At 45.8% G+C, this 57,671-nt stretch carries 50 protein-coding genes and 1 tRNA gene; 27 read left to right on the top strand and 24 right to left on the bottom strand.

The annotated features are described in order from the left end of the window. The first annotated feature begins 375 nt into the window (after window positions 1-375). Together dnaK and dnaJ are read left to right on the top strand one after the other, a co-directional pair. A complete protein-coding gene (gene dnaK / locus IRQ95_RS12270) occupies window positions 376-2,289 on the top strand; it encodes a molecular chaperone DnaK (RefSeq protein ID WP_194437207.1) in 1,914 nt (637 codons plus the stop codon). A 294-nt stretch (window positions 2,290-2,583) separates the two neighbouring features. Next, window positions 2,584-3,732 (top strand): molecular chaperone DnaJ, encoded by a 1,149-nt coding sequence (dnaJ, locus tag IRQ95_RS12275; protein WP_194437208.1) that lies wholly within the window; start codon window positions 2,584-2,586, stop codon window positions 3,730-3,732. A gap of 85 nt (window positions 3,733-3,817) precedes the next feature. On the opposite strand, the gene IRQ95_RS12280 is transcribed toward dnaJ, so the two are convergent. Then, complete coding sequence (locus IRQ95_RS12280) at window positions 3,818-4,246, bottom strand: type IV pilin protein (protein ID WP_194437209.1); 429 nt, start codon at window positions 4,244-4,246, stop codon at window positions 3,818-3,820. A gap of 102 nt (window positions 4,247-4,348) precedes the next feature. Here IRQ95_RS12280 and IRQ95_RS12285 point away from each other — a divergent pair, with 102 nt between their 5' ends. From IRQ95_RS12285 to tadA, 7 genes are all read left to right on the top strand, one after another. Next, entirely contained in the window at window positions 4,349-4,858 is a 510-nt protein-coding gene (locus IRQ95_RS12285; protein ID WP_194437210.1) for a GspH/FimT family pseudopilin, read from the top strand. Then, the gene (locus tag IRQ95_RS12290; RefSeq protein ID WP_228481393.1) at window positions 4,836-5,438 is read left to right on the top strand and encodes a PilW family protein; all 603 of its coding nucleotides are present in this window, start codon (window positions 4,836-4,838) and stop codon (window positions 5,436-5,438) included. Before IRQ95_RS12285 ends, IRQ95_RS12290 begins: the two co-directional genes overlap by 23 nt. Further along, entirely contained in the window at window positions 5,435-5,872 is a 438-nt protein-coding gene (locus IRQ95_RS12295) for a hypothetical protein (RefSeq protein WP_194437212.1), read from the top strand. Before IRQ95_RS12290 ends, IRQ95_RS12295 begins: the two co-directional genes overlap by 4 nt. Continuing rightward, window positions 5,862-6,311: a type IV pilus modification PilV family protein gene (locus IRQ95_RS12300; RefSeq protein ID WP_194437213.1), complete on the top strand. Its 450-nt coding sequence runs from the start codon at window positions 5,862-5,864 to the stop codon at window positions 6,309-6,311. Before IRQ95_RS12295 ends, IRQ95_RS12300 begins: the two co-directional genes overlap by 11 nt. A gap of 258 nt (window positions 6,312-6,569) precedes the next feature. Continuing rightward, the gene (locus IRQ95_RS12305) at window positions 6,570-8,129 is read left to right on the top strand and encodes an AbgT family transporter (protein ID WP_194437214.1); all 1,560 of its coding nucleotides are present in this window, start codon (window positions 6,570-6,572) and stop codon (window positions 8,127-8,129) included. A 111-nt stretch (window positions 8,130-8,240) separates the two neighbouring features. Beyond that, entirely contained in the window at window positions 8,241-9,521 is a 1,281-nt protein-coding gene (locus IRQ95_RS12310; protein WP_194437215.1) for a hemolysin family protein, read from the top strand. A gap of 36 nt (window positions 9,522-9,557) precedes the next feature. Next, window positions 9,558-10,133, top strand: coding sequence for a tRNA adenosine(34) deaminase TadA (gene tadA / locus IRQ95_RS12315; protein ID WP_194437216.1), 576 nt, complete (start codon window positions 9,558-9,560; stop codon window positions 10,131-10,133). A 58-nt stretch (window positions 10,134-10,191) separates the two neighbouring features. On the opposite strand, the gene IRQ95_RS22300 is transcribed toward tadA, so the two are convergent. Then, entirely contained in the window at window positions 10,192-10,326 is a 135-nt protein-coding gene (locus IRQ95_RS22300; RefSeq protein WP_260338245.1) for a hypothetical protein, read from the bottom strand. Window positions 10,327-10,665: 339 nt separating this feature from the next. Next, a complete protein-coding gene (mltF, locus tag IRQ95_RS12320; protein ID WP_194437217.1) occupies window positions 10,666-12,261 on the bottom strand; it encodes a membrane-bound lytic murein transglycosylase MltF in 1,596 nt (531 codons plus the stop codon). 386 nt (window positions 12,262-12,647) lie between these two features. Between mltF and purL the strand changes: the two genes are divergently transcribed. Both purL and IRQ95_RS12330 read left to right on the top strand, forming a co-directional pair. Beyond that, window positions 12,648-16,541, top strand: a complete 3,894-nt coding sequence (purL, locus tag IRQ95_RS12325) for a phosphoribosylformylglycinamidine synthase (protein WP_194437218.1) — start codon at window positions 12,648-12,650, stop codon at window positions 16,539-16,541. 247 nt (window positions 16,542-16,788) lie between these two features. Next, window positions 16,789-17,124, top strand: coding sequence for a DUF3622 domain-containing protein (locus tag IRQ95_RS12330; protein WP_075651752.1), 336 nt, complete (start codon window positions 16,789-16,791; stop codon window positions 17,122-17,124). Window positions 17,125-17,202: 78 nt separating this feature from the next. On the opposite strand, the gene IRQ95_RS12335 is transcribed toward IRQ95_RS12330, so the two are convergent. The 5 genes from IRQ95_RS12335 to purM form a co-directional block, all read right to left on the bottom strand. After that, a complete protein-coding gene (locus tag IRQ95_RS12335; RefSeq protein WP_194437219.1) occupies window positions 17,203-17,394 on the bottom strand; it encodes a DUF4250 domain-containing protein in 192 nt (63 codons plus the stop codon). A gap of 2 nt (window positions 17,395-17,396) precedes the next feature. Then, window positions 17,397-17,600, bottom strand: coding sequence for a YaeP family protein (locus IRQ95_RS12340; RefSeq protein ID WP_075651756.1), 204 nt, complete (start codon window positions 17,598-17,600; stop codon window positions 17,397-17,399). Between the two features lie 186 nt (window positions 17,601-17,786). Continuing rightward, complete coding sequence (locus IRQ95_RS12345) at window positions 17,787-18,440, bottom strand: tellurite resistance TerB family protein (RefSeq protein WP_194437220.1); 654 nt, start codon at window positions 18,438-18,440, stop codon at window positions 17,787-17,789. Window positions 18,441-18,687: 247 nt separating this feature from the next. Next, window positions 18,688-19,326, bottom strand: coding sequence for a phosphoribosylglycinamide formyltransferase (gene purN / locus IRQ95_RS12350; protein WP_194437221.1), 639 nt, complete (start codon window positions 19,324-19,326; stop codon window positions 18,688-18,690). 3 nt (window positions 19,327-19,329) lie between these two features. Then, the gene (purM, locus tag IRQ95_RS12355; protein ID WP_194437222.1) at window positions 19,330-20,370 is read right to left on the bottom strand and encodes a phosphoribosylformylglycinamidine cyclo-ligase; all 1,041 of its coding nucleotides are present in this window, start codon (window positions 20,368-20,370) and stop codon (window positions 19,330-19,332) included. Window positions 20,371-20,549: 179 nt separating this feature from the next. On the opposite strand from purM, the gene upp reads away from it, so the two are divergent. Continuing rightward, window positions 20,550-21,176, top strand: coding sequence for a uracil phosphoribosyltransferase (upp, locus tag IRQ95_RS12360; protein WP_194437223.1), 627 nt, complete (start codon window positions 20,550-20,552; stop codon window positions 21,174-21,176). A gap of 388 nt (window positions 21,177-21,564) precedes the next feature. Here upp and rluF read toward each other — a convergent pair whose 3' ends face one another. From rluF to IRQ95_RS12375, 3 genes are all read right to left on the bottom strand, one after another. After that, window positions 21,565-22,833, bottom strand: a complete 1,269-nt coding sequence (gene rluF / locus IRQ95_RS12365; protein WP_194437224.1) for a 23S rRNA pseudouridine(2604) synthase RluF — start codon at window positions 22,831-22,833, stop codon at window positions 21,565-21,567. Window positions 22,834-22,932: 99 nt separating this feature from the next. Beyond that, a complete protein-coding gene (smrA, locus tag IRQ95_RS12370) occupies window positions 22,933-23,511 on the bottom strand; it encodes a DNA endonuclease SmrA (RefSeq protein WP_194437225.1) in 579 nt (192 codons plus the stop codon). Window positions 23,512-23,679: 168 nt separating this feature from the next. Further along, window positions 23,680-23,820, bottom strand: a complete 141-nt coding sequence (locus tag IRQ95_RS12375) for a DUF3149 domain-containing protein (RefSeq protein ID WP_075651770.1) — start codon at window positions 23,818-23,820, stop codon at window positions 23,680-23,682. A 257-nt stretch (window positions 23,821-24,077) separates the two neighbouring features. Between IRQ95_RS12375 and IRQ95_RS12380 the strand changes: the two genes are divergently transcribed. Then, window positions 24,078-24,154: transfer RNA gene (locus IRQ95_RS12380), tRNA-Pro, on the top strand. A gap of 430 nt (window positions 24,155-24,584) precedes the next feature. Here the strand turns inward: IRQ95_RS12380 and IRQ95_RS12385 are convergent. The 6 genes from IRQ95_RS12385 to nagA all read right to left on the bottom strand — a co-directional run bounded on the left by IRQ95_RS12385 (window position 24,585) and on the right by nagA (window position 33,312). Further along, on the bottom strand, window positions 24,585-25,454 hold the full coding sequence (locus tag IRQ95_RS12385) for a TraB/GumN family protein (protein ID WP_194437226.1): 870 nt from the start codon (window positions 25,452-25,454) through the stop codon (window positions 24,585-24,587). A 288-nt stretch (window positions 25,455-25,742) separates the two neighbouring features. Continuing rightward, window positions 25,743-27,134, bottom strand: a complete 1,392-nt coding sequence (locus tag IRQ95_RS12390) for a peptide MFS transporter (RefSeq protein WP_075652191.1) — start codon at window positions 27,132-27,134, stop codon at window positions 25,743-25,745. Between the two features lie 277 nt (window positions 27,135-27,411). Then, entirely contained in the window at window positions 27,412-29,076 is a 1,665-nt protein-coding gene (gene asnB / locus IRQ95_RS12395) for an asparagine synthase B (protein WP_194437227.1), read from the bottom strand. 209 nt (window positions 29,077-29,285) lie between these two features. Next, window positions 29,286-30,872, bottom strand: a complete 1,587-nt coding sequence (locus tag IRQ95_RS12400) for a cation:proton antiporter family protein (RefSeq protein WP_194437228.1) — start codon at window positions 30,870-30,872, stop codon at window positions 29,286-29,288. Between the two features lie 86 nt (window positions 30,873-30,958). Then, window positions 30,959-32,173 carry a DNA-binding transcriptional regulator NagC gene (gene nagC, locus IRQ95_RS12405; RefSeq protein ID WP_194437229.1) on the bottom strand — a complete coding sequence of 405 codons (1,215 nt, stop codon included), beginning with the start codon at window positions 32,171-32,173 and terminating at the stop codon, window positions 30,959-30,961. 2 nt (window positions 32,174-32,175) lie between these two features. Beyond that, window positions 32,176-33,312 (bottom strand): N-acetylglucosamine-6-phosphate deacetylase, encoded by a 1,137-nt coding sequence (gene nagA / locus IRQ95_RS12410; protein WP_194437230.1) that lies wholly within the window; start codon window positions 33,310-33,312, stop codon window positions 32,176-32,178. Window positions 33,313-33,792: 480 nt separating this feature from the next. Between nagA and nagE the strand changes: the two genes are divergently transcribed. After that, on the top strand, window positions 33,793-35,358 hold the full coding sequence (gene nagE / locus IRQ95_RS12415; RefSeq protein WP_194437231.1) for an N-acetylglucosamine-specific PTS transporter subunit IIBC: 1,566 nt from the start codon (window positions 33,793-33,795) through the stop codon (window positions 35,356-35,358). A gap of 244 nt (window positions 35,359-35,602) precedes the next feature. Further along, window positions 35,603-37,270, top strand: coding sequence for a glutamine--tRNA ligase (gene glnS, locus IRQ95_RS12420; RefSeq protein WP_194437232.1), 1,668 nt, complete (start codon window positions 35,603-35,605; stop codon window positions 37,268-37,270). Window positions 37,271-37,377: 107 nt separating this feature from the next. Here glnS and fcrX read toward each other — a convergent pair whose 3' ends face one another. After that, entirely contained in the window at window positions 37,378-37,827 is a 450-nt protein-coding gene (gene fcrX / locus IRQ95_RS12425; RefSeq protein WP_194437233.1) for a ferric iron uptake transcriptional regulator FcrX, read from the bottom strand. Between the two features lie 201 nt (window positions 37,828-38,028). Between fcrX and IRQ95_RS12430 the strand changes: the two genes are divergently transcribed. Continuing rightward, window positions 38,029-38,526, top strand: a complete 498-nt coding sequence (locus IRQ95_RS12430) for a DUF4442 domain-containing protein (protein WP_194437234.1) — start codon at window positions 38,029-38,031, stop codon at window positions 38,524-38,526. Between the two features lie 95 nt (window positions 38,527-38,621). Here IRQ95_RS12430 and fldA read toward each other — a convergent pair whose 3' ends face one another. The 3 genes from fldA to IRQ95_RS12445 form a co-directional block, all read right to left on the bottom strand. After that, window positions 38,622-39,155, bottom strand: coding sequence for a flavodoxin FldA (gene fldA / locus IRQ95_RS12435; RefSeq protein WP_194437235.1), 534 nt, complete (start codon window positions 39,153-39,155; stop codon window positions 38,622-38,624). 49 nt (window positions 39,156-39,204) lie between these two features. After that, window positions 39,205-39,426: a DUF2788 domain-containing protein gene (locus IRQ95_RS12440; protein WP_194437236.1), complete on the bottom strand. Its 222-nt coding sequence runs from the start codon at window positions 39,424-39,426 to the stop codon at window positions 39,205-39,207. A gap of 84 nt (window positions 39,427-39,510) precedes the next feature. Next, window positions 39,511-40,275 carry an alpha/beta fold hydrolase gene (locus IRQ95_RS12445; protein ID WP_194437237.1) on the bottom strand — a complete coding sequence of 255 codons (765 nt, stop codon included), beginning with the start codon at window positions 40,273-40,275 and terminating at the stop codon, window positions 39,511-39,513. A gap of 93 nt (window positions 40,276-40,368) precedes the next feature. Between IRQ95_RS12445 and seqA the strand changes: the two genes are divergently transcribed. Further along, on the top strand, window positions 40,369-40,908 hold the full coding sequence (seqA, locus tag IRQ95_RS12450; protein ID WP_194437238.1) for a replication initiation negative regulator SeqA: 540 nt from the start codon (window positions 40,369-40,371) through the stop codon (window positions 40,906-40,908). Window positions 40,909-41,005: 97 nt separating this feature from the next. Continuing rightward, window positions 41,006-42,652: a phosphoglucomutase (alpha-D-glucose-1,6-bisphosphate-dependent) gene (gene pgm, locus IRQ95_RS12455; RefSeq protein ID WP_194437239.1), complete on the top strand. Its 1,647-nt coding sequence runs from the start codon at window positions 41,006-41,008 to the stop codon at window positions 42,650-42,652. 302 nt (window positions 42,653-42,954) lie between these two features. On the opposite strand, the gene IRQ95_RS12460 is transcribed toward pgm, so the two are convergent. Continuing rightward, on the bottom strand, window positions 42,955-43,713 hold the full coding sequence (locus tag IRQ95_RS12460; RefSeq protein ID WP_194437240.1) for a DUF1853 family protein: 759 nt from the start codon (window positions 43,711-43,713) through the stop codon (window positions 42,955-42,957). Window positions 43,714-43,802: 89 nt separating this feature from the next. Between IRQ95_RS12460 and IRQ95_RS12465 the strand changes: the two genes are divergently transcribed. Further along, window positions 43,803-44,561 carry a Nif3-like dinuclear metal center hexameric protein gene (locus IRQ95_RS12465; protein ID WP_194437241.1) on the top strand — a complete coding sequence of 253 codons (759 nt, stop codon included), beginning with the start codon at window positions 43,803-43,805 and terminating at the stop codon, window positions 44,559-44,561. Between the two features lie 616 nt (window positions 44,562-45,177). On the opposite strand, the gene IRQ95_RS12470 is transcribed toward IRQ95_RS12465, so the two are convergent. After that, window positions 45,178-46,467, bottom strand: coding sequence for a citrate synthase (locus IRQ95_RS12470; protein WP_194437242.1), 1,290 nt, complete (start codon window positions 46,465-46,467; stop codon window positions 45,178-45,180). Window positions 46,468-46,864: 397 nt separating this feature from the next. Here IRQ95_RS12470 and sdhC point away from each other — a divergent pair, with 397 nt between their 5' ends. From sdhC to sucD, 8 genes are all read left to right on the top strand, one after another. After that, window positions 46,865-47,257 carry a succinate dehydrogenase cytochrome b556 subunit gene (gene sdhC, locus IRQ95_RS12475; protein WP_075650506.1) on the top strand — a complete coding sequence of 131 codons (393 nt, stop codon included), beginning with the start codon at window positions 46,865-46,867 and terminating at the stop codon, window positions 47,255-47,257. After that, on the top strand, window positions 47,251-47,595 hold the full coding sequence (sdhD, locus tag IRQ95_RS12480) for a succinate dehydrogenase, hydrophobic membrane anchor protein (RefSeq protein ID WP_194437243.1): 345 nt from the start codon (window positions 47,251-47,253) through the stop codon (window positions 47,593-47,595). The genes sdhC and sdhD overlap by 7 nt, the downstream gene beginning before the upstream one ends. Further along, window positions 47,596-49,362, top strand: a complete 1,767-nt coding sequence (gene sdhA, locus IRQ95_RS12485) for a succinate dehydrogenase flavoprotein subunit (RefSeq protein ID WP_194437244.1) — start codon at window positions 47,596-47,598, stop codon at window positions 49,360-49,362. A gap of 14 nt (window positions 49,363-49,376) precedes the next feature. Beyond that, entirely contained in the window at window positions 49,377-50,087 is a 711-nt protein-coding gene (locus IRQ95_RS12490) for a succinate dehydrogenase iron-sulfur subunit (protein WP_194437245.1), read from the top strand. 103 nt (window positions 50,088-50,190) lie between these two features. Then, complete coding sequence (gene sucA, locus IRQ95_RS12495) at window positions 50,191-53,046, top strand: 2-oxoglutarate dehydrogenase E1 component (RefSeq protein ID WP_194437246.1); 2,856 nt, start codon at window positions 50,191-50,193, stop codon at window positions 53,044-53,046. Between the two features lie 11 nt (window positions 53,047-53,057). Further along, a complete protein-coding gene (gene odhB, locus IRQ95_RS12500; protein WP_194437247.1) occupies window positions 53,058-54,263 on the top strand; it encodes a 2-oxoglutarate dehydrogenase complex dihydrolipoyllysine-residue succinyltransferase in 1,206 nt (401 codons plus the stop codon). Window positions 54,264-54,460: 197 nt separating this feature from the next. Continuing rightward, a complete protein-coding gene (gene sucC, locus IRQ95_RS12505; RefSeq protein ID WP_075650494.1) occupies window positions 54,461-55,627 on the top strand; it encodes an ADP-forming succinate--CoA ligase subunit beta in 1,167 nt (388 codons plus the stop codon). Then, window positions 55,627-56,499 carry a succinate--CoA ligase subunit alpha gene (gene sucD, locus IRQ95_RS12510; protein ID WP_075650492.1) on the top strand — a complete coding sequence of 291 codons (873 nt, stop codon included), beginning with the start codon at window positions 55,627-55,629 and terminating at the stop codon, window positions 56,497-56,499. The genes sucC and sucD overlap by 1 nt, the downstream gene beginning before the upstream one ends. 481 nt (window positions 56,500-56,980) lie before the next feature. Here sucD and IRQ95_RS12515 read toward each other — a convergent pair whose 3' ends face one another. Continuing rightward, window positions 56,981-57,262, bottom strand: a complete 282-nt coding sequence (locus tag IRQ95_RS12515) for a hypothetical protein (protein WP_194437248.1) — start codon at window positions 57,260-57,262, stop codon at window positions 56,981-56,983. Window positions 57,263-57,671 lie beyond the last annotated feature (409 nt).

Raw genomic sequence — 57,671 nt, forward strand, 5'->3', positions numbered from 1 at the left:
GATGCAAAGTCGACTTTATATCGATACGTATTACAATCCAGTAAGAAGGCATGGGACTCTAGGTGGTATGAGCCCCATTGACTTTGAACTAATGAATTAACCCCATGTGTCTACTTTTATGGGGTCATACCATCCCGCATCCCGCATCCCGCATCCCGCATCCCGCATCCCGCATCCCGCATCCCGCATCCCGCATCTTTTTTTAATTTTTTTTCCCTTGTTCCCTTGAAATGCTGTTTAGCGCCCTTATCTATGGTGCATACAAGAAGCAAACATTAAAATTTTTGTTTGTGAGCAAGGGTTGAAACCCGATTCTCTATCCCCCACATAGGGGATATAGCAAAACGAAAATAGAATTTATTCGGAGATAGCCTGATGGGTAAAATCATTGGTATTGACTTAGGTACTACTAACTCTTGTGTTGCTGTTCTAGACGGTGACAAGCCACGCGTAATCGAAAACGCAGAAGGCGAGCGTACAACCGCATCTGTTGTTGCATACACAGACGGCGAAACGCTAGTAGGCCAACCTGCTAAACGTCAAGCAGTTACAAACCCAACCAACACGCTATTTGCAATTAAGCGTCTAATTGGTCGTCGTTTTGAAGACGAAGAAGTTCAACGTGACATCGAAATCATGCCTTACAAAATCGTTAAGGCTGACAACGGTGATGCTTGGGTAGAAGCGCAAGGCCAAAAAATGGCTGCTCCTCAAGTTTCAGCTGAAATCCTGAAAAAAATGAAGAAAACTGCTGAAGACTTCCTAGGTGAGGAAGTAACTGGCGCAGTTATCACAGTTCCTGCTTACTTTAACGATGCTCAACGTCAAGCAACTAAAGACGCTGGCCGTATCGCAGGTCTAGAAGTTAAACGTATCATCAACGAACCAACAGCAGCGGCTCTAGCTTACGGCCTAGACAAGTCTGGCGGCGACCGCACTATCGCGGTATACGACCTTGGTGGTGGTACATTCGATATCTCTATTATCGAGATCGATGAAGTCGAAGGCGAAAAAACGTTCGAAGTTCTAGCAACTAACGGTGACACTCACCTTGGTGGTGAAGACTTTGATACACGTCTAATCAACTACCTAGTAGATGAGTTCAACAAAGAGCAAGGTATCAACCTTAAGAACGATCCACTAGCGATGCAACGTGTTAAAGAAGCAGCAGAAAAAGCGAAAATCGAACTTTCTTCTACTTCTCAAACTGACGTAAACCTACCATACGTAACAGCTGACGCGACTGGTCCTAAGCACATGAACGTTAAAGTGACTCGTGCGAAACTAGAATCTCTAGTTGAAGACCTAGTACAACGTTCTCTTGAGCCACTAAAAGTAGCTCTAGCTGACGCAGACCTATCTGTAGGCGACATCACTGATGTTATCCTAGTTGGTGGTCAAACTCGTATGCCAATGGTTCAAGCGAAAGTAACAGAATTCTTTGGTAAAGAGCCACGCCGTGACGTGAACCCAGATGAAGCAGTAGCAATGGGTGCAGCAGTTCAAGGCGGTGTACTAGCTGGTGATGTTAAAGACGTTCTACTACTAGACGTTACTCCTCTGTCTCTAGGTATCGAGACTATGGGCGGCGTAATGACGAAGCTAGTTGAGAAGAACACAACTATCCCAACTAAAGCGAACCAAGTTTTCTCAACTGCAGAAGACAACCAAAACGCAGTAACTATCCACGTACTGCAAGGTGAGCGTAAGCAAGCGTCTTACAACAAGTCTCTAGGTCAATTCAACCTAGAAGGCATCCAAGCAGCACCACGTGGTATGCCACAAATCGAAGTTACTTTCGACCTAGATGCGGACGGTATCCTACACGTATCAGCGAAAGATAAGCAGACTGGTAAAGAGCAGAAGATCACTATCCAAGCTTCAGGCGGTCTAAGCGATGAAGACATCGAGAAAATGGTTCAAGAAGCTGAAGCTAACAAAGAAGCGGACAAGAAGTTCGAAGAGCTAGCAACGGCACGTAACCAAGCAGACCAAATGATCCACGGTACTCGTAAGCAAATGGAAGAAGCAGGTGAAGCACTTCCAGCAGACGAGAAAGAGAAGATCGAAGCAGCAATCGCAGAACTTGAAACCGCACGTAAAGGCGATGACAAAGAAGCGATCGATGCGAAAGTTCAAGCTCTAGCAGCAGCAGCGCAAAAGCTAATGGAAATCGCTCAACAGCAAGCTCAAGCTCAGCAAGCACAAGGTGCGGATGCTGATGCGCAGTCTAAAGACGATGACGTTGTAGACGCGGAATTCGAAGAAGTTAAAGACGACAAAAAATAATTTATCGTCGCTATAGCGTGTGACTTCTGTGTCGAGAGTGCTCACTTACTTGTGTAAGCTGCGCGCTCTCTCCTCGAACTAACGCGCTCTAGCTTAGATAAATCGTTTTTAGAATCTAACGATACGGGCGTCAGAGGTAACTCTAACGCCCGTATGTTTGTAACTAGAGGTTGTCTTTCTAGCTAAGTTCTTTTAGGAATACTTTGAGCGAAAAGCTTTTAGCTAGAACGATATAAAAAACACCAAGCGATGCTGATTCTGGCTCGTTTGCAGTAATAAATTGGTGACTAAAGCATGTCAAAACGTGATTTTTACGAAGTATTAGGCGTAAGCCGTGATGCAGAAGAGCGCGAAATTAAGAAAGCGTATAAACGTCTAGCGATGAAATACCACCCTGACCGTAACCAGGGTGATGAAACTGCATCTGACAAGTTTAAAGAAGTAAAAGAAGCGTATGAAATCCTAACGGATCCACAAAAGAAAGCGGCATATGATCAATACGGTCATGCAGCATTCGAACAAGGTGGCGGCGGCTTCGGCGGTGGCGGCTTTGGTGGCGGCGGCGCTGATTTTGGTGACATCTTTGGTGATGTATTTGGTGACATTTTCGGTGGCGGTCGTCGTGGTGGCGGTGGTCAACGTGCGCAACGTGGTTCAGACCTGCGCTACAACATGGAACTGACGCTTGAAGAAGCGGTTCGTGGTGTATCGAAAGAGATTGAAGTACCAACACTAGTACACTGTGATAGCTGTAATGGTAGCGGTGCGAAGAAGGGCACATCAGCGGATACTTGTGGTACCTGTCACGGTCACGGCCAGGTGCAAATGCGTCAAGGCTTCTTTGCAGTACAACAGACCTGTCCTACCTGTCATGGTAAAGGCAAGATCATTAAAGACCCATGTAACGAATGTCATGGTCAAGGTCGTAAACAGAAGACTAAAACGCTTAATGTTAAGATACCAGCGGGTGTTGATACTGGCGACCGTATTCGTCTATCTGGCGAAGGTGAAGCGGGAGAAATGGGTGCACCAGCCGGTGACTTGTATGTTCAAGTTCACGTGAAAGAGCACCACATCTTTGAGCGTGACGGTAACAACTTGTACTGTGAAGTACCAGTAAGCTTTGCGATGGCAGCACTAGGTGGTGAAGTCGAAGTCCCAACGCTAGATGGTCGTGTAAATCTTAAAGTGCCTACTGAGACGCAAACTGGTCGTATGTTCCGTATGCGCGGCAAAGGCGTGAAAGGTGTTCGCGGCGGTGGCATCGGTGACTTGATCGTTAAGCTAGTTGTGGAAACACCTGTAAACCTAAGCTCTCGTCAAAAAGAACTACTGAAAGAGTTTGAAGAGTCATGCGGTGGCGAAGCGGCAACTAAGCACAAGCCAAAGTCTGAAGGTTTCTTCAACGGTGTGAAGAAGTTCTTTGATGACCTAACTAGCTAATTGTTAGCAAGTTAGTCCCTTATTTTGAAAGCCTGCTTAAAGCAGGCTTTTTTGCGTCTATTACTCAGTCAATTATTAACCTTCGTTACCAGCAAGCGATTGGGCTGCCGTAGCCAGAGTGGTCAAGTGTGATGCTTTGATCGGAGGAGCTAAAGCAAGGGTCTTGCAGCTGCTTACCTTGGGGCTGAGCCGAGATAAGGTAGCTATTCACTCCAGCAGAAACCGAGATCAGATAGTCGCTGCTGTCAGTTTGGCAAACTAGACACACCCCAGCCGATAAGAGTGCGTTTTTTGCACTGACATAACCATTGTCGTAGCGGTTTTCTAACTCGAGTTGTAGGCGGCTTAAATCACTGAGCATGAGATGTCGCGTCCCTTTTATCAATTGGTTTTGATAGCTGGGGTAGGCGATTGTCGTCAGCGTAGCAATAATGACCAAAGTAAGGAGTACTTCGATTAAGGTCATCGCTTCTAATCGTTTTTTACTCTTGATACAGCCGTTCCTCTGCCTCATTTCCCGTCCTTGCTGTTCCACTTTGGGTTTGATTTTGCAAGCTGTTAGCATCGAAGCAAGATTGAATTTACCCATCACTATGTTTGCAGAGGAATGTGGGAAATGAGTCGGGGCTTTAACTTGCTTGAGCTCACCATCACGCTGGTTTTACTCAGTGTGCTGCTAGGGCTAGCAAAACCCAGTTATCAAGCGTTACTCAACCGAGTCAAAATGAAGCGCTTAGCCAGTGAGTTGAGTGGCTTTGTGATCCAAGCGAAAAGTGAAGCGGTGTTACGTAACCAAAGGCTTTATGCTCACTTTTCATTTTCTTCCGCCTCTTTCCAAGACAACGGTGATTGGCATATTCAACTCACCGATAGCAGCACCGCTGGTGGAGAGCGAGTTCTCTATCTCAGTGGTGAAGGTTTTTTAGGGTTGGCAATCACCCATAATTACGGGCTTGGTTATCTCAGCTTTGATGGCGTACGTGGCAGACCGATGGGCGGCTCAATAGAGTTCTTTCCTGCGACAAATAATAGTGAACGGCTAAAGGCGGTGATCGCCAATCCACCCGGTCGGATTCGGATATGCGGTGTGAATGGAGCGTTATATGGTTATGCGCAGTGCCACTAGAGGCTTTAGTTTGGTGGAGTGCTTAGTGGCATCCGCGCTTGGTGTGATTGCCATAGGCATGATGGGTTCCGTATTTCTTTCGGCGCAAAAAGCCGCTCAAGCGCGATCACAGCAACTTTATTTACAGCAAGCTTTGACCCGAGCTTCTCAGACGATCGAGGATGATCTTCGCCGTGCGGGCTTTAATCATTATCAAGGTGACGTGCTGACTCTTGCCAGTAGCAGCTTGGTGGTAGAGTTAGCGACAAATGATGACTTTGCGCTGGCTTATTATCGTGAGATGGCAGACAAGCGTAACTATCGCAATGTACGCTATTACCTCTCTGACGGTAAGTTGATCGTTTGTGAGCAAGGTGTGTTGGACCCAGTCGATATGATGTCGAGGTTGAGTATCAGCAGTTGCCGATCAATGCTGGACGAGCGAGTGCTACAAGTCACCTCCTTGGCGCTAAGCGCGCTTCCCTTAGCCAGTTCAAAGGCAACCTCTTCTTTTTGGCTGTTATCTGTATCAGCACAAACCAACGATCTGCGTTACGCAAAAACGCTGACAACCAATATTAAACAGCGGAACTGGCAATGAAGTGGCAGCGTGGGGCGATCACTTTGCTGACTACTGCGGTTTTATTGTTGGCGTTGCTACTGTTGGTGCTAGGCAGTTATCGCTCGGTATTTTATCAAATCAAGATTAGTCAAAATGAGGTTGAAGCACGTCGAGTTCACTGGTTTGCAGAGGGCGCAGTGGAGTGCCTTCATGCGTATTTACAGGTCAGCGGCGTCAACCCAGATTTGCTGCTTATTGGCAGTAGTGATAGCCACTTTGATGCGATGCAGGCGTTATGCCTGAGTGATGTGAGTATGGAGAGTCTCTATTTAGAGCTTCCTTTGATGGCAAGCCCGGTAAGTGGTCATTATCGCTTGGTGTATCAGCGAAGTGGCATCACCCAATTGAGCCGTGCGATTGTGCTGCAAGCTGGCAGCTATCAGTGGCAAGAGGGCACTTGGAATGATGGGTAGACAAAGGGGGTTTAGCCTAATTGAAGTGATGCTGTGTTTTGCATTGACCAGTATGGCCGCTTTGGGGTTACTCAAACTACAAGCGATACTGGCGAAAAAGGCTGCATTTGCTAACCAGCAAATTGAGGCGCTGCATATCGCTGAACGTCAATTAGAACGCTATTTAGCGAGAGCAGAATCCGTGTCTGGCACGGTAGGCTTGATCCAATATAGCGATCTTGAGTCAGCGATACATTGCGGTGGGCATATCGCAGAGTTAGTCGATTCACCTTACGAGTTGGATTGTCAGTTAGAAGATGTTTCGGGCGTTTTAAGCGGCAAATTAAGCAAGATTATCGTGACGGTTCGTTGGGCGAGGCGAGTGAATGGTTTGACCGCCAGTGAGACACATTATCAGCTTATTTTGGTCAGTTATGTGTCAGTGTTTTCCGAATTCTAAATGTAACAAAATGTTTCTAGCACGAAAAATACGGTAAAGGTTTCAAAAAGGTTTCAATATTGTTTATTGCTAATATGCGGTATTGTGTCTTTAATGTTGTGTCAACAGGGTAAAATTGCAAAATATGTCTCTAAATGTGGTTTTTTCTGTAGGGGGATGTGCTTTTGTGTGATGTATTTAATAAAATGCTCAATTGAACATAGACCGCTATAACTATTTTTACAGGTCAGACTAAACAACATCACAAATGGAATTACCATGAGTAACCAAGCTGTAAATAAAGCACCATCACCGAAGCCGAGTGGTATGGATCGCTTTCTAAACGCGATTGAGCGCGTCGGCAACAAAATTCCAGATCCAGCGATCCTGTTCTTCTGGGCTCTAATTATTACATGGGTAACATCAGCTCTTTTGTCGAATGTAACATTCGATCTAATCAACCCTCGTACTGGTGATGCTCTAACGGTAAGTAACCTTTTAACTGGTGAAGCGCTAGCAAGCTTCCTAGCAAACATGGTGAAAACTTTCACTGGCTTTGCACCACTGGGTATCGTACTTGTAGCGATGCTAGGTGTGGGTGTTGCAGACTCTTCTGGCTTTATCACGACAGGTCTTAAGAAGATGCTGAACGTGACGCCAGCTAAACTGCTAACGCCAATGCTAATCCTTGTAGCTATCGTGTCGCACACAGCGGCTGACGCGGGCTACGTACTGGTTATTCCACTAGGTGGTATCATCTTCCATGCGGCAGGTCGTCACCCTCTAGCAGGTATTGCGGCAGCATTTGCGGGCGTATCGGGCGGTTTCTCTGCAAACTTCATCCCATCAGGTATCGATCCTCTACTAGCGGGTTTCACGCAAACTTCTGCTCAGATCCTAGATCCTGAATACATTGTTAACCCACTAGCAAACATCTTCTTTACGGGTCTTTCTTCAATTGTAATCATCCTTATTGGTTGGTATGTAACTGAGAAAATCATTGAGCCGCGTCTAGCGAATACACCTGTTGATGAAGATGCAGAAAAAGCACCTGATTTAGGTACTTTTACAGCAGAAGAATCGAAAGCATTCCGCGCTGCAGGTTGGGCTATGATGGCAGGTATTGCGCTACTTATCGCAGCAATCATCCCTGAATCATCAGCGCTACGTTCTCCTGAAGGCGAAATCACAGCGTTCTCTGCGCCACTAATGAACTCAATCGTACCGTTAATCTTTATCCTGTTTATCATTCCAGGTTACGTTTACGGTAAAGTTTCAGGCACGTTCAAAACTAGCAACGACATCATCAAAGCGATGGCGGCAACAATGTCGACTATGGGTGCTTACATCGTAATGTCGTTCTTCTGTGCACAGTTCCTATCTGCATTCGCACAGTCAAACATCGGTACGATGCTTGCGCTATACGGTGCTGAAGGTCTAAAAGCGATGAACCTTCCTGGTGAAGCAACCATCGTGGGTATGATCCTTCTAACGGCTTCTGTAAACCTACTGATCGGTTCATCGTCAGCGAAATGGGCGCTAATTGGTCCAATCCTAGTGCCAATGCTAATGGCTGTAGGTATCTCTCCTGAGCTATCTCAAGCTGCATACCGCGTGGGTGACTCTGTATCGAACATCATCTCACCACTAATGGTATTCTTCCCACTTGTGGTTGTTTACTGTCAGCGTTACGTGAAGTCGACGGGTATCGGTACTCTAGCGTCTCTAATGATGCCATTCTCTATCGCGATGCTAATTGGTTGGTCAATCTTCCTAATCGCTTACTGGATGCTTGGTATTCCACTAGGTGTACAAGCGCCATACACTTACACTATGTAAGCGACATCAATGGTTACAAGCCTACCCACAAGGGTAGGCTTTTTTTTATCTGCAACTCGCTATACACTGCAATCGGCGGCAAATGCCGTTATTCCTGGAAAAATAAAATTTATGAAAATTCTGCTTTTAGTAGGGTTAATTGTATTAAACGGTCTTTTTGCGATGTCAGAAATCGCATTGGTTGCTGCAAAAACAAGTCGATTAAAGCGTTTAGCGGAAAAACACAAAGCAGCGCAAGTCGCGCTTGATCTAAAAGAAAATCCCACGCGTTTCCTTTCCACGATTCAAATTGGTATCACTGTCATTGGTCTACTTAGTGGTATTGTCGGTGAAGCGACGTTATCGGCTCCGCTTGCACAGCAAATGGAACTCTGGGGTCTACCAGCCGATCAGGCGAATGTGCTTTCCACGCTTATCGTAGTCGTGGGTATCACTTACTTCGCGATTGTGGTCGGTGAATTGGTGCCTAAGCGCTTTGCGCAGTCTCAGGCAGAGACCATTGCGGTATTGGTGGCATTACCTATCTACTGGGTATCAAAGCTTACCACGCCGTTTGTATGGCTATTGTCATGGTCGACAGAAGCTTTGCTTAAGTTAATGGGACAGAAGAACCAAGAAGATAGCGTGACCGAAGATGATATTCACGCCATTGTACGCGAAGGCTCTGAGTCAGGTGCGATTGAGCAGGGTGAACAAGAGATGATCCGCAACATTCTCCAGTTGGATGATCGCTTGGTGAGCTCGCTGATGACGCCGCGCCGTGATATCGATTTCCTCGATATCGATCAGCCGATCGACCAACTTCTTAAACGCTTGCGCACCACCAAACACAGCGTGTTTCCTGTTTGCCAAGGGCGTCTGGATAAGATGGTCGGTACCGTGACGGCGAAAGCGTTATTGAACCAAGCGAATAACCTAAGTGTTCAGGTTATCGTTGGGCTGTGTAAGGCTCCCGTTTACATACCTGAATCGATGAAAGGTTTGCGACTGCTTACTTACTTCAAAGAGTCTGGTTCTGAGATGGCGTTTATCGTCGATGAATACGGTGATATTCAAGGTGTCGTGACCCACTACGACGTGCTTGAAGCGATTGCGGGTGAACTATCAAATAATCCAAACGACCTATGGGCTGAGCCTACTGATAATGGTTGGGTACTCGATGCGCTGATCCCGATTAGCGAGCTGAAAAACCGACTCGATCTGGCGGAAATTGATGGTGAGGAAGAAGGCTTCCAAACTCTTAATGGTTGGTTAACTTGGCATGCTGGTCGCTTGCCAGCGCAAGGTGAAGTGTTCACTTACCAACAATGGCAGTTTGAAGTGCTCGTGGTGGAGCACAACCGGATCATGAGTGTTAAAGCCACACCTGCTGTGGTTGAAGCGGTTGAATAGCACGACTTAAGTTGTGTTTTCTAGCAAAGATTAGGTATGCTTCGCGGCATACCTATTTTTTTATCCATTTTCGCTATTTTGTATTGGGAGCCCAGATTGGCAGAGCAGTTTTCCGCGCTCGATGAGCAATTTATGCGTCGCGCGATGGCGTTGGCAACGCAGGCAGAGCAAGAAGGTGAGGTGCCAGTTGGTGCGGTGTTGGTGAAAGATGGCCAAGTGATCGCAGAAGGTTGGAATCAATCGATTGGTAGCCATGATGCAACCGCACACGCGGAGGTGCAGACACTGCGTAAAGCAGGGCAATCGTTAGAGAATTATCGTCTACTTGATACCACTTTGTATGTCACGCTAGAGCCTTGCCCAATGTGTGCAGGAGCATTGCTTCACAGCCGAGTTAAACGGATTGTCTTTGGCGCACCGGATTTGAAAGCAGGTGCTGCTGGTACCGTATTGAACTTGTTTGAGCATCAAGCCGCGTATCACTATGCCACGGTAGAACGTGGTCTATTGGAAGATGAGTGTCGTGAGCAGTTGCAAGCCTTCTTTAAACGTCGTCGTAAAGAAATTAAGGCGTTGAAGCAGGAAAAGGGCAGTAAGGACGAAAATAATTAGTTTTTAGTTAGCAAACATAGATCTATGTTTGCTAACTGATTGCGAAACCACGAATAAATTAGTGGTTAGACAATTGCACAAATGCACGATGGCGGGCAATCACCTTTTTCTTGTTATTAGCTAGCTTGCGTTTACGGCGGTTAGCGGAAACAGTCTTTTTAAGGCGTTTTGATTGCATGCTACGTTTTCGCATAAAACAACCTCCAAATTATACGAATTGCATATCGGTTAAAACCGAAAATTCTCACCCAACAGCGATGAGAATTAGCTTCTTTCCCTCTCTATTTGCCCTGTAAGTGTCGTTATTGCACGCTATTAATCCCGTTATTTGCTAGGACTTGCGCACAACTGACCGAACTGGTTTTACAAACAGTTTGGGTACATTTCATTGGATTTGAATATCAGTGGTTGAATACGGATTAGGTATATCACCTCTGAAAGGGCAGTGAGTATGTATGGTTTGCGGGGAGAAATTCAAGGGAAATCTCTACAAATCGAGACTTCCCTTGATTTAGGATATGAAACCAAGATTTTAGTTGGTTTTATCGATTGCGCTTACCGGTTTTGCTGGGGCAGCTGCCGATGTAGCTTCTGCCGCAGAGACTGCCGCTGATGTCGCACTTGAAACTGCGCCAGAGAGAGTGCTTTCGGCCGCAGATAGTAACGCAGGATCGATTTCAATCACGGTTAAGTCATTAATATCTACGTCACCTTCATCAGGTGTTTGCTGCTCGATATGACCAATAATGCTCTGGTAGTAGCGACGGATGTTCTCAACGTAATTCAACGCTTCGTCACCACGAGCATAGCCATAACGAGTTTGGCGATGGTATTTCGCCTGACGCAGCAGTGGTAAACGCTCTTTTACATCTGACCATTGATCTGGGTTGCCACCTTGTTTCTTGGTTAAGCGACGCGCATCCATGACGTGACCATAACCGACGTTGTAAGAGGCAAGGGCAAACCAAATCTTCTCATGCTGGTCAATTGAATCCGGAATGCGGTTAACCATGCGGCGCAAGTACTCTACGCCACCTTTAACTGATTGTTCCGGATCTAGGCGGTTGGTTACGCCAACGCTTTTCGCTGTAGGCAGCGTGAGCATCATCATGCCACGAACCCCAGTTGGTGAGCGGGCAATGGGGTTCCAGTGTGATTCTTGGTACGCTAAAGCGGCAATTAGGCGCCAGTCGAACTCTTCTGAATACTCTTTAAATAGCGGAGCCCATTTTGGTAGCTTGTTATCCAGAGCGCGAATAAAGGCGCGTGTATCTACGTAGTCAAAGCTACCGATATGGCCGATGTATTTCTCTTCGAGCTGAGCGAGGTGATCCGATTGTTTTAGGTTACCGAAAAATTCAATTACCATCGCGTATAGGCTTTCATCATCAGAGCGGCGCAGGAACCAAGATGTTGGTTGGTCTTCAGTTAGCTCAAATGCAGTCGCCACATCAGGATAGATGCGTTGAGATAGTGAAACTTCAACCGAGTCTGCGACGGTGAATAGGATTTTGCCTTGCGAAACTTGTTTAAGTAGGTCGCTTACGTCAGCTGACTGGTCAATCTTAAACTGAAACTCAGGATGATCGCTTTTGATCTTAGTGAGCGTTTGATTGAAGTGGGAGTCCCCTACGATGGTGACTACTGGCTCGCCATTATTCTTTTCAATCAGCTCAGCTTGTTTTTTCAGTAATTGATCAAGGTTACGTGGACGCCAGTGTCCTTTCTTGTAGATGAGTTGTTGGCTGACGTAATAATAAGCTGGCGCTGGTCGAAAGCGTTTGATGCGTTCAGGGGATTGGGTCAAACCAGCGGCGATAATATCAATCTCACCATTTTCCAAGGCAGGATAAAGGTTAGAGATTTGATAAGCCGGTTTCATTTCAAGGCGTACGCCCAGCTCTTCGGCGAACTGACGCGCTATTTCATAATCCAAACCCGCCGGACCATCGGGACCGATGTAATATGAAAGTTGGTTGTTTAATGTGCCGACACGCAATACGCCGCGCTCACGAATCTGATCTAAATCGCTTTTAGGGGCAGACTCGATCTGACAACCCGCCAGCATGATTGCGCTGAGGGTAAGCAGGATGTATGTGCGTGCTTTTAATAGAAATTGGCTACTCATTCATAATGTCTCGTACTTCATGTACCGCATTTATATCAGAGTAGGCGGGCGAGGCAAAGTAAAGCTGAAGTGTTCGCGAGGACGGCTCAATTTTTCTGTTCGATGAGAAAAAATTTCACGTGATGTTTTTTGTCCTTCCAAAGTGCCTCAGACAAGGCTGTATCTGGCGTCATGAGCCGCACTTGAATTTTCAGCAGTGGGTTGTAATTCAAATTTGACAAAAAAATAAAGCAAACGTTTGCTTTTGATGTTACATCACAAAAATAAATCCTTTATAATGCGCCCGCAACCCGAGGTGAAATTGGTATGGGTTATCAGTGTTTTGAGTCTAACTAGCTGAATTTATTCCAATATCACCTTAATCAATTGCAGAGAGACCTAAGCACATGAGAATTTTGCGTGGCTCCCCAGCTCTTTCCGAGTTTCGTGTTAACAAACTACTAGAACTTTGCCGTGAACAGCAGTTGCCTGTGAACGATATTTACGCAGAGTTTATGCACTTTGCTAGTTTAAGCGCTGATTTAGATGCGTCTGAATTAGACAAGCTTGAGAAGCTTCTTACCTATGGACCAACCATCGAAGAGCACGAGCCGCAAGGTCTGCTACTGTTGGTGACACCACGCCCAGGCACTATCTCGCCTTGGTCTTCAAAATCGACGGATATCGCGCGTAACTGTGGCCTAGACAAAGTAAAACGTCTTGAGCGCGGTACGGCTTACTATATCGAATCGTCAGTTGCGCTTTCGGCGCAGCAAATCGACGCTGTGAAAGCACTTATTCATGATCGCATGATGGAAACGGTGTTCACTGAATTTGAAGCGGCGGATGCGCTGTTTAAGGTTTCTGAGCCAGCGCCTGTAGCGCATGTTGATATCTTAGCCGGTGGTCGTCTTGCGCTTGAAGAAGCAAACGTTTCCCTAGGTCTTGCTCTGGCAGAAGATGAGATTGATTACTTGGTGGAGAACTTCACTAAGCTTGGTCGTAACCCAAATGATATCGAGCTGATGATGTTTGCTCAGGCGAATTCAGAGCACTGCCGTCATAAAATCTTTAATGCCGATTGGACTATCGATGGCGTCGAGCAAGAGAAGTCGCTATTTAAGATGATCAAGAACACGTTCGAGACGACGCCAGATCACGTGTTATCTGCCTACAAAGATAATGCAGCGGTTATGGTGGGTTCTAAAGTTGGTCGCTTCTTCCCTGATCCGCAAACGCGTCAGTACAACTACCATCACGAAGATGCGCATATCTTGATGAAGGTAGAAACGCATAACCACCCAACGGCGATTTCGCCATGGCCAGGCGCTTCAACCGGCTCTGGTGGTGAAATCCGCGATGAGGGCGCAACAGGTATTGGCGGTAAGCCAAAAGCGGGTCTGGTTGGCTTCACTACATCAAACCTACGTATCCCTGGTTTTGAACAGCCATGGGAGACGGATTTTGGTAAGCCGGGACGTATCGTCAACGCACTTGATATTATGCTAGAAGGCCCACTTGGTGGCGCGGCATTTAACAACGAATTTGGTCGTCCAAACCTACTCGGTTACTTCCGTACTTACGAAGAAAAAGTGACTTCGCATGCCGGTGAGGAAGTGCGTGGTTACCATAAGCCAATCATGATTGCTGGTGGTCTAGGTAATATCCGTGACCAACACGTGCAGAAGAAAGAGATCCCAGTGGGCGCGAAACTTATCGTGCTAGGTGGTCCAGCGATGAACATCGGTCTGGGTGGCGGCGCAGCATCTTCGATGGCATCGGGTCAATCGGCTGAAGATCTCGACTTTGCATCGGTACAGCGTGAAAACCCAGAGATGGAACGTCGTTGTCAGGAAGTGATTGACCGTTGTTGGCAGCTTGGTGAGCAAAACCCAATTGCCTTTATCCACGATGTGGGTGCCGGCGGTATTTCAAACGCATTGCCAGAGCTTGTTGACGATGGTGAGCGTGGCGGTAAATTCCAGTTGCGTGATGTACCAAACGATGAACCGGGCATGAGCCCACTTGAGATTTGGTGTAACGAATCACAAGAGCGTTACGTAATGGCGGTTGCGCCAGAACATATGGCAGTATTTGAGGCGATTTGTCAGCGTGAGCGTGCACCTTACGCGGTAGTGGGTGAAGCGACGGAAGAGCGTCACCTAACATTAGAAGATTCGCACTTCGACAATACGCCAATTGATATGCCAATGGACATTCTGCTTGGTAAGCCGCCGAAGATGCATCGCGATGCGACGACGCTAAAAGTCGATAGCCCAGCGATCATCCGTGACGGTATTGAGATCAACGATGCAGTTGAGCGCGTGCTGCGTTTGCCAACAGTTGCTGAAAAAACTTTCCTAATTACCATTGGTGACCGTTCTGTCACGGGATTGGTGGCTCGCGATCAAATGGTTGGTCCATGGCAAGTGCCGGTTGCAAACTGCGCAGTAACGGCTGCAAGCTATGATTCTTACCATGGCGAAGCTATGTCGATGGGTGAACGTACCCCAGTGGCGCTGCTTGATTTTGGCGCTTCTGCTCGACTTGCGGTTGGAGAGTCATTAACCAACATTGCTGCTACCGATATTGGCGATATCAAACACATTAAACTGTCGGCTAACTGGATGTCTCCTGCGGGTCACCCTGGTGAAGATGCAGGTCTTTACGAAGCGGTAAAAGCCGTGGGTGAAGAGCTTTGTCCTGCATTAGGTCTTACTATTCCAGTGGGCAAAGACTCAATGTCGATGAAGACTAAATGGGAAGAGAACGGTGAAAACAAAGAAGTTACTTCACCTCTATCTCTTGTCATCACAGCATTCGGTCGAGTAGAAGATGTACGTAAAACTGTGACTCCTCAGCTTCGCATCGACAAAGGTAATAGCTCACTTGTTCTTGTCGACCTAGGTAATGGTAAAAACCGCCTGGGTGCGACGGCTCTCGCACAGGTTTACAAGCAATTGGGTGATAAACCTGCTGATGTTGATAGCGCAGAGCAGCTAAAAGGCTTCTTTGATGCGATGCAAAGCCTAGTGCGTGATGACAAGCTGGTGGCTTACCACGATAAGGGCGATGGCGGTCTGTTTGTTACTCTAGCTGAAATGGCGTTTGCGGGTCACTGTGGCGTGAAAGTAGATATCGCAGCGCTGGGTGAAGATACACTGGCGGCACTATTTAACGAAGAGCTTGGTGCGGTTGTTCAGGTTAAGAATGACGATCTAGATGCGGTACTTTCAACTCTGGCAGCGAATGGTCTTGAAGCGTGTTCACACGTAATTGGTCAGGTGGAAGCGTCAGATTCGATTACCATTAATTCTGGTGATACTGTGTTGGTTGAGCGTTCACGTACCGACCTTCGCACTATTTGGGCTGAGACAACACATAAGATGCAAGCGCTACGCGATAACCCTGCTTGTGCTGACCAAGAATTTGCGGCGAAGAAAGATAATTCAGACCCAGGTTTGAATGTGTCACTGAGCTTTGACGTGAATGAAGATATTGCTGCGCCTTACATTGCTAAAGGTAGTAAGCCAAGAATGGCAATCTTGCGTGAGCAAGGCGTTAACTCACATGTAGAAATGGCCGCTGCGTTTGATCGCGCGGGGTTTGAAGCCACTGACGTACATATGAGCGACATTCTTAGCGGACAAGCGGTATTAGATGAATACAACGGCTTAGTGGCTTGTGGCGGCTTCTCGTACGGTGACGTATTGGGTGCCGGTGAAGGTTGGGCGAAGTCTATTTTGTTCAACGCACAAGCACGCGAGCAGTTTGAAAGCTTCTTTAACCGTCAAGATACTTTTTCGCTAGGTATTTGTAATGGTTGTCAGATGCTGTCTAACTTAAAAGAGTTGATTCCGGGTGCTGAACTATGGCCTCGCTTTGTTCGCAACGAATCAGAGCGTTTCGAAGCGCGCTTTAGCTTGGTGGAAGTTCAGAAGTCGGACTCGGTATTCTTTGATGGTATGGCTGGCTCTCGTATGCCAATTGCGGTATCACATGGCGAAGGTCGTGTGGAAGTGCGTGATACGCAGCATCTTGCGGCGCTTGAAGCTTCAGGAACGGTTGCGGTGCGTTACGTGGATAACTTTGGTAATCCAACTCAGCAATACCCGAATAACCCGAATGGCTCACCAAACGCTATCACGGGTCTAACTACTCAAGATGGCCGAGTGACTATCATGATGCCGCATCCAGAGCGTGTATTCCGTACGGTGGCAAACTCATGGCATCCAGAGAACTGGGGTGAGAATGGTGCTTGGATGCGCATGTTCCAAAATGCACGTAAGAACCTAGGTTAAGTTTGAGATGGGTTAACTATTCGTAGTAACCGCTAGCAAATGAGCCGCCAACGCAATCGCAATGGCGGCTTTTCTTTTCGATTCCGGTCGTAGCGTCGCGACTAATATGAAGAAAAATGGCGCATGGCTAGATTGAGAGCGCGGTTTGTGCTCTAATACGCCGCCCCAAAGGAGGGGAATGATCGACTTAGCTGAGCGGGAATGCAGCAGGCGAAGTCATTGTTAATAATTCATTAGAGCAAAGACTATGACCACAAGTAAAAAGTTTGCAATTCGCGTATCAGAAAAGCGTAACGGTTGGTGTGCAGAGATCACTCGCCAAGTAACTTCTCGTAAGCAAGTAGTATCAAAGCGTGAACAAGGTTTTGAAACTGAAGCACTAGCACAAGAGTGGGCTGAAAAAGAGCTAGCACAATTCGTTGAGAACCAAGTTAAACGCAACGAGCGTAAAGCGGATCAACGTGCAGAACGCAATGAGCGTCAAGAGCGCGAAGCGGCGGAGCGTAAAGCAGCAGCAATGCGTCGCCGTAGCGAAGCAGCACTTGCAGCAGAAGCTGACGAAGAAGATGAAGACGATTTTTAATCGCTGCGAATAATCTGAATCTAAAAAAACCGCCTATCGGCGGTTTTTTGTTTTTGTTCAGTAAAACTTTGAACGAGCTTAACGGAACTGGCCCGCGTCAGGTAGAAACTCAAAGCCCGCCGTGGCGAGTTTTGTTTCTAGCGCCTGACGATCGATATCAAAAAACTTCACAAGTTCTTCAAGATCGCCTGCGAAGTCATCACGCAGTTTCAAGTTGACGATGCTCATAAGCATGATGGGATCCATGCTCTCAAATTTGGTGAGATCCATACTTAGTCCTCAAAGTCAGAGATAAGCAGGTTAGCCGCCGCGAAAGCCGCTTTTTCACGAACTTGCATATCTAGATTAGTATCTGCGGCAATTTCGTTTAGCGTGCGCACGGCACAGGTAATTGCCTGAGGAATATAGCCTTGGTCACCACTACCAATTTGTGCGTAAAGTTCGCGTACCAAATCACAACAATCGTAAACTTTCATCGTATTACTTCCACTATAAATGAGAACTTCTCTCACTATACTGTTTCTATTAGTTAAGTTCAAAGCCTGATAAACGCTTGAGATTGCGCTAACTCAAAGCGGCTTTAGGTTTGCTGATATATTACCCAGTTTTGTTATTCAGCCTTACTTGTTGGGTCTTATTTATTCAGCTGGAGTGATTCAGTTCTAGCTATTCAGTTGCAGTTCTAATTGCTGAGTGACTTCTGGCGCAAGGTTAAGTTGTTTGGCTAACTCTTGCAGATAGGCTCTTTCCATAAAGTTCTGTTCATCAACCACGATCAGTGATGCAAGATACACTTCTGATGCTTGTTGCGGAGTTCGAGCCAGTTGAGCGATCTGAGTTGGGTCGAGTGGTTTGTTGAGCTCTGCATGGATCAGAGCTTGCAATTGCGGATCAGCACCGGCTTGTTCCATTGCTGATTCAATATGTGCCATTTCAGCTTGGTCAACATGCCCATCGGCTTTGGCTGCGGCAATCATCGCTTTCAGAATGAGTTGCTCATGGACGGTGTCATTGGCATCAAAGGCTTCTGGTGCTGCTTGCGGATTGGATTGTTTGCCCTGCCAATCGTTATATACCTTGTAAGCCAGCGCGCCTAGAGCGGCTGCACCACCGACTTTAAGTGCATTTTTTCCCACTTTTTTACCGATCTTTTTACTCTTTTTTGAACCCATAAGTAGGTTGACCAGTCCGCCGCCAACCGCCCCAGCACCAAGAGATTTTAGAGCATTTGATGTTGATGCACTTTTGAGTTGTTGTTGACCTTGGCGAACCACATCGGAATTAAGTGCCTGATTAAGCAATGATTTGATATCCATAAGTACCTCAAGTTATTGGCTGTGAAGGGAGAGTCACTGAAACCAGATTAACTGAAGGAAAATGAACGGGGGATTAATGAAATGGAATCGAGAATACGGATGCGGGGTAAATAAATTAGCGGAAGAAAACGAGAGTCGAGATAAACTCAGACTCTCGTCCAATATAGTCGTGATCGTTAAGCGACATTCTCACAGCGCCTTCATTCCGTAGCGCAGCGTTCCGTCATCCGTGAGCTTGCGTTTTGTTTTATTCTGTTGCGTAGCCGTGCATACCGAGTTGTTCGCCGTCTAAAAAGGCTTTACCTTCACGCATTTCTAGGCGATCGTCCACGAACCACTTAGCGACCATAGGGTAGATGCGATGCTCTTGATTTTGTACGCGTTCAGTGAGTGTTTCGACGGTATCTTCGTCGAAAATTGGCACTTTTGCTTGTAAAATGACGGGACCGCCATCCAGTTGCTCTGTAACAAAATGGACACTCGTGCCGTGCTCTTCATCCCCTGCGTGGATCGCGCGCTGGTAAGTATTAAGACCCGGGTACTTAGGCAGTAGAGAAGGGTGGATATTGATCATGCGGCCTAAATAGTGGCGAACAAATTCACCACTTAGGATACGCATATAGCCAGCAAGGATGATTAAATCAGGTTTAAATTCATCCATTTGACGCATGAGTTCATGATCAAATGCGTCACGAGTATCGAATGCTTTAGGATCAAGAAATACCCCAGCAGCTCCTGCGATTTTTGCACGTTCTAGTGCGTAGGCTTCCACTTTATTAGAGAAAACCGCGGTCACTTTACCATTAGTAATTGTGCTTTCGCAGGCGTCGATGATCGCTTGCAGGTTGGTGCCATTTCCTGAAACTAAAACAACAATACTCTTCATAACTTAGTTGATCTCTACTTGCTCTTCACCTGCCTGTGCCGGTGCAATTGTGCCGATAACCCAAGCATTTTCGCCTTCTTGTTTAAGAAGTTCTACTGCTTCATTTGCTTGGTCTGCTGGCAATGCAACGATTAGACCTACGCCACAGTTAAAGGTGCGGTACATTTCATGTGTGGTTACGTTGCCTTGCTCTTGTAGCCATTTGAAGATGGCTGGCCATTCCCAGCTGTTGCCATCAATAACGGCTTTAGTGCCTTCAGGAAGTACACGTGGGATGTTTTCCCAGAAACCACCGCCAGTGATGTGTGAAATTGCATGGATGTCATGCTTTTCGATCATCTTAAGTGCTGATTTGATATAAATTTTTGTTGGTTCTAGAAGGTGCTCGCCAATAGTACGGCCTTCCAGCTCTTGATTCTTGTCTGCGCCAGACACTTCTAAAATTTTGCGTACCAGTGAGTAGCCATTTGAGTGTGGACCACTTGAACCTACTGCGATTAGAGCGTTACCTGCGGCGACTTTAGTCCCATCGATGATGTCTTCTTTCTCAACCACGCCAACACAGAAACCCGCGACGTCGTAGTCTTCGCCTTCATACATGCCCGGCATTTCGGCGGTTTCACCACCGATAAGCGCACAGCCTGCTTGTACACAACCTTCAGCAATACCAGAGACGACATCTGCTGCTGTATCAACATCGAGTTTGCCTGTTGCATAATAATCAAGGAAGAATAGTGGCTCTGCACCTTGCACGATAAGGTCGTTAACACACATTGCCACAAGATCGATGCCGATGGTGTCGTGTTTGTTCATATCCAACGCTAGGCGCAGTTTTGTACCTACACCATCCGTGCCAGAAACCAACACTGGTTGCTTATATTTGGTTGGCAGTTCACATAGGGCACCAAAGCCACCAATACCACCCATTACTTCAGGGCGACGAGTACGTTTTACAGCACCTTTGATACGATCAACAAGTGCGTTGCCTGCATCAATATCAACGCCTGCGTCTTTATAGCTAAGAGATGTGTTATTGCCACTCACGGGAAGTCCTCGGTCTAGTCAATTGGATATGAGAAAACGGCGCTATTCTAACAGTGGATAAAGCGCAATAGCAAACGTTTGCGCAAGTTTTTTATCTTACCCTAGATCAAGAAAAATAGAATGAAATCGTATATAATCTGAAGGTTTGTTTAAAAAATACTAAAAAGCCGGAGATGGACATGAAAGTTGTTGAAGTTAAACACCCGCTTGTTAAACACAAAATTGGTCTAATGAGAGAAGGTGACATCAGCACGAAGCGCTTCCGTGAATTAGCGACAGAAGTTGGTAGCCTACTAACTTATGAAGCAACCGCGGATTTTGAAACCGAGAAAGTAACCATTGAAGGCTGGAATGGTCCAGTTGAAGTTGACCAAATTAAAGGTAAAAAAGTTACTGTAGTGCCGATTCTACGTGCAGGTCTTGGCATGATGGATGGTGTACTAGAGCACGTACCTAGCGCACGTATTAGTGTAGTGGGTATTTACCGTGATGAAGAGACTCTAGAGCCAGTACCTTACTTTAATAAGCTTGCTTCTAACATTGACGAGCGTATTGCGCTAGTTGTTGACCCAATGCTTGCTACGGGTGGTTCTATGATTGCCACTATCGACCTTCTTAAAGAGAAAGGTTGCCAGGCAATCAAAGTACTTGTACTTGTAGCTGCACCAGAAGGTATCGAAGCACTTGAGCGTGCACACCCAGATGTAGAACTTTACACAGCAGCTATCGATGAGAAGCTAAACGATAAAGGTTACATCGTTCCGGGTCTAGGCGACGCAGGTGACAAGATCTTCGGTACTAAGTAAACCAAATAAAATGTAAAAAGAGGAGCTTTGGCTCCTCTTTTTTTGTTTGAGAGATAGGGCGCAAAGCGGGGCTTTGCTTCGGAAGACGAGCTGCGCTCTTGGATACGGGAACACGAATCAGAGATTCGTTTACGGAGTTGGGAATGCTAAGCGAGGCTTCACTTTGGGATAAGGTTTTCGGCTGAAAATGTTGTAAATGTCGTTGCTGAGTGTAACGATATTCCGTATTCCGTATTCCGTATTCCGTATTCCGTATTCCGTATTCCGTATTCCGTATTCCGTATTCCGTATTCCGTATTCCGTATTCCGTAGAAAAGTAATGCTTTGCGTTCGGTAGTTTACGTTCCCGCATCCCAAAAATCAGGCTTGCCAATGGCAAGCCTGATTTTTATTTCTTCAGACTCAGTGTCCCGCCTACGCGTGGAGCTGAATTTGGTTTGTGTTCGGCAGGTTTGCGGTTGTTAGGCTTCGCGTTGCCAGATTTGTTGTGGTTCGGTTTACCATGGTGTGGCTTGCCGCCATTCGCTTTGTCGTCTTTTGCTTTGTAAGATTCGCCATCGCGGTTTGGCTTGCTGTAACCTTTGCCTTTATTGTCGTTTGCACGATCTTTGTAGCTTGGTTTGTCATTGAAGCGATCACGATTACGCTCATTACCATGTTCATAACTACGTTCGTTATTACGAGAATGGCTACGCTCATTGTAGCGCTCGTCATTGCGTTCACCGCGACGCTCACTGTTATAGCTGTTGTTTTGGTTGCGACCTTTTTTCGAGTTCGGTGCGTGACGGAACTCATCAGCGTTGCGACCTTTAAACGTGCGCTCTTTTTGATTGCGACGGGCTGTTGAAGTTTGGTTCTCTTCACGGCTATCAAACAGTTTTGCATCGGTGGCTTTGCGAATACGCTTACCTTTTGCATCCAGTTTAGAAGCTTCTTCAGTACTCACCGAGCCTTCACACATGGCGTGAATTTCGTTGATTTCATCGTCCGATAAGTAGCGCCACTGACCGTTTGGAATGCCATCAAGACTGATGTTCATGATGCGCACGCGGCGGAGCTTAAATACTTCATAGCCCAGCGCTTCACACATGCGGCGGATCTGACGGTTTAAGCCTTGTGTCAGTACAATACGGAAAGAAAATTTAGTTTCCTGAGTCACCTTACAAGGTAAGGTAATCGTATCGAGAATATTTACACCTGAGCCCATAGCTTTAATAAACTCGTTGGTGATTGGCTTGTCGACACGTACCACATACTCTTTTTCGTGGTTGTTGCCTGCGCGCAGGATCTTGTTAACGATGTCGCCATCGTTAGTCAAAAAGATCAGACCATCTGAAGGTTTGTCCAAACGACCAATTGGGAAAATACGTGATTTATGGCCTATGAAGTCAACGATATTACCGGGAATATCGCGCTCAGTGGTACAAGTGATGCCGGTTGGTTTATTTAGCGCAATGTAAACCGGTTTCTCTTTAGCCTTGACAGGGTTGCCATCAATGCAGACATCATCACCCGGGAGTACTTTTGTACCCATTTCTGGCACTTGGCCATTAATGGTGACTCGACCTTGTTCGATCAGCTTATCGGCTTCACGACGTGAACAGTAACCTGTTTCACTGATGTATTTGTTTAGGCGTTTGGCATTATCTTGTGACATAGGATTTCTCTTAACGTTTCCCAACGGCAAATAGTAAGTGCCATGTGATTCCTTCCCATGGCATGTTAAAGCGCGGCGATTGTAGCAGTGCCGAGAGCATTAGCCCATTCGTTTTTGATGACGTTCGCGGTTTTCTAGCTTCTTATCGTCGCTTTTACGCAATAGGACATACACAGCGCCTGTACCACCATGGAAGCGTTGTGCGCTGTGAACACATTGCACATCGTTGATTTGGCTGAGCCATTGCGCCAAATAGCTTTTCATCATGGCTGGTGGATTTGAACGCTCACCACGGCCATGAACTATCGTCACGGTGCGAATGTCCATTCGCATACATTGCTTAAGGAAGCTTACTACTTCATCTCGCGCATCTTTTAATGTTTTGCGGTGCAAATCGAGTCGAGCTTGAATTGGGTATTTACCTAGACGCAATTTGCGGTAAACCCCATCTTGTACACCATCACGCTTAAACTCGATGATGTCATCGGGCTTAATCATTGGTGCATGGTCAATGGAAAGATATTCAGGGTTATCTTCAGTTAACCAAATAGCCGCTTCTCGTTTGGCTAGTTGCGCTTCACTCGCTCGATGCGATTTTTTAAGCTCAGCAGTATCATTGTGTAGGGGTTTTACATCCCCCATCATTTGCTGGAATAGCTCGAAGTCGTCTTGAGACATAAGTGCATCTCAGGGTAGGAGTTCAATATTGCAATTATACCTAGAGTTGGTCGAGAGTGATCATTATTTGTTTGGTGAGTTTAGAGAGAAGTGAAGAAAAAACCGAAGTGGACAGATAATCCACTTCGGTGCAAAGCGTTGGGCTACTACTAGCTGTGCTTAGCGATTCTAGTGAGGAGATTTGTCAGTCATCACCTTGTAAACGAAGAAACCACCATAAAATAGCATTAGACCTAAAGCGCCGAAAATAACGATCATTGACGAAAGTCCAACTGCATTACCAAAAAGGAGATCGAGCCAAAAGTCCATGTTTCCTCCAAAGTTCCGAAGACAAGGTCTAGGTTAACTTTTGGATAAAAATTATTAATGATCTGGATCAATTGTATTTTTAAGGTTGCCAATGTATTTCATTTAATGTGTTTTTGCTCACAATTTGTAGCCCGTTGATGGTGTTTTAGGCAAACGATTCGAAATGACGAACAAAGTGATGAAAACCACTTGCGTTGCTCGGAATAATCAGTAATATACGCATCCGTTGACGGGCAAAACGCTCGAATAAAACATCTCGGTGAATAGCGCAGCTTGGTAGCGCATCTGGTTTGGGACCAGAGGGTCGGGGGTTCGAATCCCTCTTCACCGACCATATTAAGAGAAAGGCTCTACAGCAATGTAGAGCCTTTTTCGCATTCAGAGGTATAGGTTAAGGAGAGGCGCAATCGGGGGCTGGCAGCCCAGTCGCATCGAATTCCTCTTCACCGACCATCTTCGAAAAAGCCGCAGTAAAAATACTGCGGCTTTTTTACGTTTGCGCATTAGCAGCGTATGAGGTCGGGTGCGGAATGCCGCCCAGCTGGAGCGCCAGTCCGATCAATCCCTCTTCACCGACCATATTAAGAGAAAGGCTCTGACTGCGCGTCCCGACAGCAATGTAGAGCCTTTTTCGCATTCAGAGGTATAGATTAAGGAGAGGCGCAATCGGGGGCTGGCAGCCCAGTCGCATCGAATTCCTCTTCACCGACCATCTTCGAAGAAGCCGCAGTAGAAATACTGCGGCTTTTTTACGTTTGTACTACTTAAAAGTTAAACTGGCAATTAGCGGCTTGGCTTTGAGAGCGTTGGGTGATCTTAAAGCCGCGGCTCTCTAGCAGAGCCAGTAGGTTGTCGGGACCAATTAAGTGTAAGGCGCCAACGACAATCAGGTAGTTACCCTCACTAGTGGGGAAGATCGAAGCTTGGGCGAGTTTCTCTGCCCAATCGCGGTTTCTTTGGTGCATAAACACTTCTTCCATTTGTGGTGACATTTCAGAGAGTCTGGCAAACTCATTAAGATTTTCAATATCTCCGCTTTTCCAGCTGCTAATTAGGCAGTGCGCCGCTTCCTCATTGATATCAAATTGCTCGATTGCCGAAGTGAGCAGCTCTTCACCGTCGTTTGGCAGGCTGGCCAACATATCAATTTGAAATTGGACTGATTCAAGGTTGTAGATGGGTTTATTCAGTGATGAAGCCTGCGTTAGGAGCGCTAAATCCACGCCATCTTGGGCTCGATAGCCTAAATACTCAATCTGTTGCTTCTGTATAGTTAATGCTGTAACCCATGGCGAAGCCATCAGCAACTGTTGGGCATCTAGACCAAGTAATCCAGCGATGCCTTTCAATTCACGAATATTGTTTTCGCTCAGCACTTGCTCGGTTGTCATTTTCATAGCTGGAAAGCGGATGTTTTGTTGAGTACGAATATCTGTTTCCACAACTAGTCCGTCGGAGTGCTCTAAAAATGTAGTGACGTTTACAGGTAGTGGATACATGGACTTATCGCCAACATGCACCGAACCGAGTAGCAAATAGTTCAAATTCCCTTTACTTGCCTGCCAATAGAGTGGTTCCGCTTGGGAAAGGGGAGTAAAGAAAATAAAAAGTAATAGGTAGTAGAATTTTTTCATAGCGCGCTCAGGGATCCATGGGTCCTATTTACTATAACAACTCAGTGAGAGAAATCAGGAATGTGAAGTAAGGCATTGGCATCGAGAGTGCGAGAGAGGAATAAATTCGTGATCTATGACGCATTAGTTTGTCGAATGAAATAAGCGCGTCGAGGGGGTAATTAAATTTTCGATGTGAAATAACTCGCAAAAATTGGGTGGCGAGGTATGGATGTTTTTAGCGAGTTAGAGAAGAAAATAAAAAGCCCAGCATAAAGCTGGGCTATAAAGTCGAACTCTTACGCCTAATTAAGCGACTTGAGTTTGTTGTTCTTCGATTTGCTGTTCAGTGCTGATAGGCGATTCGGCGCCGTGCATCCAACGAACTAGCGTGTTTGAGAACAATAGTAGAACTACGCCACTAATGGTTGCTGTAACTGCAATGCCGCTAAAGATAGATAGTGCGCCTAGTTCACCCACGTGTGAGCCAACATAACCTGCTACATAGTTTGCGATAGCGTTACAACCGAACCATGCTCCCATCATTAGCGATGCTAGACGTAGTGGTGCAAGTTTGGTTACCAGTGACAGACCAATTGGCGATAGGCATAGTTCACCCAAAGTATGGAAGAAGAACGCACCAACTAGCCAAAGCATAGAAGTCTTCACTGTTGTGTCGCCACCTTGCTCCATTACCGCACCGACCATACATAGGAAGCCAAGCGCCAGGAAGAACATTGCTAAAGCGAATTTTACTGGTGAGTTTGGCTCACGTTTACCCAGTTTAACCCAAAGCACAGCAAGTAACGGCGCTAGAGTGATAATGAAGAATGGGTTAAGTGACTGGAACCACGCCGCAGGGACTTCAAAACCGCCAATCATACGATCAGTGTATTGCTGAGTGTAGATATTCATTAGACCGCCAGCTTGTTCAAAGCCCGCCCAGAATACGATGGTAAAGACACTCATCACTAAGATAACTTTGATACGGTCAAATTCTTCTTTAGTTAGCGGCTCTTTCTTGTTTGAGTTTTTAAGCTCAAGATCGCGTTTCGCTGCTGGCTCTCTACCGATATCGCCCAACCATGATTGTGCTAGCGTCATTTGCATGACTAAGCTCATTAGCATACCGATACCTGCAGCAACAAAGCCTGCTTTCCAACCAAATTCGTTAGTTACAGAGCCTGATACGACACCCGCCAGCAATGCACCAATGTTGATGCCCATATAAAAGATAGTAAATGCGCCATCACGACGGTTATCACCTTCTTTGTATAGGTCGCCCACCATTGTTGAAATGTTTGGCTTAAATAGACCGTTACCAGCGATAAGCAGTGCAAGACCTAGGTAGAAACTGTGTAGCACGCTTAAGCCAAGCATATCGGCAGGAATGGCTAGCGTGAACTGACCAATTGCCATAAGCGCACCACCGATAAGGATAGAGCGGCGTTGGCCTAAGTAGTTATCGGCTAACCAACCACCGATTAGGGGAGTGATATAGACGAGTCCAGTATAGATGCCGTAGAGATCTAGAGCATCTTTAGTCGACCAGCCTAAACCGCCGTTTAAAGTTGTATCTGTTAGATATAGCACTAAGATTGCGCGCATTGCGTAGTAGGAGAAACGCTCCCAAAGCTCAGTACCGAATAATAAGAACAGTCCGCGTGGGTGTCCTAGGATTTGATGATGCTGTGTTGACATAAATTTTACTAATAGATTTTGTTAAAGAATTTTATGTGGGAAATATCTATACAGGATGAGATTAAGTATTGCAAATTATTAATTTGTTGGAATTTGCATAAAAAATGTGACAAGTGTATGTTTTGTGGTGCTTTGAAGAGTCTAAGTTTGGGTTTTTTACATGATTAAAACTTAGGTTCCATATTTGGTGGTAGTTTGATTTATTTGGCTTTTTCGGCATGAAAAACCAATAAAAAAGGGCGCCGAGCGCCCTTTAGTCTATAAGGTTAACGAAGTGTTAATAAGAGTCGTTATGAACCGCTTTTACCGCGCGACCTGAAGGATCTGCATTGTTTTTGAACGATTCATCCCACTCAATCGCTTTTGCTGACGAACACGCCACTGATGGACCACCCGGAACACACTCAGCAGCCGATGGCAGCGGGAATAACTCTTCAAAGATCTCACGATAAACGTAACCTTCTTTGGTGGTTGGTGTGTTGTATGGGAAGCGATATGCAGCGGTTTCTAATTGTTGGTCGGTTACCTTCTCTTCAGCGACCGCTTTTAAGGTATCAATCCAGCTGTAGCCGACACCGTCTGAGAACTGCTCTTTCTGACGCCAAGCAATTGCCTCTGGTAGGTAATGCTCAAAACACTCACGTAGGATGTGTTTTTCCATTTTACCGTTACCACACATTTTATCCGCTGGGTTTAGACGCATCGCCACATCAATAAACTCTTTGTCGAGGAATGGTACACGACCTTCTACGCCCCATGCTGCGAGTGATTTGTTGGCGCGAGCACAGTCAAACATGTTGAGCGCCAGCAGTTTACGCACCGTTTCTTCATGGAATTCTTGCGCGTTTGGTGCCTTGTGGAAGTATAGGTAGCCACCAAAGATCTCGTCAGCGCCTTCGCCTGAGAGTACCATTTTGATGCCCATCGCTTTGATCTTACGTCCCATGAGGAACATCGGTGTCGAAGCTCGGATGGTGGTCACGTCATAAGTTTCAATGTGGTAAATCACATCGCGCATCGCATCCAAACCTTCTTGGATGGTATAGGTCATTTCATGGTGAACGGTACCGATTTGGTCCGCGACTTCACGTGCTGCTTTTAGGTCGGGTGCACCTTCTAAGCCAATCGCAAATGAGTGCAGTTGTGGCCACCAAGCTTCAGATTTTTCATCATCTTCGATGCGCATCGCCGCAAAGCGTTTTGCAACCGCAGAAGTAATCGAGGAGTCTAAGCCTCCGGAAAGTAATACGCCGTAAGGCACATCTGTCATTAACTGACGTTTCACTGCCGCTTCTAATGCTTCGGTCAGCTCTTCTTTGCTAGATAGGTTACCTTGTACTGCTGCGTATTCGTTCCAATCGCGAATGTAGTAACGTTGTGGTTCGCTGTCGCTACTTGCGTAGTAGCTGCCTGGAGGAAACTCGCTGATGGTTTTACATACAGGAACCAGAGCCTTCATTTCAGAAGCGACGTAGTAGTTACCGTGCTCATCATAACCTTGGTATAGAGGGATGATACCAATGTGATCACGACCAATTAAGTACTCATCTTTTTCTTCATCGTAGAGAACGAAAGCAAAGATACCGTTTAGCTCTTCAAGTAGATCTGCACCCATTTCTTGGTAAAGCGCCAAAATAACTTCACAGTCAGAATCGGTTTGAAAGTCGTATTTACCTTCGTAACGAGCGCGGATCTCTTTGTGGTTGTAGATTTCGCCGTTTACCGCCAGGATGTGTTTGCCATTTGGGCTGTAGAGCGGCTGAGCGCCACTATTTAGGCCAACGATAGCGAGACGTTCGTGCGCAAGTATCGCTTTATCTGATGAATAGATACCTGACCAATCTGGGCCACGGTGGCGCAACTTTTTCGACATCTCAAGTGCGATTGGGCGTAATTGGGCTGCATCACTTTTGATGTCTAAAATGCCAAAAATTGAACACATACAAATCCCTCATGTAAACTTTATTTAATCTGTTAGCTATAAACTTGCCATTTTGGTTAAGAAAATCAACCTTAATCGATAAAAAAAATGACAAAACAGCGAATGAATTAAATAATATTTAATATATTTCTTAAATGTTAAAAAAAATCCACCAATCGGTGGATTTTAGTACAATTTGGCCGCGTTTTTTGTTTAAAACATCACTAAAATTAAGGTTTTTGGAAGTTTGGCTTGAGTTGGTCGCAAACATTGTTAGCAAAACCGGCACCAGCTTCGCTATAGATGTTAAACGCGGCATCGACACCGTTTTCCAACAGAATATCCATTTGATCTTGATACTCAGCTATTGCGGCAATCTGCCCTTGGAAATTGCGCGATTGAAGCTGTTCTAGAGCGATTTGGTTACCTTGATGGTGTGGCATGGCAAGAAGCACAAGTTTTACATGTGCGGTATCGAGTATGCGCTCCCAGAAATCAGGGTCGGTGGCATCACCTTGAATCACATTGCGCCCTTTCTCTCGGTGATGTTTGGCCGCTTCGTCCCGCACTTCGATGCCTAAGCTAATATTGCCGTAATTACTTACGAGTTCATCATAGGCTCCGGTGCCTATGCGCCCCATGCCAAGGATTAACACTTGTGCACTGCCTGGGTTGATCAATTGGTCACGTTGATTGAGTTTTTCTGCGGCATGTTCTTTTAGCCAACGGTTTGAACGCTGATAAATTTCATGTCCTTTACGGTTAATGGGTGCAGAGATAACAAACGAGATGGAAACGGCTAACGCGAGCGCGACGAGAATATCACCGCTCATCCAGTCCATCTTAAATGCCAGTCCACCTACAATTAGACCAAATTCACTGAAGTTAAATAGGCTCAGTGAAGCGAGTAGTGAAGTGCGTACACGGAACTTAAATGCGTTAAGCACTAGGAAGTAAAGTAACCCTTTAATCGGCAGCAATAGCAAGAACAGCAGTGCGAGTGCTAAACCTGTCATGGTTGGTTGAGCAGATAAACCAATGTTGAGGAAGAAGCAGACTAAGAACAGTTCTTTTAGATTGAATAAGGATTTGGACAACTCAGAGGCTTTCTTATGGCCGGCAAGGAGCATACCCAAAATTAGCGCACCAAGGTCTGCTTTCATCCCAACAAGTTCAAATAAGCCAGCGCCTACCACCAAAGCAAAGAAGATACCAAATAGTACCAACATTTCGCCGTGACCGACTTTATCTAATAACTTGAAGAAAAGAGGGCGCAGCAATGGCAAGGCAAACAGAGCGATGGCGTACCATTCAGGTATTTTGCCGGTTGATGCGGTAAGGAAAATCACGGCAAAGATATCTTGCATAACCAAGATGCCGATCGCGAGTGTACCGTAGGTGGCATTCATCTCGCCTTTTTCTTGCAGTGATTTCACTGCAAATACGGTACTTGAGAAGGAAAGAGCAAAGCCAAGTAACACGACTTGCTCAATGTTCATAGAGGCGATACTACTCACCCCAAGAACTTTCAATAGCAGCAGTGCGGCGGTAAAAAGTGCGGTTGAAAGAAGATTGTGTACCGTCGCGCCTGCCCAGATTTCTTTTGAAAGTAGAGTTTTGATATCCAGTTTTAAGCCAATGGTGAATAGCAGTAAAGTCACCCCGAGATCGGCAAGTGCCACAATGGTGTCGTTACTTGTATAGCCAAAGGCACTTAAGCCGAAGCCAGCTAATAAGAATCCGACCAGTGGCGGTAAGTTGCATTTGAGCGCGATAAAGCCAGCTGCAAATGCCGCTGTGATTAATGTAAGTTCCATATAGTTAAAGTTTTACTTCCCACAAAAAATAAAGGCTACGTCAGTGACGCAGCCTCTTATTCTAACGCAACAATATGCTTAATCTATCAATCTTCGAGCAATTTTTGTAACAAAACGCCGTTTAACATTGCGCGTTTGATCATTGCAAAGGCACTTAATGTTGGTTGTTTGTCAATTTCTGAGGCGACAATTGGCAAGTCAGTATGGAAAGTGGTTAAAGATTGGTTTTCCACATTGCGGCGAATCGCTGGGAATAGAATATCTTCACATGAGGTGATATCACCAGCGATGATCACTTTTTGTGGGTTAAATAAGTTAATCGTGATAGCAACCGCTTTACCTAACTGATTACCAACGCGAACTAGGCTTTGTTTTGCAAGTTCATCACCAAGGTTGGCATGATCACATACATCTTTGATGGTGATGGTTTCCAGTTGAGCTAAGCTCGATTCGTAGCCCTGTGCGATTAATTTCTTAACGCGATCCACAATAGCAGGGTTTGCCGCTACGGTCTCTAAGCAACCAAAGTTACCACATTGACACTGTTCACCTAGCGGGTCGATCTGGATGTGACCAATTTCACCAACGTTACGGTTATAGCCTAAGAATACCTGACCGTTAACGATGATACCTGCACCTGTACCGCGATGGACACTGACTAAGATTGAGTCTTGGCTATCTTTGCTTGCGCCAAAGTAGTGCTCTGCCAATGCCATACCACGCACGTCGTTGCCTACGAAACATTCAACGTGGAAGGTATTACGAATTAAATCGCCTAACGCGAGATTGTCGACATTAATGTTTGGCATGTATTCAATCACGCCAGTTTCAGGATTAATCAAACCTGGTAGGGCGATACCAATTGCGATCAGTTGATTGATGATAGCTTGGTTGTCTTGGATAAAACTTTTTAGAAATTGCAGTAGACCATCAACCAACTCACCTTGGGTGGTGTAGTAAAATTCTTGATAGTCAGTTGCTAATTCTTTTCCGCCTAGGTCGAATAAACTGAATTGAATGTAGTCTCGGCCAAGGCGCACCGCGACTGAGTGAAAAGGTTCCACTTCCGTCGTTAAAGAGATCGCTCTGCGACCTCCGGTCGATGCTTGTTGCGCGACCTCTTTAACAAGGCCGCGTTCAAGTAGTTGGCGGGTAATTTTTGTTACGCTAGCTGGTGCTAACTGACTTACATCAGCCACTTGGATCCTAGAGATAGGACCTTGTTGGTCAATCAGCCTGTAAACCGCTGCACTATTTAGTTGCTTGACTAAATCTACGTTACCTATTTGTCCGCCATTCATGTTTACACTTGCTCGTACTGTCCGTTAACAATATTCGCTTGGATAGTGAAGTCACGATCAAAAATAGTCAGGTTTGCAACCATGCCTTTCTTGATACGACCAAGTTTGTTATCAACCTTGATTGCTTTCGCTGGGTACAAAGTAGCCATGCGTAGTGCTTCATCCAATGCGATGCCGACGTGCTCAACTGTATTTTGAACTGCTTCAATCATAGTTAGCGCTGAGCCGCCCAATGTGCCGTTTTCATCAACACACTTACCATCACGGTAATATACTTTCTTGCCTACAAAAATAAAGTAATCCATCTCAGCACCTGCAGGAGCTGTGGCATCGGTCACTAATACTAATTTTTCACCTTTAATTTTGTGAGCAATTCGAATGTTCGCGTAATCAACATGGAAGCCATCTGCAATGATACCCGCGTATACATCTTGGGTATCGTAAATCGCACCAACAACACCAGGTTCACGACCGACCATAGGTGTCATCGCATTGAATAGGTGAGTGGCAAAAGTAATACCACTTTCAAAGCTTTGGCGTGCTTCTGCGTAGGTTGCATTGGTGTGACCAATTGATACTACGATCCCTGCGTCACGTAGACGTTCGATGTGCTTAGGATCGTTGTGTTCAGGTGCAAGCGTTACTTTTGCAATCACATCTGCGTTATCGCACATAAAGTCAACCATGCTGTCGTCAGATGGACGGATATAGTCAACGCTATGAATACCTTTTTTTGCAACGTTAAGATATGGACCTTCTAGGTGTAGCCCTAGAGATTGGTTTTGATGCAATGCATGGTAGTCGCGAGCTGCAGCTACTGCTTGGCGCATGTTTTCGTCAGATGAAGTAATCAGTGTTGGTAAGAAGCTAGTACAACCCGACTTTAGGTTAGCTTCGTGCATGATTTGAATGGTTTCAGCCGTGATTTCGTCGTTGAACATAACACCGCCACAACCGTTTAGTTGCAGGTCGATAAAGCCAGGGCTCAGGTTAGCGCCATTTAGATCATGGGTTACGATGTCCGCTGCAAGCTCAGCAACAGGGCATACAGACTCGATAATTCCGTCATTGATGATCACAGCATGGTCAACGAGAACATCGCTGCCTGTATAAATTTTACAGTTAGTTAGCGCATACATGATTAACTAATCCTTATATGTTGAAATCTGGGGTTCATGGCCACTCAAATCGAAGAAATTTTCCTCACTTGTCTACTTAATTTGTGAGCTTCAATTAGGCCGCAAAATATCTTTAGCAAAGGATGATTTTGTCCTGTTTTTGCTTCACTTTCGTGCTTTCCGTCGCGAAAAAAATCTATCTTTATTTATAATTATGTCATAACGCATAAAGCCTTAACCAAACAGACTTTATCGCTGATATGAGCCACTCTACATAGCGAGAATAATATCCGCTATTAGCCATTTTTTTGAATTGTAAAATAAGTTTTATGATCTCGCTAGCAAAAACCTTCGATCACACCTGTTTCTGGTGACTATGATCACAAATGATAAGGTTTTAATTTGCGGAGCAAAATTAATGTCATAAACTGGCTTCGACTAAATTGAGCAACATAAAAAAGTAGCTCGGCCAAAATACAAATCCTATAGGGGGAACTAAAGGTGAATATTCTTGGATATGCACAGAAGCTAGGTAAAGCGTTGATGCTACCTATCGCAACGCTTCCTGTTGCAGCGCTTCTACTACGTTTAGGTCAAGGCGACCTATTAGACATTCCGTTCATGGCACAAGCTGGTGGTGCTATCTTCGGTAACCTTCCACTACTATTCGGTCTAGGTATCGCAATCGGTCTTTCTAAAGACGGTAACGGTGCTGCAGGTCTAGCTGGTGCCGTGGCGTACTTTGTACTAACAGCAACAGCAACAACAATTAACGCTGACGTTAACATGTCATTCTTCGGCGGTATCATCGCTGGTATCATCGCGGGTCACTCATACAACGCTTTCCACACAACCCGTCTTCCAGAGTGGCTAGCATTCTTCGCAGGTAAACGCCTAGTTCCAATTATGGCAGGTCTGTTTGCCTTAGTTGCTGGTGCTGTAGGTGGTGTTGTATGGCCTTCAATCCAAGGCGGTCTTGACGCACTAGCGCACGCAGTATCGACTTCTGGTGCGATTGGTCAATTCGTATACGGTACTCTTAACCGTGCACTTATCCCTGTAGGTCTTCACCACGTTCTTAACTCATACTTCTGGTTCGGTATGGGTACATGTCAAGAAATCGTAGTAGCAGGTGCTGCTGGTTTCGAAAACATCAAACAGCTTTGTGTGGACCCAGCTCTTGCTAAAACTCTAGTTGCTGGCCAACAGTACACATTTGAGTTTGCTAACTCTGTAACTCCAGAAATCACTGCAACAGTTAAAGAAGTAACTGAAACAGTTAAATCTGGTGACCTACACCGTTTCTTCGGCGGCGATAAGTCTGCTGGTGTGTTCATGAACGGTTTCTTCCCAATCATGATGTTTGGTCTACCAGGTGCGGCGCTTGCAATGTACCTAGCAGCGCCTGCTGAAAAACGCAGCCAAGTTGGTGGTGCACTATTCTCAGTAGCATTCTGTTCATTCCTAACAGGTATCACTGAGCCGCTAGAATTCATGTTCGTATTCCTAGCGCCTGCACTATACGCAATGCACGCCGTATTTACGGGTCTATCTCTAGTTGTTGCTAACATGTTCGGTACGCTGCACGGCTTCGGTTTCTCTGCTGGTCTAATCGACTACCTATTGAACTTCGGTCTAGCAACTAAACCTCTACTACTTGGTGCAATCGGTCTAGGCTTCGGTGCTCTATACTTCTTCACTTTCAGCTTCGCAATCCGCGCATTCAACCTTAAGTCGCCAGGTCGTGAAGATGATGACGAAGCTCCTGCAGGTGCGCCAGCAGCTGACGCAGCAAAAGGTGACCTAGCACGTCAATACCTAAAAGCTCTAGGTGGTCATGACAACCTAACTTCAATTGACGCATGTATCACTCGTCTACGTCTTACTCTAAAAGACCGCTCTGTAGCTAACGAAGATGTTCTTAAGAAGCTTGGTGCGAAGGGTGTAGTGAAACTAGGTGAAAATAACCTACAAGTTATCCTTGGTCCTCTAGCAGAAATCGTCGCTGGCGAAATGAAAGCTATCGGTGCTAACGAAGACCTATCAGATGTAAAACTTCCACAATAACCTCAGGTTAGAATGTAAGTGTAAAAGCCTCCTTCGGGAGGCTTTTTTGCGTTAGCGCACAATTAAAAATTAGACTGGTTAAATAACCATCGTTCGCGAGTGATTATTTCTCAATATTAGTTCAGATCTAGTTGTGTCTTAGGCAAGAATTGTGGATGATAAGTCGCTATATGCTCTGATAAGTCTATTTTGCGTTTCAGAGCCTTTTTTTTCTGAACAATACTAAATATCTGAGGTGTTATAGATGAGTGAAGCTGAAGCTCGTCCATCGAATTTTATTCGCCAAATCATTGATAAAGATTTAGCCGATGGAACACACACAAGCGTGCATACTCGTTTTCCGCCAGAGCCAAACGGCTACTTGCATATCGGTCACGCTAAGTCAATTTGCCTAAACTTTGGTATTGCTCAGGACTATCAGGGTAAGTGTAACTTACGTTTTGACGACACTAACCCAGAAAAAGAAGACGTAGAATACGTTGAGTCAATTAAGAATGATGTGTCTTGGTTAGGCTTCGAGTGGGATGGTGAAGTTTGTTACTCATCAAACTACTTTGATAAGCTTTACGAGTACGCCGTGGAATTAATTAATAAAGGCTTAGCGTATGTTGAAGAGCTAAGTCCTGAGCAGATCCGCGAGTACCGTGGCACACTTACTCAACCAGGTAAGCCAAGCCCATACCGTGACCGCAGCGTAGAAGAAAACCTAGCGCTATTTGAAAAAATGCGTGATGGTGGTTTTGAAGAAGGTAAAGCGTGCCTTCGTGCGAAGATCGACATGGCATCATCGTTCATCGTGATGCGCGATCCAGTGCTATACCGCGTACGTTTTGCTTCTCACCATCAAACAGGTGACAAGTGGTGCATTTACCCAATGTACGACTTCACACACTGTATTTCGGATGCATTAGAGGGCATTACGCACTCTATCTGTACGCTTGAGTTCCAAGACAACCGTCGTCTATACGACTGGGTGCTAGATAACATTACTATCGACTGCCAACCACGTCAGTACGAGTTTAGCCGTCTAAACCTAGAATACACGGTAATGTCTAAGCGTAAGCTAAACCAACTAGTGACTGAGAAATTGGTTAACGGTTGGGATGACCCACGTATGCCAACGATCTCAGGTCTACGCCGTCGTGGTTTCACGCCTGCGGCTATCCGTGAGTTCTGTAAGCGTATCGGTGTGACTAAGCAAGACAACATGATCGAAATGAGCTCTCTAGAGTCTTGTATTCGTGATGACCTAAACGAAAACGCGCCACGTGCGATGGCGGTACTTGATCCTGTGAAAATTGTGATTGAGAACTTCGAAGAAGGCAAAGTTGAAACGCTAACTGTTGCTAACCACCCGAATAAACCTGAAATGGGTGAGCGCGAAGTACCATTTACTCGTGAAGTATGGATCGAGCGTGAAGACTTCCGTGAAGAAGGCAACAAAAAATACAAGCGTCTAGTGCTAGGTAAAGAAGTTCGCCTGCGTGGTGCTTACGTGATCAAAGCTGAGCGTATCGAGAAAGATGCTGAAGGTAATATCACAACTATCTTCTGTAGCTACGATGCTGAGACGCTAGGTAAGAACCCAGCAGACGGCCGTAAAGTAAAAGGCGTTATTCACTGGGTATCTGCAGATCAAGGTCTACCCGCTGAAATTCGTCTATACGATCGTCTATTTACTGTACCTAACCCAGCAGCAGCAGATAACTTTGCGGAGACAATCAATCCAGATTCACTGGTTGTATTGAACGGTTTTGTTGAGCCAAGCCTAGCTTCTGCGGAAGTAGAGAAAGGTTATCAATTTGAGCGCATGGGTTACTTCTGCGCAGACGCAAAAGAATCTTCAGTGGACAAGCTAGTATTTAACCGTACTGTAGGTCTACGTGATACTTGGGCTAAAATTGAAGCTTAATAAGTTCTGATTGAGAATAGTAAAATGCCAGTCTAAAGACTGGCATTTTTTTGTTCGTAATTTAGTAGTAATAAAAAAGCGCCCTTGAGGCGCTTTTTTATCGAAGATTACTTCTTCGCTTTGTGTGCGTCAGGGTTATCTTTGCACGTGCCATCACCACATTTACCATATAGGTATAGGCTGTGGTTGGTAAGAGTCACATTGTACTTCGCTGCGATCTCACGTTGGCGCTCTTCGATAACGCTGTCTGAAAACTCAATTACTTCACCACAGTCAAGACACACTAGGTGGTCATGGTGATGTTGGGTAGATAGTTCAAATACTGACTTGCCACCTTCAAAGTGGTGGCGAGTTACAATACCTGCATCATCAAATTGGTTTAAAACGCGATAAACTGTCGCCAGGCCAATCTCTTCACCTAGATCGATCAGTTTTTTGTACAAATCCTCAGCACTGATGTGTTGGCAGTCAGGTTGCTGTAGTACTTCTAAAATCTTCAGTCTTGGTAGCGTTACCTTAAGACCAGCATCCTTGAGCGCTTGGTTATTGTCTGACATATACTTTCCCGTTGATGATCTGCAGTGTTTAACAGAATTCAATATTCCTACCATTATAGGGCAGGTTACCTTAACAATAAACCACGAAGTTCAAGGGGTTACTTATATTTTTGCTAAAGTTGTGTGGTGTCACGGATAAAACTGGTCTGATTAGTTACAATTCATTAACTTAATCAATATTGAGCATGGATGCTTTTCGTAATGAGTTCTTTATTTTCAAAGGTTTATAAACCGGGCTTTGTAAAGTTTGCCTTGAATTCTTGGCCGCCTTTTTGGGGCTGTGGGATAAAAATTGTTGCAATTAGTGCGGATTTTCGTCAGGTAAAGGTTAGGTTGAAGTTGCGCTGGTGGAATAAAAATGCCAATCGTACGCAGTATGGAGGCAGCATATTTTCTCTCACCGATCCTATTTATGCATTGATGTTAATGGGTATTTTAGGTGAGGAATATTACGTGTGGGATAAAGAGGCGAGCATTAATTTTATTAAGCCGGGTAAAGGGGATTTGTATGCTGATTTTGAGTTGCATGCTTCCCAGTTAGATGAAATTTACCAACACACGGCGTTGGGAGAGAAGATTTTTCCAGAGTTTATTGTGCATGTTAAAGATGAACAAGGCGAAGTTGTTGCTGAGGTTCAGCGTAAACTCTATGTGCGTAAGAAGCCTAAGTACCGTGAGGCAGTTGAGTCTCAAGCGTGATCCCAAATACTCTCAATGGCTGGGGCCATGCATGACTTTACTCTGCTCTAAAACAAAAAAACCTCCCAAGAGGAGGTTTTTATTAGATTTGACGATTAGCCTTCTAGTTCAGCTAGGCACATCTCATCGTAAATCTGCTTACACCAGTTAGTTACGCGCTCGTCAGTCAGCTCTGGTTGACGATCTTCGTCAATACACAGACCAACGAATAGGCTGTCGTCGCCTTCGACTAGTGCTTTAGATGCTTCAAATTCGTAGCTTTCAGTAGACGTGTTACCAAGGATAGTACCGCCTTTTGACTCAACGATGTCACGTACTGTGCCCATTGCATCACAGAAGTACTCTGCGTAGTCTTCTTGGTCACCACAACCGAAGATAGCAACAAGCTTAGTCGAGAAGTCGATTTGCTCAAGTTCAGGGAAGAAGTCATCCCAATCACACTGCGCTTCACCGTAATACCAAGTTGGGATACCTAGAAGCAAAAGATCGAAATTATCGATGTCTTCTTTGCTGCTTTTCGCAATGTCTTGAACGTTAACTAGTTGCTTGCCTAGTTGTTTTTGAATCATCTTTGCAACAGCTTCAGTGTTACCTGTGTCGCTACCAAAGAAGATACCTACACTTGCCATAGATTCGTTACCTTTAAAATTGTCTACTTACTAGCATCAAAAAAGTGGATTAGCCTAAACCGCTGCCTTCCCAACTGAGCTGGATAAGTCCTTTCGCGACAAAACCGGCACAGCCTAGAAATAGCACCAACCATACAATTCTACGACCGAATGCTGGAACATTACCTGCGTGAAGTACATCTTTAATTGCCATACCAATTAGAAAAAAAATCGAGGCAAATAATAGATCGAGACCAATAGACTCAAGCATGTTCATGTAGTCGTAAAGCATGATATCCCTTTATGCTAATTTACTTGCGCTGCACTATACCACTGTTATAACGCAAAGTTAATGTGGAAGCTTCTCACTTTACGTTTATCCGATAAATTTACGAATTATCCTGATAACTTCTTCTGGCTTTTCTGCGTGTAACCAGTGTCCAGTATTAGCAATGATATGGGCTTTTGCTTGGTTAAATTGCGCTTTTATAAGTGCTTGATGTTCCGCACGCAAGTAATCAGATTCCGCACCTTTGATAAACATAGTAGGTGTATTTATAGGAGTAATTGGCTCCCAACTCATGATGTTTTGGTAGTTATTAAACAGATTGTTGACGTTAAATCGCCAGGCCAAATGTTCATCATTTTTGTATAGCGACTTGCTTAAGAACTGTCTGACCCCTTCGATCTCAATATGCTGCGCTAGAATATCTAACGCTTGTTTACGTGTGGTTGGTTTCGCAGTTTCTACCGCTTGCAGCCCCGCAAACACATTGTCGTGGCGATTCTCAGTATAATGAACAGGCGCCATATCGAGCACGATTAGTTTTTCTATCGTAGATTGAAGTTGTTCAGCCGCCTTCATTGCCACTTTGCCACCCATTGAGTGGCCAATTAAGGTAAATTGCTCGAGATTAAGATGTTGGATAAGTCGACAAACATCTTCGGCTTGAGCTTGATAGTTGTGGAGCTCAGAATGAAATGAAAGCCCGTGATTGCGAAGATCAATGCTAAGCACTTGATGATCTTGCTTTAAATTGCGAGCGAGTAGACCTAGATTATCGAGATTGCCAAATAATCCGTGGATCAAGACTATGGTGTGACCCTCACCTTCGAGTTTGTAGTTGAGCAGTTGTGACATTTTATCTTATTCGTGACTGGTTTAACGTAGAGTCTGAGAGAAGATCTCGCTATAATCGCCACAGAGTTTAAACATAGAGATTGTGAAAAGCGAATGAAAACAATTGAGGTAGATGAAGATCTATACCGTTATATCGCAAGTCAAACCCAACACATTGGTGAGAGTGCTTCGGATATTTTGCGCCGTTTATTGAATGTTGATGGAGATACTCCGGTTGAGGCTCCACAATTCGTGAAGGCTGCGCAAGGTCTGGTTGTTAGCAAAGATGCAGTAAAAGATGTGCAGGTGGATTGCGTAAAAGAAATGCGCTCACTGTTGATCTCTGATGAATTTGCCGGTCTTAAGAAAGCGATCGATCGCTTTATGATGGTATTGTCTACTTTACATCGTCTCGATCCTGAGAGCTTCTCTGAAGCCACTCAAGTAAAAGGCCGTAAACGTGTTTATTTTGCCGATAATGAGCAAACACTGCTTGCTAATGGTAATACGACTAAACCAAAAGCTATCCCAGCATCCCCATTCTGGGTAATTACAAATAACAATACTAGTCGTAAGAGACAGATGGTAGAGCAGCTTATGTCACGTATGAGCTTCCCTGCCGATTTGATTGAGAAAGTGGCTAACTCAATCTAACACTCATAATTAATAGCCTCATAATTCGAAAAGAGTTATGAGGCTTTTTTTTAGCTTGTTTATTTCGAAAACTTGTTTATTTAGAAAGGATGTCAAAATGGCTATGCACCCACGAGCTGGACAAAAAGCTCAGCAACAGGACTTGCACAATATCCCTGCGTTGGTTTCCAATTACTTCTTGTTACAACCAGATCCTGCAAACTCTGCGCATAAAGTAGAATTTGGTACATCAGGTCACCGTGGCACGGCGGACAAATCAACGTTCAATGAGAATCATATTTTAGCGATAGCTCAAGCGATCGCTGAAGTGCGCGCAGAACAGGGTACGACTGGCCCACTGTTTGTGGGAAAAGATACCCATGCACTTTCTGAGCCGGCTTTTTCTAGTGTGTTGGAAGTGTTAATTGCAAATGGTATCGAGGTTATTGCCCAGCAAGACAATGGCTATACACCCACTCCTGGTGTTTCGCATGCGATTTTGACGTACAACCTAATTAATACAAGTAAAGCTGATGGTATTGTTATCACTCCATCGCACAATCCTCCTCAAGATGGCGGTATCAAATATAATCCGACTCATGGTGGACCTGCTGAAGATGCATTGACCAAAGCGATTGAAAACCGTGCAAATGCTCTGATTGCAGAAGATCTGCAAGGTGTTAAACGTATGCCATTGGCAGAAGCGAAAGCATCACCGCTGTTTAAGCAAGTGGATTTGGTTAAACCGTATATCGATGATCTAGTGAATGTTATCGATATGGAAGCGATTCAAAAAGCCAACCTGAAAATTGGTGTTGATCCGTTGGGTGGTAGTGGTATCGATTACTGGCGTCAAATCGCTCAGGCGTATGACCTAGATTTAACATTAGTGAGTGAATCGATCGATCCAAGCTTCCAGTTTATGTCATTAGACAAAGATGGCGTTGTACGTATGGATTGTTCTTCGCCATACGCAATGGCTGGTCTGCTAGCACTTAAGGACGAGTATGACTTGGCATTTGGTAATGACCCAGATTACGACCGTCATGGTATCGTCACGCCAAAAGGCCTAATGAATCCAAACCATTTCTTGGCTGTGTGTATTGATTATCTATACCGCCACCGTAAGGATTGGGGTCAAGACGTTGCCGTGGGTAAAACTCTGGTTTCGAGTGCACTGATCGATCGCGTTGTTGCTGACCTAGGCCGAGAACTGTGTGAAGTGCCAGTTGGTTTTAAATGGTTTGTTGATGGGCTTTACACGGGCAAATTCGGTTTTGGCGGTGAAGAGAGTGCGGGTGCGTCTTTCTTACGTAAAGATGGCACGCCGTGGTCAACCGATAAAGATGGCATCTTGCTATGTTTACTTGCGGCTGAAATTACCGCGGTAACGGGTAAGAACCCACAAGACTACTATGAAGAGCTGGCAGCTAAGCATGGTGAATCTCAATACAACCGTATTCAAGCGGTAGCTAATGGCCCGCAGAAAGATGTGTTGAAGAAACTGAGTCCAGAGATGGTATCAGCAGAAACACTAGCGGGTGATGTTATTACTGCTCGTCTAACGCACGCTCCAGGCAATGGCGCAGCGATTGGCGGTCTAAAAGTAACTACGGCGAACGGTTGGTTCGCGGCACGCCCGTCTGGCACAGAAGACATCTACAAGATCTACTGCGAAAGCTTCAAAGGCGCTGAGCATCTCAAGCAGATCGAAGCGGAAGCGCAAGAGATCGTAAACCAAGTATTTAAAGACGCTGGTTTATAAACTTAAGCTAAGCATTGATTGAGAAGAGCTGACGAAAGTCGGCTCTTTTTTTTGGAAGCGGAATACGGAGTTGGGAAGATGGAACGTTCGGCTTTGCCTCACTTACGGAAAATAACAACGTTCAATTTTTTCAAGTAGTCATTCTATAGGGCGAAATATTAAACTTTGTCATTCCGTAGAGCGCATTAGCGCGAGTAGGGAATCTTGCTCTTCAGTTGGTTTTATGCGGCGTAGCCCTGAGCCCCCTGTTCTGCTTTTCCGTAGCTCGCGTTCCGTGAGCGCAGCGTTCCGTTTTCCGTAAGCTATGCGTTCCGCCCCGGCCACACATCTGGCACCACAAACCAAAACTGTCCGCTTTCAGTTTGAGCGTGAATAAATCGCTCAGGGTTGGGCTCTACGATTGTGGCATTGAGCTCTTTTCCCGTTGCCCAGCGGATTTTCGGCAGTTCATACAGTGTTTCTTGTATTTGATGGGCTTGAGAGTAATGGCACCAGTGGCCGCTAATTTGTGAGGAATTAAGAGGATACTCCAAGCAGTGAGTTGGGGTGGGTTCGGAATTAAATGGATTAATATAGAGCCTGCCTTGCATGAGCAAGTGGTGAGTCGCCACTTCTAATTCTGGGTGTTGCTGTTGAAATTGTGAGGTATTGGACATGGCCAACTGATGGGTGAGCATGCGTGGTAGTTTTGTCTCCAACTGATCGTGGGCGTTAGGACCAAACCAGTTGCCGTTGTGCAATAGGTAGAATTTTATCGCGACTTCCCAATGTTCATTTCTTTGTTCTTGTCTATTGCGCACGATGAGATCGATGGCGCCTAACGTGCGCCCTTGTTCAGAGAGTTGGATCTCTTCTGCTAGCACTTGATAGTTGGGGCTGTTGACAAAAGCTTGAGTACATAGGTGTTGATAGATAAAACCGAGCCGACGGTTGCCATTGTATACCGCGTTATTGGCCAGAGGGCTTGGGTTTAAGGTGCGTAAATCGCAGAAAATATCATGGGGCTCGATAAGGTTTTGGCTGGTGGTTATCCATTGATAAAACTCGTCCAAGGCACTCATATCTACTCACTATTTTCTATAGGGTTTGTTTCGACAATTGAGAATGAAGTTGTTATAACTTCGCTAAAGTCAGGATACTGGAAAGTAAGATGAATAATCTACAACTTGAAAAGATACTTAACGAAAAACTCTCACCACAATTGATTAAGGACTACAGCCCTAATGGTCTGCAAGTTGAAGGTGGCGAACAGATAAAAAAAATCGTTACAGGCGTTACCGCTTCACAAGCGCTGATTGACAAAGCTGTCGATCTTGGCGCCGATGCTTTATTGGTTCATCACGGCTATTTTTGGAAAGGAGAGCCAGAGCCAATTCGTGGCATGAAAGGTAAACGCATTCGCACCTTGATTAAACATGATATCAACCTGTTTGGTTATCACTTGCCTTTAGACATTCATCCTGAACTCGGTAACAACGCTGAACTGGCGCGTTTACTTGAGATTGAAGTAGAGGGTGGATTAGAAGGACATCCTCAATCGGTCGCCATGTATGGCCGCCTAAAACAGCCTGTAACGGGCGCTGAGTTTACCGCACGTATTGATGCCATATTAAAGCGTAAGCCACTGCATATTGCTCCAGAGCGCGCAGAAAAGCTAATTGAAACGGTAGGTTGGTGTACTGGTGGTGGTCAAGACTATATCGAGCTTGCCGCTCAACATGGTTTGGATGCATTTATTTCGGGTGAGATCTCAGAACGCACAACTTACAGTGCTCGCGAGTTGGATATTCACTACTTTGCTGCGGGGCACCATGCTACTGAACGTTATGGGATCAAAGCCCTTGGTGAGTGGTTAGCAAACGAGCATGGCTTGGATGTGACCTTTATCGATATCGATAATCCGGTTTAAAGGGACGAGGAAAGGGAACGGACTTCGTCCTACGGAACGCTGCGCTTCGGGAAGTGGGGGCGGACTTCGTCCTACGGAACGCTTCGCTTCGGGAAGTGGGGGCGGACTTCGTCCTACGGAACGCTTCGCTTCGGGAAGTGGGAACGGGCTTAGCCCTATGGAACGCCTCGCTTCCGGATATGGGCAGGCTTTGTCTTATCGAGTGCTTGGCTTAAGTTTGTCATTCCATAGAGTGCGTTAGCACGAGTAGGGAATCTTGTTTTGTTGTGTGAAAGCGAGATCCCCAACTCGCTCGTACCTCGCTCTTGAGGATGACAGGGGTATGGTTATGCTCTTGAGGATGACAAATATATAAAGTGTCTCGCTCTTGAGGGGCGTAAGGTTTGATGCTCACCCTCAATGACTAAAAATCATTGACTCAACTTGTGCTCTAAAAGACAAAATATCCCGCATCCCGCATCCCGCATCCCGCATCCCGCATCCCGCATCCCGCATCCCGCATCCCGCATCCCGCATCCCGCATCCCGCATCCCGCATCCCGCATCCCGCATCCCGCATCCAAAAAGAAAGGGCTGACGCTTACACGTCAGCCCTTAGCTTTTCTATGCTTTATCGCCTATTCACGCTCATGCAGAGGGCGGAATTCACGCTGGTCTTCACCAGTGTATAGCTGACGAGGACGACCGATACGGTTAGTCGGATCGCTGTGCATTTCGTTCCAGTGTGCAATCCAGCCGATAGTACGAGACATGGCAAAGATTACGGTAAACATCGATACTGGAATACCAATCGCTTTCAGAATGATACCTGAGTAGAAATCTACGTTCGGGTACAGTTTCTTCGACACGAAGTACTCATCAGATAGCGCAATACGCTCAAGTTCCATTGCAACGTCTAGCAGAGGATCTTGGATGTTTAGTTCGGTAAGAACTTCATGACACGCTTCGCGCATGACCGTTGCGCGTGGGTCATAGTTCTTATAAACGCGGTGACCGAAGCCCATTAGACGGAATGGATCATCTTTGTCTTTCGCACGCTCAACGAACTCAGGAATATTGTCTACACTACCGATTTCTTCAAGCATCTTCAGACACGCTTCGTTAGCGCCGCCGTGAGCAGGTCCCCATAGCGATGCGATACCCGCTGCGATACATGCAAATGGGTTAGCACCAGATGAACCTGACAGACGGACTGTCGACGTTGATGCATTTTGCTCGTGGTCTGCGTGTAGGGTGAAAATTTTATCCATGGCACGTGCGACTACTGGGTTCACTTCATATTCTTCACATGGGTTAGCAAACATCATGTGTAGGAAGTTTTCCGCGTAGTTCAAGTCGTTACGTGGGTAGATAAATGGCTGGCCAATTGAGTACTTGTAACACATGGAAGCCAGTGTTGGCATTTTTGAAATCAGACGATAAGCCGCGATCTCACGGTGCACGTCGTTGTTGATATCAAGTGAATCGTGGTAGAAGGCTGCTAGAGCACCAACTACACCACACATAACGGCCATAGGGTGTGCATCACGACGGAAGCCGTGGAAGAAGCTAGCAATTTGCTCATGCACCATAGTATGACGAGTTACCGTCGTTTTGAACTTCTCGTATTGCTCACGGGTTGGGGCTTCACCGTAAAGAAGAATATAACAGACTTCCAAATAATCAGCGTTATTCGCTAACTGATCGATAGGGAAACCGCGGTGCAGTAGTACACCTTTGCCGCCATCGATGTAAGTTATTTGAGATTCACAAGATGCAGTGGCAAGAAAACCTGGGTCAAAAGTAAAGTGGCCTGTGGCCCCAAGTTTGCGAACGTCAATCACGTCAGGACCGATGGTCCCTTCCATAATTGGCAGCTCGACTGGCGCTTGGCCTTCAATATGAAGGGTAGCTTTCTTATCCGCCATAACAATCTCCTTTGTTTATTATTTAATCCATCCAGGATGTTTGTGTGCCATTTTTGTACGTCTCTTCGTTAACAAAGTCAATTTTTCTCCTCTGATGTGTGCTCTTGTTATTATTTTTTGCGCACATTAAGTTAAAAATCTGTTCTGTGTAGCAAAAATTGTTACACTAATTGTATTAGAATGTTGCCAGCCGTATATTGGTGGCGTGAAATCTGGGAGAAACCTAATAAATTCAAGGATTGAAAGAATTATCGTCTATCTTTTCAAGCTTTGTTGTTAACAATTTGCTTACAATTAACTCGCTCATATTTGTTCGATTTTGTTATCAAAATGTTATTATTTTAAAGGGTTCAGCTTCCAAGTTTCGTCAATAACTATAAATGCTCTAGTGAGCTGAGTGAGCAAGCCCGTGAAAGAAAGAAAGTCAAGACCTGTAAACCTAGACTTGCAAACCATACGCTTTCCGATCACTGCTATCGCATCTATTCTTCATCGAGTTTCCGGTGTGATCACGTTTGTAGCAGTCGGTATCCTGTTATGGTTGCTGTCTTTATCTCTATCATCTCCTGTCGGATATATGAAAGCTGTCGATATTGTCGATGGCTGGTTTTTCACGTTTATCCTTTGGGGAATCCTAACCGCTTTGGCCTACCACATTGTGGGTGGCGTTCGTCACTTGCTGATGGACCTAGGCTACTTTGAAGAGCTGGACACTGGCGCAATGAGCGCGAAAGTTTCATTCGGTGTTACAGCTGTGCTGTCTCTATTAGCGGGGGTATTGGTATGGTAAACCACGTTTCATCATTTGGTCGTAATGGTGTGCATGATTTCCTATTGATTCGTGCAACTGCAATCATTATGACGCTATACACGATCTATCTAGTCAGCTTTGTCGCTTTCTCTGATATCTCGTACGCATCATGGAGCCAGTTTTTTGCTGGTAACTTCACCAAAGCATTCACAATGGTCGCACTGACCAGCGTATTGATTCACGCTTGGATCGGTTTGTGGCAGGTGCTGACGGACTACATTAAGTGCTCTAAGTTACGCGGTGGTCTACAAGTCGGCGTAGTCACGCTATTGCTTGGCTACTTCTTCTCTGGTCTGTTTATTCTGTGGGGTGCGTAAGTGTCTATTCCAGTTCGTGAATTCGATGCCGTTGTAATCGGCGCAGGCGGTGCAGGTATGCGCGCCGCTCTACAAATTTCAGAGCAAGGTTTAACCTGCGCTCTGCTCTCAAAAGTTTTCCCTACACGTTCGCACACGGTATCTGCACAGGGCGGTATTACCGTAGCGTTAGGTAACTCACATAAGGATGATTGGCAGTGGCATATGTACGATACCGTGAAAGGTTCGGACTACATTGGTGACCAAAATGCCATCGAATACATGTGTAAAAACGGTCCTGAATCGGTGATTGAGCTTGAGAAAATGGGCTTACCTTTCTCACGTTTTGAAGACGGTTCAATTTATCAACGTCCGTTTGGTGGTCAGTCAAAAGAGTTTGGTGGCGAGCAAGCGGCACGCACGGCTGCGGCTGCTGACCGTACTGGTCACGCATTGCTGCATACGCTTTACCAGCAAAACGTGAAACACAAGACCATGATTTTCTCTGAGTGGTATGCGTTGGATTTGGTGAAAAACCAAGATGGTGCCGTGGTTGGTTGTACCGCTATCTGCATGGAAACTGGCGAGATTGTTTATTTCAAATCGAAAGCAACCATTCTTGCAACAGGTGGCGCTGGTCGTATCTACGCATCGACAACCAATGCGCACATCAACACTGGTGATGGTGTGGGTATGGCGCTGCGCGCTGGCGTTCCGATGCAAGATATGGAAATGTGGCAGTTCCACCCAACGGGTATCGCTGGAGCCGGTGTACTGGTAACAGAAGGCTGTCGTGGTGAAGGTGGTTACCTGCTGAACAAAGATGGTGAGCGCTTTATGGAGCGTTACGCACCCAACGCGAAAGACCTTGCTGGTCGTGACGTTGTGGCTCGTTCTATGATGATTGAGATCCGTGAAGGTCGCGGCTGTGATGGTCCATGGGGCCCACACATTAAACTGAAACTGGATCACCTTGGTAAAGAAGTGCTTGAGTCTCGTCTGCCTGGTATCTGTGAGCTTTCTCGTACCTTTGCTCACGTCGACCCAGTTAAAGAGCCGATCCCAGTAATTCCAACTTGTCACTACATGATGGGTGGGGTACCGACTCAAGTTTCTGGTCAGGCTATCAAGCAAGCAGCTGACGGTGGCGAGATGGAAGTTCAAGGTCTATTTGCTTGTGGCGAAATTGCGTCAGTCTCCGTACATGGAGCGAACCGCTTGGGTGGCAACTCGCTACTCGATTTAGTGGTGTTTGGACGCGCGACTGGCCTACATCTTGGTGAAACCTTGGCTGCACAATCAGAGGCTCGCCCTGCTTCTGAGTCAGATATCGAGGCATCATTGGCGCGTACTATGCGTTGGGAAAATAGCGCGAGTGGTGAAGACCCATTCCAAATCCGTAAGGACCTACAGCAGTGTATGCAGAACAGCTTCTCGGTATTCCGTGAAGGCGATGCGATGGCTACAGGGCTAGAAGAGTTGAAAGTGATTCGTGAGCGACTAAAAGAAGCACACTTATCGGACAAGTCAAAAGAATTCAACACGCAACGTATTGAGTGTCTAGAGTTAGATAACTTGATGGAAACGGCATATTCTACGGCTGTTGCGGCTAACTACCGTACTGAAAGCCGCGGCGCTCATGCTCGTTTCGATTTCCCAGAGCGTGATGATGAGAATTGGCTATGCCACTCAATCTATAACCCGGAAACGGAACAGATGTCGAAGCGTGATGTCAACATGACGCCTGTGCATCGTGATGCGTTCCCGCCGAAAGTTCGTACGTACTAAGGGAGGAATGAAAAATGAAACTAAGCTTCTCTTTGTACCGCTATAACCCTGATGTAGATAACAAGCCTTACATGAAGGACTACACGCTCGAGGTAGAAGAAGGTTCCGATATGATGGTGCTAGATGCACTGATCTTATTGAAAGAACAAGACCCTACTATCGCGTTCCGTCGTTCGTGCCGTGAAGGTGTCTGTGGTTCAGATGGTTTAAACATGAACGGCAAAAATGGTTTGGCGTGTATCACACCGCTCTCTGCCTTGCAGGGTGAGAAAATTGTGATTCGACCATTGCCTGGTTTGCCTGTGGTTCGTGACCTGATCGTAGATATGACCCAATTTTACGATAACTACGCCAAGGTTAAGCCATTCTTGATCTCTGATGGAGCAATGCCACCATCACGTGAAAACTTGCAAATGCCAGAAGACCGTGCCCATTTGGATGGTCTTTATGAATGTATCATGTGTGCGTGTTGTACCACTTCTTGCCCGTCGTTCTGGTGGAACCCTGATAAGTTTATCGGTCCTGCCGGTCTATTGGCCGCCTATCGTTGGTTAATTGACAGCCGAGATACGGCAACTGATGAACGATTGTCCGATCTCGACGATGCATTTAGTGTTTTTCGTTGCCATGGCATCATGAATTGTGTAAGTGTTTGTCCTAAGGGACTAAATCCTACAAAAGCGATTGGTCACATCAAGTCGATGTTGGTAAATCGTTCGGTTTAGTGAACTGTTAAAATTGCCGCTACTCAATTTTGGGTAGCGGCCTATTCAATAGAAGCGCGGCATAGACCGCTGCAAACGTGAAAACTACTGGTTAAGGGAAAATATGCACAACAGTGTGATGAAGGCATGGCTCGAGTCTTCACACTTGGCAGGCGCAAATGCGACATACGTAGAGGATCTCTACGAATTGTATCTAAGTGACCCCGATCTGGTAAGTGAGGAGTGGATTCGTGTATTTGATGGTTTGCCTAAGCCATCTGCAGATGTGGTGGAACAGCCGCACTCACGTGTCCGTGATTACTTCCGTCGACTCGCTCAAGAAACAAAGCATTACAATGTCCAAGTTAGTGACCCCGACGTCGATGCTAAACAAGTAAAAGTTCTACAGCTGATTAACGCGTACCGTTTCCGCGGTCATGAGGCAGCTGATCTCGATCCTCTAGGTCTATGGAACCGCCCTACAGTGGCAGAACTAGACCCTTCCTTCCACAATCTCAACGATGATGACTTAGAAGAAACATTCAACGTGGGTTCTTTTGCTATTGGTCAAGAGACCATGAAGCTAAAAGATATCTATTCGTCATTGAAGAAAACCTACTGCGGTTCGATTGGTGCAGAGTACATGCACATGACCGATACGGAACAAAAACGTTGGATCCAGCAGCGTTTAGAGTCAGTGGTTGGTCAGCCATCGTTCACCGCAGATGAGAAGCGTAACTTCTTAGAAGAACTTACCGCAGCGGAAGGCCTTGAGCGCTATTTAGGCGCAAAATTCCCAGGTGCAAAACGTTTCTCTCTAGAGGGTGGTGATGCCCTAATTCCAATGACTAAAGAATTAATCCGTCATGCTGGTAACAGCGGCATGCGTGAGGTCGTTATTGGCATGGCACACCGTGGTCGTTTAAACATGTTGGTTAACGTGTTAGGCAAAAAACCACAAGATCTGTTTGATGAATTTGCCGGTAAACATGGTGATTCTTGGGGAACGGGTGATGTTAAATATCACCAAGGTTTCTCAGCTGACTTTGCAACGCCAGGTGGTGATGTTCACTTAGCGTTGGCGTTTAACCCGTCGCATCTCGAGATTGTAAACCCAGTAGTGATTGGTTCGGTTCGTGCCCGCCAAGATCGCCTTGGCGATAAAAACGGCAGCACAGTATTACCAATTACGATTCACGGTGACTCAGCGGTCGCTGGTCAAGGTGTGGTTGCTGAGACATTTAATATGTCACAGTCACGTGGTTATCGTGTCGGTGGTACGGTTCGTATCGTGGTGAACAACCAAGTTGGTTTCACGACTTCAAACCCGACCGATACGCGTTCAACCATGTACTGTACTGATATTGCTAAGATGGTACAGGCGCCAATCTTCCACGTGAACGCCGATGATCCAGAAGCGGTCGCCTTTGTTACGCGCATTGCACTTGATTACCGCAATGAATTTAAGCGTGATGTTGTGATTGATTTGGTTTGTTACCGTCGTCATGGTCACAACGAAGCGGATGAGCCAAATGCGACTCAACCGTTGATGTATCAAAAAATCAAAAAGCATCCAACGCCACGTAAGCTATATGCTGATGTACTGATCGAGCGCGGTGATAACGACATTGAGACGGCAACAGCGCTAATCAATGAATATCGTGATGCGTTAGATCGTGGTGAAGTGGTGGTGAAAGAGTGGCGTCCAATGGCTCTACATTCAGTAGACTGGTCTCCATATCTAGGTCACGACTGGGATACGCCTTGGAATAGTCAGTACGACAGAGATCGCCTAGTTGAATTAGGTAACCGTCTATGTCAGTACCCAGACAGTCATAAGCTACAGAGCCGAGTTAACAAGCTTTACAACGATCGTCTATCAATGATGAGCGGTGAGAAAGCGGTTGACTGGGGTATGGCAGAAACCTTGGCTTACGCGACCTTACTTGATGACGGGAAGCGCATTCGTATTTCAGGTCAGGATTCTGGACGTGGTACTTTCTTCCACCGACACTCTGTGCTGCACAACCAATCAGACGCAAGTACCTATATTCCTCTAGCGAATATTCATGATAAGCAGGGGCCTTTCCAAGTGATTGACTCGGTGCTGTCTGAAGAAGCGGTATTGGCCTTTGAATATGGCTACGCGACGGCTGAGCCGAGTGGTTTAACCATTTGGGAAGCGCAGTTTGGTGACTTCGCTAACGGCGCGCAAGTTGTGATTGACCAATTTATCTCCTCGGGTGAGCAAAAGTGGGCGCGTTTGTGTGGTCTAACAATGCTACTACCACATGGTTATGAAGGTCAGGGCCCTGAGCACTCGTCGGCGCGCCTAGAGCGTTACCTACAGCTTTGTGCTGAGCAGAATATGCAGGTTGTTGTGCCCTCAACGCCAGCTCAGGTTTATCACATGATTCGTCGTCAAGTGGTGCGCCCAATGCGCCGCCCACTGATTGTGATGTCACCGAAATCACTGCTACGTCACCCATTGTGTATTTCAAGTTTAGAAGACTTATCTGACGGTACGTTCTTACCTGCAATTCCAGAGATAGATCAACTGGAAGCAAGTAAGGTGAAACGCGTAGTGTTCTGTTCTGGCAAGGTATATTTCGACCTGCTTGAACAGCGCCGCAAGAACGAGCAAGACGATGTTGCTATCGTGCGTATCGAGCAGCTTTACCCATTCCCATTGGAAGAAGTGAAAGAAGCGATTGCTCAATACACCAATGTTGAAGATTTTGTTTGGTGCCAAGAAGAGCCACAGAACCAAGGTGCTTGGTACTGTAGCCAGCATAATTTCCGCGCAGCCATTCCAGCTGGCGCAGACCTTAAATATGCGGGCCGCCCAGCTTCAGCATCTCCGGCGGTAGGTTATATGTCGGTACACTTGAAACAACAAAAAGCGTTGGTCGAAGACGCTTTGACCACTGGTTCTAATACATCAGATTCGAAAACCTCAGATAAAGAACTAGAAGCATAAGGAAGATAGAAATGACAATTGAAATTCTGGTTCCAGATTTACCTGAATCAGTTGCAGACGCAACCGTCGCTACATGGCACAAGCAACCAGGAGAAATGGTTGAGCGTGATGAAGTTCTTGTAGATATCGAAACCGATAAGGTTGTACTTGAAGTTCCTGCTCCAGAAGCAGGTATTTTAGAAGCCATCATAGAAGAAGAAGGTGCTACGGTACTTTCTAAGCAGCTAATCGCTAAGTTGAAGCCAGGTGCTGTTGCTGGTGAACCTACAACAGATACGACCGCTGAGACAGAGTCATCGCCAGACAAGCGTCACAAAGCAGCGCTGACAGAAGAGAGCAACGATGCCCTAAGTCCTGCGGTTCGTCGTTTACTTGCTGAACATGGCCTAGAAGCTTCACAAGTGAAGGGCTCTGGTGTGGGTGGCCGTATTACTCGCGAAGACATTGACGCGCACTTAGCTAACGCAAAATCGAGCGTAAAAGCAGAAGAGCCAGTTGCTCAAGCTCCAGCCGCTGCTCGCAGTCAAAAGCGTGTGCCAATGACTCGTTTGCGTAAGACAGTGGCGAACCGTCTTCTTGAAGCGAAGAACAGCACAGCAATGCTAACTACATTTAACGAAGTGAACATGAAGCCAATCATGGATCTTCGTAAGCAGTACAAAGACCAGTTCGAAGAGCGTCACGGCATTCGTCTTGGTTTCATGTCTTTCTACGTAAAAGCGGTAACGGAAGCACTAAAACGTTACCCAGAAGTGAATGCGTCGATTGATGGTGATGACATTGTTTATCACAACTATTTTGATATCAGCATGGCAGTATCAACGCCACGTGGCCTAGTGACCCCCGTTCTTAAAGATTGTGACACTCTAGGTTTTGCTGATGTTGAGAAAGGCATCAAAGAACTGGCTATCAAAGGTCGTGATGGCAAGCTAACGGTTGATGAGCTGATGGGCGGTAACTTTACTATCACTAACGGCGGTGTATTTGGCTCACTAATGTCAACGCCAATCATTAACCCACCTCAGTCAGCAATCTTGGGCATGCATAAGATCCAAGATCGTCCGATGGCTGTGGATGGCAAGGTAGAAATTCTGCCAATGATGTACCTAGCTCTATCTTACGATCACCGTTTAATCGATGGTCGTGAGTCAGTGGGCTTCCTAGTAACCATTAAAGAGCTACTAGAAGATCCAGCGCGTCTGTTATTAGACGTTTAATATCGCTAAAACGTCGAGTTGTCTTGGATGACTCGACGCCTTTAGCTCTCGGGGCTAGACTGGCTCAACTGTCTGGCCTTCATTTGAATCGTATTGCGATTGATTTGAGAAGACCCTACAGACGTGTAAGCAGAGTTCTACTGCAACGTTAATGGAAATTATAAATCCCTTAAGGGAAGAACAAACGGAATATCAAAATGAATTTGCATGAATACCAAGCCAAACAGCTGTTTGCAGAATTCGGTTTGCCTGTGCCGGAAGGTTACGCTTGTGATACCCCACAAGAAGCGTTCGAAGCAGCAGGTCGCATTAGCACAGAGAAAAAAGTCGTTAAGTGTCAGGTACACGCTGGTGGCCGCGGTAAAGCGGGCGGCGTTGAACTGCATGATACTAAAGATGGTGTGAAAGAATTTGCTCAAAAGTGGCTAGGTAAAAACCTAGTAACTTACCAAACAGATGCTAATGGTCAGCCAGTATCTAAAATTTTGGTTGAGGAAGCGTCTGATATCGCTAACGAGCTATATTTGGGTGCAGTAGTTGATCGTTCAACTCAACGCATTGTATTCATGGCATCGACAGAAGGTGGTGTGGAAATTGAGAAAGTGGCAGAAGAAACGCCAGAGCTCATCCATAAAGCCGCAATCGATCCGCTTGTTGGTCCACAGGCTTACCAAGGCCGTGAACTAGCATTCAAACTTGGTCTTAAAGGTGACCAAATCAAACAGTTCGTTAAGATCTTTGTTGGTCTAGGCGAAATGTTTGCTCAATACGATCTAGCACTGCTTGAAATCAACCCTCTGGTTATCACTGGAGCAGGTGATCTACTGTGTCTAGATGGCAAAATTAATATCGACTCTAACGCACTTTACCGTCAGCCAAAGCTGCGTGAGATGCACGATCCTTCACAAGAAGATGAGCGCGAAGCACATGCAGCACAATGGGAGCTTAACTACGTAGCTCTGGATGGCAGCATCGGCTGTATGGTTAACGGTGCAGGTCTGGCGATGGGTACGATGGATATCGTAAACCTACATGGCGGCCAACCAGCAAACTTCCTTGATGTAGGCGGCGGCGCAACCAAAGAGCGTGTTACTGAAGCCTTCAAGATCATCCTATCTGACAGTAATGTGAAAGCGGTACTGGTTAATATCTTCGGCGGCATCGTTCGTTGTGACCTGATTGCAGAAGGTATCATTGGCGCTGTTGAAGAAGTTGGCGTTGAAGTACCAGTCGTTGTTCGTCTAGAAGGTAACAATGCACCGCTAGGCTCGCAGAAACTGGCTGAAAGTGGTCTAAATATCATCGCTGCAAACTCTCTAACTGAAGCAGCAGAAAAAGTAGTTGCTGCAGCGGAGGGCAAATAATGTCAGTACTAATTAATAAAGATACTAAAGTTATCTGTCAGGGTTTCACGGGCGGTCAAGGTACGTTCCACTCTGAGCAAGCGATCGCTTACGGCACACAAATGGTTGGTGGTGTATCACCAGGCAAAGGTGGTCAAACTCACCTAGGTCTACCAGTGTTTAACACCGTACGTGAAGCGGTAGAAGTGACTGGTGCAACTGCATCAGTTATCTACGTACCTGCGCCTTTTTGTAAAGATGCAATCCTTGAAGCGATTGATGCTGGTGTAAAGCTGATTGTAACGATCACGGAAGGTATTCCAACACTGGATCTGCTGGATGTGAAAGTACGTCTAGACGAAGCTGGCGTTGTGATGATTGGTCCTAACTGTCCGGGTGTTATCACGCCGGATGAGTGTAAGATTGGTATCATGCCAGGCCATATCCACAAGAAAGGCAAAGTGGGTATCGTATCGCGCTCTGGTACACTAACTTATGAAGCCGTTAAGCAGACTACCGACGAAGGTTTCGGTCAGTCTACTTGTGTTGGTATCGGTGGTGACCCAATCCCAGGTTCAAACTTTATCGACATCTTGAAGCTGTTCCAAGAAGACCCTGAGACAGAAGCGATCGTTATGATTGGTGAGATCGGTGGTACAGCGGAAGAAGAAGCGGCTGCGTTCATAAAAGACAATGTGACTAAACCTGTGGTTTCTTACATTGCAGGTGTAACGGCGCCTCCTGGTAAGCGTATGGGTCACGCTGGTGCGATCATCTCTGGTGGTAAAGGTACTGCTGAAGATAAGTTTGCCGCGCTAGAAGAAGCTGGCGTTAAGACGGTTAAGTCTCTAGCCGACATTGGTAAAGCACTTCGTGAAGTGACCGGTTGGTAATCTCGCTGCAATAAAAGAAGATCAAAGGCTCAGCTTCGGCTGGGCCTTCTTTTTTGGGAGACGAGCTGCGCACTTGCATGCGGGAACGCAAAGCTGAGGCTTTGCTTTGGGAACACGAATCAGAGATTCGTTTACGGAGTTGGGAGCGTTAAACTATACCCAAACAACTTGGAGATGCAGGTAGGCGACAAAGGAACAAAGCCTCTGAGCATAGATGGTCTATGTGATGAGGTTTGTGAGTGCCAGTCAACACCGCTGTAACTTCAAGTAGGACGGGTATAAAGCTTCACTTCGGGATAATTTTGTGGCTGAAAATGTTGTAAATGTCGTTGCTGGGTGTAACGATAATCCGTAATCCGTAATCCGTAATCCGTAATCCGTAATCCGTAATCCGTAATCCGTAATCCGTAATCCGTAATCCGTAATCCGTAATCCGTAATCCGTAATCCGTAGTCAGTGCATTGGCGCTGAACGTTCCAATCTACAGCAGCTTCGCTTCAATCGCTGCTAATCGCTGCTGAAGATCTTTTACCTGTGCTTCTAATTCGGCGATGCGGTCAGGTTCAGTTTTGCTTTCAGAGGATACTTCAACTTTTGGTACGCGTTGAGAGCTTTTCCAGCTTTTAATCGTACTGATAAGAGCTGGCATAGGTACTGACGTTTTTAGTCGTGCTTTTACTAAAGCGACAGTTGGCTCTTTGCCTTCTTGAATCAGTGCCTTAATAATCTGTTCTAACTCTTGGCTAACATCTTTAGTAAGCATTATCTTTCCTTGTGAGTTTTATAACCAATAAATTGGATCTTTCTCTAATTTTACTGTCTTATATTAGCTATGGCGAATGGTAAAAATGGGAGTTTTGTGTAAGACATTGACCATTAAATCTGTAAGATAATGCCCATGGTGTGATTTGTTGTTTGTTTTTTGCTTTTAATAACCAGTTGAAAAATATGGGAATTCAATTTGATTCACTCGTTCTTACAGATGATAAAGTGCGAGATAGATCATTGTTTGAAATGGATTTTCAGTTACATTGTGCGTTCAAAAAAGAGCCTTATTTATAAGGCTAACATTAAGGATGCGCATGGCTTTAGTGGGCTTTACTAAAGTGGTGTGTCGGCTATTGATTAGGAAATAGCCATTAAGGATGATAGACGAATGGATTCAAAGGGGA

Source organism: Vibrio fluminensis (assembly GCF_015278125.1).
GTDB classification, from domain to species: Bacteria; Pseudomonadota; Gammaproteobacteria; order Enterobacterales; family Vibrionaceae; genus Vibrio; species Vibrio fluminensis.

Coding starts and splice junctions, on each gene's coding strand:
- dnaK (WP_194437207.1), top strand. CDS start 376: ATGGGTAAAATCATTGGTATTGACTTAGGTACTACTAACTCTTGTGTT.
- dnaJ (WP_194437208.1), top strand. CDS start 2,584: ATGTCAAAACGTGATTTTTACGAAGTATTAGGCGTAAGCCGTGATGCA.
- IRQ95_RS12280 (WP_194437209.1), bottom strand. CDS start 4,246: ATGAGGCAGAGGAACGGCTGTATCAAGAGTAAAAAACGATTAGAAGCG.
- IRQ95_RS12285 (WP_194437210.1), top strand. CDS start 4,349: ATGAGTCGGGGCTTTAACTTGCTTGAGCTCACCATCACGCTGGTTTTA.
- IRQ95_RS12290 (WP_228481393.1), top strand. CDS start 4,836: ATGGTTATGCGCAGTGCCACTAGAGGCTTTAGTTTGGTGGAGTGCTTA.
- IRQ95_RS12295 (WP_194437212.1), top strand. CDS start 5,435: ATGAAGTGGCAGCGTGGGGCGATCACTTTGCTGACTACTGCGGTTTTA.
- IRQ95_RS12300 (WP_194437213.1), top strand. CDS start 5,862: ATGATGGGTAGACAAAGGGGGTTTAGCCTAATTGAAGTGATGCTGTGT.
- IRQ95_RS12305 (WP_194437214.1), top strand. CDS start 6,570: ATGAGTAACCAAGCTGTAAATAAAGCACCATCACCGAAGCCGAGTGGT.
- IRQ95_RS12310 (WP_194437215.1), top strand. CDS start 8,241: ATGAAAATTCTGCTTTTAGTAGGGTTAATTGTATTAAACGGTCTTTTT.
- tadA (WP_194437216.1), top strand. CDS start 9,558: ATGCTTCGCGGCATACCTATTTTTTTATCCATTTTCGCTATTTTGTAT.
- IRQ95_RS22300 (WP_260338245.1), bottom strand. CDS start 10,326: ATGCGAAAACGTAGCATGCAATCAAAACGCCTTAAAAAGACTGTTTCC.
- mltF (WP_194437217.1), bottom strand. CDS start 12,261: ATGAGTAGCCAATTTCTATTAAAAGCACGCACATACATCCTGCTTACC.
- purL (WP_194437218.1), top strand. CDS start 12,648: ATGAGAATTTTGCGTGGCTCCCCAGCTCTTTCCGAGTTTCGTGTTAAC.
- IRQ95_RS12330 (WP_075651752.1), top strand. CDS start 16,789: ATGACCACAAGTAAAAAGTTTGCAATTCGCGTATCAGAAAAGCGTAAC.
- IRQ95_RS12335 (WP_194437219.1), bottom strand. CDS start 17,394: ATGGATCTCACCAAATTTGAGAGCATGGATCCCATCATGCTTATGAGC.
- IRQ95_RS12340 (WP_075651756.1), bottom strand. CDS start 17,600: ATGAAAGTTTACGATTGTTGTGATTTGGTACGCGAACTTTACGCACAA.
- IRQ95_RS12345 (WP_194437220.1), bottom strand. CDS start 18,440: ATGGATATCAAATCATTGCTTAATCAGGCACTTAATTCCGATGTGGTT.
- purN (WP_194437221.1), bottom strand. CDS start 19,326: ATGAAGAGTATTGTTGTTTTAGTTTCAGGAAATGGCACCAACCTGCAA.
- upp (WP_194437223.1), top strand. CDS start 20,550: ATGAAAGTTGTTGAAGTTAAACACCCGCTTGTTAAACACAAAATTGGT.
- rluF (WP_194437224.1), bottom strand. CDS start 22,833: ATGTCACAAGATAATGCCAAACGCCTAAACAAATACATCAGTGAAACA.
- smrA (WP_194437225.1), bottom strand. CDS start 23,511: ATGTCTCAAGACGACTTCGAGCTATTCCAGCAAATGATGGGGGATGTA.
- IRQ95_RS12375 (WP_075651770.1), bottom strand. CDS start 23,820: ATGGACTTTTGGCTCGATCTCCTTTTTGGTAATGCAGTTGGACTTTCG.
- IRQ95_RS12385 (WP_194437226.1), bottom strand. CDS start 25,454: ATGAAAAAATTCTACTACCTATTACTTTTTATTTTCTTTACTCCCCTT.
- IRQ95_RS12390 (WP_075652191.1), bottom strand. CDS start 27,134: ATGTCAACACAGCATCATCAAATCCTAGGACACCCACGCGGACTGTTC.
- asnB (WP_194437227.1), bottom strand. CDS start 29,076: ATGTGTTCAATTTTTGGCATTTTAGACATCAAAAGTGATGCAGCCCAA.
- IRQ95_RS12400 (WP_194437228.1), bottom strand. CDS start 30,872: ATGGAACTTACATTAATCACAGCGGCATTTGCAGCTGGCTTTATCGCG.
- nagC (WP_194437229.1), bottom strand. CDS start 32,173: ATGAATGGCGGACAAATAGGTAACGTAGATTTAGTCAAGCAACTAAAT.
- nagA (WP_194437230.1), bottom strand. CDS start 33,312: ATGTATGCGCTAACTAACTGTAAAATTTATACAGGCAGCGATGTTCTC.
- glnS (WP_194437232.1), top strand. CDS start 35,603: ATGAGTGAAGCTGAAGCTCGTCCATCGAATTTTATTCGCCAAATCATT.
- fcrX (WP_194437233.1), bottom strand. CDS start 37,827: ATGTCAGACAATAACCAAGCGCTCAAGGATGCTGGTCTTAAGGTAACG.
- IRQ95_RS12430 (WP_194437234.1), top strand. CDS start 38,029: ATGAGTTCTTTATTTTCAAAGGTTTATAAACCGGGCTTTGTAAAGTTT.
- fldA (WP_194437235.1), bottom strand. CDS start 39,155: ATGGCAAGTGTAGGTATCTTCTTTGGTAGCGACACAGGTAACACTGAA.
- IRQ95_RS12440 (WP_194437236.1), bottom strand. CDS start 39,426: ATGCTTTACGACTACATGAACATGCTTGAGTCTATTGGTCTCGATCTA.
- IRQ95_RS12445 (WP_194437237.1), bottom strand. CDS start 40,275: ATGTCACAACTGCTCAACTACAAACTCGAAGGTGAGGGTCACACCATA.
- seqA (WP_194437238.1), top strand. CDS start 40,369: ATGAAAACAATTGAGGTAGATGAAGATCTATACCGTTATATCGCAAGT.
- pgm (WP_194437239.1), top strand. CDS start 41,006: ATGGCTATGCACCCACGAGCTGGACAAAAAGCTCAGCAACAGGACTTG.
- IRQ95_RS12460 (WP_194437240.1), bottom strand. CDS start 43,713: ATGAGTGCCTTGGACGAGTTTTATCAATGGATAACCACCAGCCAAAAC.
- IRQ95_RS12465 (WP_194437241.1), top strand. CDS start 43,803: ATGAATAATCTACAACTTGAAAAGATACTTAACGAAAAACTCTCACCA.
- IRQ95_RS12470 (WP_194437242.1), bottom strand. CDS start 46,467: ATGGCGGATAAGAAAGCTACCCTTCATATTGAAGGCCAAGCGCCAGTC.
- sdhD (WP_194437243.1), top strand. CDS start 47,251: ATGGTAAACCACGTTTCATCATTTGGTCGTAATGGTGTGCATGATTTC.
- IRQ95_RS12490 (WP_194437245.1), top strand. CDS start 49,377: ATGAAACTAAGCTTCTCTTTGTACCGCTATAACCCTGATGTAGATAAC.
- sucA (WP_194437246.1), top strand. CDS start 50,191: ATGCACAACAGTGTGATGAAGGCATGGCTCGAGTCTTCACACTTGGCA.
- odhB (WP_194437247.1), top strand. CDS start 53,058: ATGACAATTGAAATTCTGGTTCCAGATTTACCTGAATCAGTTGCAGAC.
- sucC (WP_075650494.1), top strand. CDS start 54,461: ATGAATTTGCATGAATACCAAGCCAAACAGCTGTTTGCAGAATTCGGT.
- sucD (WP_075650492.1), top strand. CDS start 55,627: ATGTCAGTACTAATTAATAAAGATACTAAAGTTATCTGTCAGGGTTTC.
- IRQ95_RS12515 (WP_194437248.1), bottom strand. CDS start 57,262: ATGCTTACTAAAGATGTTAGCCAAGAGTTAGAACAGATTATTAAGGCA.